Raw genomic sequence first — 57,671 nt, 5'->3', positions numbered from 1 at the left:
CTTGACAGCGTTGATGCCCATCATGGCGTAGGCGATGTCGGCGTCGAGCTTGTCGTAGATCGGCTGACCCAGGCCCACCGGGATATTCTGCGCCACCACATCGATGCGGGCGCCGATCGAGTCGCCGGCCTTGCGCAGCTCATCCATATAGTTTTCCATGCCGGCGATCACGGCGGCATCGCCGGTGGCCGCGAAGAACGGGTTGTCCGGCACGTGGCTCCAGTCCTGGAACGGCACCACGATGTCGCCGAGCTGGCTCATGCAGCCCTTGAACACCGTGCCGTACTGCTGGAACAACCACTTCTTGGCGATCGCCGCCGCGCCCACCACCGGCGCGGTCAGGCGCGCCGACGAGCGGCCGCCGCCGCGCGGATCGCGGACGCCGTATTTATGCCAGTAGGTGTAGTCTGCATGACCGGGGCGGAAACTTTCGGCGATGTTGCCGTAGTCCTTGCTGCGCTGGTCTTCATTGCGGATCAGCAGCGCAATCGGCGTGCCGGTGGTCACACCCTGGTACACGCCGGACAGGATCTCCACCGTATCCGATTCCTGGCGCTGGGTCACGTGGCGCGATGTGCCCGGTTTGCGACGGTCCAGCTCCGGCTGGATATCCGCTTCCGACAAAGGTAGTCCCGGTGGGCAGCCATCGATCACACAACCAATCGCAGGACCGTGCGACTCACCAAACGTAGTTACGGAAAACAATTTGCCAAAAGTATTGCCGGACATAGGAAAAGAATCTTCGGAAAAATGGGGAAAGTTCCTTATTCTACCAGCCGACGCCCCATGACGTCCTGCCCACATAATAATTTCCACAAGGCAAGTTACTCTAGGTAAAATATCATTCATTTGATACAAGTTTGCGGCAAGGCGGCTGAAAGCAGTGGAAAAGTGCATTCCTTTTGACAATTCGCTATATACTTAAACGCAAGAACACCGAGTAATCTGGAGAAGCTACACATGCCCCCACCGGTCACACCCCTTGAGCTATCCAAGGATGATCAAGACGATTTGGTATTCTTAGAAGAGCATCCGGCGACGCCTGCGGCGACGCGCACGCGCAATGTGTGGCGGGTCATGATCATCGACGACGATGAAGACGTCCACTCGACCACCACGTTCGCGCTCGGCAACCTCGACATGCAGCACCGCCCGCTCGAATTCGTGCATGCGTATTCGGCCGGCCAGGCGCGCGAACTGCTCAAGCATGAGACGGAGATCGCCGTCATCCTGCTCGACGTCGTCATGGAACAGGATGACGCCGGCCTGCACCTGGTGCGCTACATCCGCGAAACGCTGAAGCTGCACGACGTGCGCATCATCCTGCGCACCGGCCAGCCCGGCTATGCGCCGGAAATCGACGCCATCCGCGACTTCGACATCAACGACTACAAGACCAAGTCCGAGCTGACCCGCATCAAGCTGTTCACCACGGTGACCTCGGCCATCCGCTCCTACGAGCAGATCCGCAAGATCAACGACAGCCGGCGCGGCCTGAACCAGATCGTCCAGGCCAGCACCCAGCTGATGACCTTGCACGGCGTGCAGAATTTCGCCGCCGGCGTGCTGACCCAGATCGCCGACCTGCTGGGCCAGGAGGCCAACGGCGTGCTGTGCGTGCAGGAATGCCCGGCCGACGGCTGCCACGAACTGATGGTGATGGCCACCGCCGGCACCTACCGCCACCTCGACAACATCACCCTGACCGTGCGCGAAGACCAGCGCATCCACGAGGCGCTGGAACAGGCGCTGGCGCAGCGCCGCAACGTCTACGGCCCGGACTACACTACGCTCTACTTCGCCGGGAAGGCCAGCCGCGATTTCGTCGCCTTCCTCGAACTCAAGCGCGCCACCACCGAGATCGACGAGCGCCTGCTGGAGGTTTTCTGCAGCAACGTCGCGGTCGGGCTGGACAACGTCGAACTGGTCTCCCACCTGCACAACGCGGCGTTCTACGACCAGCTGTCCAAGCTGCCCAACCGCACCCGCCTGGTGGAGATCCTCGACGCCACGCTGTCCGGTCCGGCGCGCGAAGACGCCACCCTGTCGCTGGTCGACCTCGACCACTTTGCCGAAACCAACGACGCGCTCGGCCACCAGTTCGGCGACACGCTGCTGGTGTCGGTCGCCGGCCGCCTGCAAACCGAGCTGGGCGGCCAGCTGACCGTGGCCCGCATCGGCGGCGATATTTTCTGTGTGCTGGGCGACTCGTCGCAGGTCAATCCAGGCAATATCCTGGCGCTATTCCAGCGCCCGTTCAGCATCGACGGCCAGGACGTGCAGCTGTCGGCGACGCTGGGCCTGGTGCGCCTGTGCGAGCACGAAGGCAGCGGCGCCGACGCGCTGAAAGATGCCGACATCGCCCTCAAACGCGCCAAGACCCAGCAGCGCGCCGGCCACTTCTACTTCTCGCGCTCGATGGGCGTGGAGATCCGCGAACGGGTGCGCATGATGCATGCGCTGCGCACGGCGTTCGGGCAGAACCAGCTGTTCGTGGTGTACCAGCCGCAGATCGACCTGGCCACGCGCCGGCCGATGGGCGCCGAGGCGCTGCTGCGCTGGCAGACGCCGGACGGCAAGTTCATCTCGCCCGACCGCTTCATCCCGATCGCCGAATATTCGGGCCTGATCATCGACCTCGGCGAATGGGTGATGCGCACCGCCTGCCGCGAGCTGGTCGACCTGCGCAAGGCCGGCCACCACGACTTCATGATGTCGATCAACGTCTCGCAGGTGCAGTTCCGCCACCCGCACTTCCTCGACACGCTGCGCAAAGCGCTGGAAGACACCGGCGCGCCGCCGCAGAACATCGAACTGGAGATTACCGAATCGATGGCCATGGAAGAGCCGGACATGCTGATCAAGATGCTGGGGCAGATCAAGCAGACCGGCGTCAGCATCGCCATCGACGACTTCGGCACCGGCTTCTCGTCGCTGTCCTACCTGCAGCGGCTGCAGATCGACCGCCTCAAGATCGACCGCGCCTTCGTCACCGAAATCACCGGCTCGGCGCGCGGCAGCAGCATCGCCGAAATGGTGATCCAGCTGGGCCGCAACCTGGGCTTGGCGGTGATCGCCGAAGGCGTGGAGGACGAGCGCCAGGCGCAGATCCTGCAAGCGCTGGGCTGCCCGCTGGCCCAAGGCTTCCTGTTCGCCCGCCCGATGACGGCCAGCGCGCTGAATGGCTGGCTCAGCAACGATGCGCTGGAGGGCGCGGCGTAACCCCCTCTCCCGCCGTTAAAAAGCCGCGCACGTCGCGGCTTTTTCATTTGTAGAGTGTATCCTCACATTTGTAACAAAAAGTGAGAAATTGATAGAATGACTACACTAGTTGCATGTTATCCTTCTTTACATTTGTAATCTTAGGATAAGATCTGTGGGTATTTATCAAGGAACATCCGGCAACGACAGTTTGGTCGGCAGCAGCGGCAACGACACCATCAACGGCAAGGCTGGCGATGACACCCTGGACGGCGGCGCCGGCAACGACCTGCTGGACGGTGGCGATGGCAAAGACGTTTTCAACATCAACGACGACAGCGGCCTTGATACCCTGATTGGTGGCAACGGCAACGACACCTTCAATTTGAACTACAATTACGCTGCCAATCTTCCAGGCAGCACCGCAGTCAAAATTGACGCCGGGGCCGGCGACGACACGATTAACCTCAGTTTCATGCAGTGGGCGATGGTCAAGCCGCCCGAAGTGACCGGCGGCACCGGCATCGACACCTACGCAGTCGGCTTCGGCGCCAGCTATATCGCCATGACGATCACCGATTTCACGGCCGGGGCCGGCGGCGACCGTTTCGATCTGCGCAATATCTATCGCGTCACCCCAAGCGACTACAACGGTTACCACGGCGGCAATCCATTTGCCAATGGGCAACTCAAGCTGGTACAGGTTGGCAATGACACCGAGGTGCGCGGCCTGTCGTATTACAGCGGCCCCCCGCAGACCATTTTTATCCTGAAAAACGTCACCGCCAGCGACTTGACCAGCGCGAATTTTGTCGGCGCCTGGGGCCCCGACGGCGCGGCCATCGCCGGCGACATCATCACTGCAGACGACAGCTACGCGCACAGCTACTACGGCGCTGCGTTCAATGACACCATCAACGGCAATGGGTTCGACAATTTTCTGTATGGCCAAGGTGGCGACGATGTCATCAATGGCGGCGCCGGCAACGAGCAGTTGGAAGGCGGCTATGGCGACGACACCCTCAACGGCGGCGCCGGCAACGATGTGCTGAGCGACTGGGGCGGCGCCAACCTGCTGCACGGGGGCGACGGCAATGACCGCCTGTACCACAACAACGGCGGCGACGACTCGCTGTTCGGCGACGCCGGCGACGATCTGATCATTTACTCCGGCTCGACGGCAGCGCAAGCCACCGGCGGCAGCGGCCGCGATACCTATCGCCCCGATGCGAGCTACGATCTGCCGGCCGCACTCACTGTCCTGGATTTCGCGGCCGGCCCGAACGGCGACCTGATCGACATGATGTCGCAACTGTCGCGCAGCACCAAGTACAACGACGGCAACCCCTTCAGCGCCGCCAACGGCTTCCTGCGTGTGGTCCAGGACGGCGCCGACGCCAAGATCCAGCTCGACCGCGACGGCGCCGGCAGCGCCGCCGGCTTCGTCACCGTGCTGACGCTGAAAAACACGGCGGCCAGCACCCTTACCGCTGATAATTTCGTCGGCGGCCTGAAAACCGACGGCTCGCCGGTCATCGGCGTAGTGGCCACGGCCACCGAGCGCGACCTGAATGGCACCAGTTTCAACGATCAGCTGAGCGCCGCATCCGGCGTCCACTACCTGAACGGCTTCGGCGGCGACGACTTGCTGCAAGCGGGGGCCGGCAACGCCCAGGGCATGGGTGACGGCCTTTACGGTGGCAGCGGCAACGACACCCTGAACGGCGCGGCGGCCGCGGACCGCCTCAGCGGCGGTAGCGGCAATGACGTCCTCAGCGGCGGCGGCGGAAACGACCAGCTCGACGGCGGCGACGGCAATGACACGCTGCAAGGCGGCGCCGGCAACGATACCCTGACCACCTCCGGCGGCGGCCTCGATTACCTGGACGGCGGTGACGGCGACGACACCTTCATCTACAGCAAAACCGGCGATCCCAGTAGCATCGCCACCGGCGGCGCCGGACGCGATATCTACCAGCCCAACGGCACGGCCTCTGCCGGCCTCGGCGCGCTGAACATGTGGGTCACGGACTTCGCGGTCGGCGCCGGCGGCGACCAGATCGATCTGGGTCAAATCCTGAGCTACAGCACCACCTACAAAGGCGGCAATCCATTCAGCGCCGAGCTGGCCTATGCGCGGCTGCAGCAGGTGGGCGCCAACACGGTGCTGCAAATCAGCGCCGGCGGCGCAGCTTACCCCAACAGCGTCTACCAGACGGTGCTGACGCTGAACAATGTCGACAAGGCCAGCCTGACCCCCGACAACTTTGTCGGGGGCCTCAAGCCCGATGGCTCGGGCATCGTCGGCATCAGCCTGACGACCAGCGATACTCAAACGACGCTACTCGGTGGCAACTTCGATGACACGTTGACCGCCACCAGCGGCGCCAACTTCCTGTATGGCGGCGGCGGCAACGACCTGCTGCAAGGCGGCAGCGGCGACCCTGACAGACGCGGCGACCTACTCGACGGCGGGAGCGGCCACGACACCCTGCATGGCGGCAGCGCCAACGACGACCTGCGCGGCGGCGACGGCAACGATCAACTGACCGGCGACGACGGCGACGACACCCTGGAGGGCGGAGCCGGCAACGATCTACTGCAAGGCGGCGCAGGCGGTGACCGCTTTGTCATCGGCAGCGACGCCGGGACAGACCAGGATACCCTGGAAGGCGGCGACGGTAACGACCTGTTTGTGTACAACGCCGGCACCACGGGCCTGGCCCTGGTCAGCGGTGGCGCCGGTAGCGACGTCTACCAGCCTGGCGGCGACGGGTATAGCATGAACTACCCCAACGGCCGAAAATTCAACCTGACCGTCAACGACTTCACGCCAGGCGCCGGCGGCGACCAAATTGACCTGGTGCCCATCCTCCGCAATCTGACCGCGTTTGACGGCGGTAATCCTTTCGCCAGCGGCAACAGCTTCCTGCGCCTGCAGCAAAGCGGCGCCGATACGCTGGTGCAGATCCGCTATCTCGGCGAAGCCGACGCCAGTTATCCCTTCGTCACGGTGCTGACGCTGAAAAACGTGCTGGCAAGCAGCCTCGGCGCCGACAACTTCGTCAACGGCCTCCGTCCGGATGGCAACGCCATCAGTTCCGCCGCCCAGCACGCCGTCGCGTCTGATGTGGACCTTACCGGCGGTGTCTTCAATGACACGTTGGTGGCATTGTCCGGCAAAAATCACCTGTACGGGAACGGCGGCGACGACCTGCTGCAAGCCGGAACGGACGGCGATACCTTGAGCGGCGGCAGTGGCAACGACACCTTGATCGGCGGCGCCGGCAACGACGTACTGCGCGGTGATAGCGGCCGCGACCTGTTGCAGGGCGGCGCCGGCAACGACACGCTCTATAGCAGCACCGGCAAGGGGAACGAGACCTTGGAAGGCGGCGCCGGCGACGACTATTTTGAACTGTCGCAATTTGATAACGGGCGCGTAAGTCACGCCCAGGGCGATGGCGGCAACGACAACTTCATGGTGTACTTGGGCGGCACCGGCGTCAACGCGGTGCTTACCGGCGGCGCCGGCCGCGACACTTATTCGGTATTCGGAAGCCTGTACTTCAACAGCGGTGCCTACTTCGAAATCAGCGACTTCACCGCCGGGGATGGCGGCGACGTGCTCGACGTCACCCTGTTGATGAGCATAGCGGCCGGCTTCGGCTACACCGGCGGCAATCCGCTCGATCCGGAGCTTGGCTACCTGCGCTTGGTGCAGAGCGGTGCCGACGTGCGGCTGGAATTCAACTTGTTCCGCGGACCAAGCGACGGCTACATGGCTGTACTAATGCGTAACGTCAACTTATCCGACCTGACGGCGCAAAACATGGTGGGCGCCAATCCCAAGGGACCTATCGTGCCGGGCGTGCTGTTGGAAGGCACCACGGCTGGCGAGACCATCACGGGCGGTTACTTCAACGATACCATCCATGGCAACGGCGGCAACGACATCTTGAACGGCCAGGACGGCGATGACTTGCTGGTGGCCGGTGGGACCAGCCCGGAGCAGAGCGGCAGCGTGCTTCACGGCGGCAACGGTAACGACACCTTGACCGGCGCCAGCGGCCATGACTATCTCGACGGCGGCGCTGGCAACAACCAGTTGTCCGGCGGCGCAGGAAACGACAGCTTCCTCGTCGGCGAAGGAAACAACAGTGCCGAGGGCGGGGACGGCGACGATGACTTCACCGTGGGCGGCGGCGGCAACCAACTCCTCGTGGGCGGCGCCGGCAATGACACGCTATGGGTGTTCGCCAGCGCGAACTATAGCGGCAACGTACGCTTCGATGGCGGTGACGGCAACGATCTCGTCCTGATTAAAGGCGGCTATACAGGCAGTCTGCGGTTCAATTTCAGCGGCGGCGCCGACACCGACAGCTACAGCATCGATGGCATGACGGCGGGCGCCAATATTCACATCAACGACTTTGCCACCGGCGCCGGCGGCGACAAACTGGCCTTGACCGATGCGCTGCAAGCGTTCGACGTCACCCCCTTGGCGCTGCTCGACCCCATCAAAGCGGGCTATCTCAAGCTGGTCCAGCAAGGCGCGAACGTGCTGGTACAGCTGGACATCGATGGCAGCGGCAGCGACTACGCGCTGCGCACTGTGCTGACGCTGGATAACATCAAGGTTGGCGACGTCACGAGCGCCAACTTTGCCGGCAGATCGCTGGTAGCCGATTGGCGCGGCGACCTGTACGGCACGCTCGGCAGCGATCTGCTCGAGGGCGACTACGAGGCCAACCGGATCGAGGCGGGTGCCGGCGATGACACCCTGGCCAGCGGCGGCGGCGACGACACCCTGATCGGCGGCGCCGGCGACGACCTCTACCTCCTCGATGAGGGCAACGTCACCATCACCGAGCTGGCCAATGGCGGCATGGACACCGTACGAACCGCGCGAGACGGCTACACGCTGGCGGCCAACCTCGAAGCCCTGCAATACACCGGTGATCGCGATTTTTACGCAACAGGCAACGCCGGCGGCAACCTGCTCACCGGCGGCGCCGGCAACGACACCTTCGACGGCAACGGCGGCAGCGACATCCTGACCGGACTGGGCGGCGACGACGTCTACTTCGTGCGCGGCGCCGGCGACCGCGTTGTGGAAGCGGACAATGGCGGCAACGACACGGTACAGGTGACCTACGCCAACGCGGCCTACACCCTGGCGGCCAACGTCGAAACGGCCGTCCTGACAACCACGGCGGGAGCCGGCAGCCTGACCGGCAACGAACTCAACAACTACCTCGGCGGCAATGGCGTCGCCAACGTCCTCAACGGCGGTGCCGGCAACGACACGCTCGACGGTGGCGCCGCCGCCGACAAGCTGGCCGGCGGCAAAGGCGACGACCTGTATCTGGTCGACAACGCCGGCGACACGGTCACCGAACTGGCCGGCGAAGGCATGGACACGGTGGAAACCACGCTGGCGAAATATGCGCTGACCAGCGGCGTTGAGCATCTGCGCTACACCGGTGGCAGCGGCTTCGCCGGCACCGGCAACGACCTTGCCAACCGCATCAGCGGCGCCAGCGGCAATGACCTGCTGGTCGGCGGCGCCGGCAACGACACCCTGACAGGTGGCGGTGGCGCCGATACCATCGACGGCGGCGACGGCGATGACACTGTGCAGCTGGCCGGCCAGATCGACCACTACACGCTCTCGCGCGTGAATGGCGTGGTCACCCTGAGCAACAGCATCCGCGGCGAGATCGTCAGCCTCAAGGGCATAGAAACCGTGGTGTTCGCCGACGCAACGTGCGACATCGCGACGCTGTTGCTGAACCAGATCAGCGACGGCGACGACTACCTGAACGGCACCGACGGCGACGACAGCATCGACGGCCTGGCCGGCGCCGATGTCATGACCGGCGGCGCCGGCAACGACCGCTACGTGATCGACAACGTCAAGGACACGGTCAAGGAAGTGGCCGGCGAAGGCATGGACACGGTCGAGCTGGCATTCAAGAGCGCCGCCGCTTACGCCCTGGCCGGCAACGTGGAAAACGCGCTGGTGACGGCGGCCGCCACGGTGGCCGTGAACGTCACGGGCAATGAACTGGCCAACCAGATCACCGGCAACGCCGCCGCCAACATCCTGAGCGGCGGCGCCGGCAACGACACGCTCGACGGCGGCGCGGGCGCGGACCAACTGATCGGCGGCGTCGGCGACGATGAATACCGCGTCGACAACGCGGGCGACACCATCGTCGAAGGCCTCAACGAAGGCATCGACAGCGTGCGCACCACGCTGTCGACCTACACGCTGGCGGCCAACGTGGAAAACCTGTCCGGCCCCGGCAATGGCGTTTTCAACGCCACCGGCAACGCGCTGGCCAACCGGATTGAAGGCGGCCTCGGCGCCGACACCCTGTCCGGCCTGGCCGGCAACGACACGCTGTCCGGGGGTGTCGGCAATGACTCGTTGCTGGGCGGCGATGGCGACGACCTGCTCGACGGCGGCATCGGCGCCAACCTCCTGGATGGCGGCGCCGGCAGCGACACCGCCATCGCGCTGGCCGACTTCAGCGCCTACACCGTGACCCGCCCGAACGCCACCGACACCGTGCTGGTCGACGCCGCCAGCGGCGAGAGCCTGACGTTGCGCGGGGTGGAATTCGTCAATTTCAACGGCACGCTGATGTCGATGCAAGACGTGCAGCTCAACATCAAGAGCGTGGGCAACGACTTCATGCGCGGCGGCAGCGGCGACGACCTGATGGACGGCGGGCTGGGTGCCGACAACATGAGCGGGGGCGACGGCAACGACACCTACCTGGTGGACGACGCCAACGACGTCATCGTGGAAGCCGAAAATGGCGGCGATGATCTGGCGAAAATCGGCTTGACCAAGGCCGCCACCTACACCCTGGCGGCCAACCTGGAGCACGCCACCGTCACGGCGGCCGCCATGATCGCCGTCAACCTGACCGGCAATGCGCTCGACAATGCACTGACCGGCAACGCCGCCGTCAACACCCTGACCGGCGGCCTCGGCAACGATACGTTGGATGGCGGCGCCGGCGCCGATAAATTGATAGGCGGCCTCGGTAACGATACCTACAAAGTGGACAACACCGGCGACGTGATCACCGAGCTGGCCGGCCAGGGCGCCGACCGGGTCGAGACCACGCTGGTGAAATACACGCTGGGCGCCAACGTCGAGCATCTGCAGTATGCCGGCAGCATGGCCTTCAGCGGCACGGGCAATGAGCTGGGCAACAACCTCGGCGGCGGCGCCGGCAACGACACCTTGAGCGGCCTGGCCGGCGACGACACCCTGGGCGGCAACGGCGGCGTCGACCTGATCGACGGTGGCACCGGCCGCGACACCCTCACCTTGCTGGGCAACTTCAGCGACTACATGCGCAGCCGTCCCAACGCGACCGACCTGGTGCTGACCAACGCCATCACCAAGGAAAGCATCACCGTGCGCGGCGTGGAAATGTTCCGGTTTATCGACGGCGACAAGCCGCTGGCCGATATGATCTACAACATCGCCAGCCTCGGCGACGACAGCCTGTTCGGCTCGGACGGCGACGACCACCTCATCGGCGGGAGCGGCGCCGACCAGATGTCCGGCGGCCTGGGCGATGACAAATACACGGTGGATCAGAGTGGCGACCGGGTCATCGAACTGGCTGACGGCGGCCTGGATCTGGTGCTGGTGGCCTATACCAAGGCCGACACCTTCGCGCTGGGCGACAACGTCGAGAACGCGACGGTGACGGCAGCGGCCGGCATCGCCGTCAACCTGAGCGGCAACGCGCTGGACAACCTGCTGACCGGTAACGGCGCCGCCAACACCTTGACCGGCGGCGCGGGCAACGACACGCTCGACGGCGGCGCGGGCGCCGACAAACTGCTGGGCGGCCTCGACGACGATCTCTACTTGGTGGACAACGCCGGCGACCTCATCACCGAACTGGCCGGCCAAGGCCAGGACCGGGTGGAAACGACCTTGGCGAAGTACACGCTGACCGCCAACGTGGAAGACCTGTTGTTCACCGGCGCCGGCGGATTCGCCGGCAGCGGCAACGACCTCGGCAACAGCATCGCCGGCGGCGCCGGCAACGATAGCCTGAGCGGTCTGAGCGGCGACGACATTCTGTCCGGCGGCGCCGGTAACGACACGTTGCTCGGCGGTGAAGGCGCCGACCAGCTGGACGTGGGCACCGGCAGCGACCTGGCCGACGGCGGCAACGGCGTCGATACGCTGACCCTGCTGGGTAATTTCAGCGACTACGCGCGCAGCCGCTCCAGCGCGACCGACACCGTGCTGGTCAACAATGTCACGAAGGAAAGCATCACGGTACGCAATGTCGAGCAGTTCATCTTTGCCGATGACAGCAAGACGCTGGCCGATGTCAACGCCAATTCCGCCAGCCCGCTCAGCGACAACCTGACCGGCACCAGCGGCAACGACAATATCAACGGCGGCGCGGGCGCGGACACCATGGCGGGCGGCCTGGGCGACGACACGTACACCATCGACCAAAGCGGCGACGTGATCGTCGAAGAGGCCGGCGCTGGCAGCGACTTTGTGCAAGTGGCCTACACCAAGGCCGGCGAGTTCGTCCTGGGCGAGTACCTGGAAAACGCCACCGTGACGGCGGCGGCCGGCATCGCCGTCAACCTCACCGGCAACGCCCTGGACAACGTATTGACCGGCAACGGCGCCGCCAATACGCTCTCCGGCGGGGCCGGCGCGGATACACTGGACGGCGGCGCTGGCGCCGACAAACTGATCGGCGGCAGCGGCGACGACAGCTATGTGGTCGACAACACCGGCGACGTCATCACCGAACTGGCCGGCGGCGGCCGCGACCTGGTCACAGTCAAGGGCATCAACAGCTACAGCCTGTCGTCCGAGGTGGATGACCTGGTGTTCAACGGCGCCACCACCTTTACCGGCAACGGCAACATCCTGGCCAACAGCATCACCGGCGGTGGCGGCAACGACATCCTCAACGGCCTGGGCGGCAACGACGTGCTTACTGGCAACGCCGGCAACGACAAGCTGCTGGGCGGCGACGGCGACGATGTGCTGAACGGCGGCGACGGCAACGACACCATCACCGGCGGCAACGGCGCCGATACCATCGTGCTGGATTCCAAGGTCGGCGTGGATACGGTGACCGACTTCGTCAGCGCCAGCGACAAGCTGTCGCTGAGCCAAGACGTGTTCGGCATCGGCAACGGCGACCTGACGCTGGACAACGCCGTGGTGCAGGCAAGCACCGGCGGCTTCGCCAGCGATGCGGAACTGGTGATCCTGACGCAGAACATCGCGACCATGAGCGCCGGCGCCGCAGCCACGGCCATCGGTTCGGCCGCCAGCGCCTACGGCGTGGGCGACAAAGCCCTGTTCGCGCTGCACAGCGGCACCACCACCACGCTCTACCTGTTCACGTCTAACGGCACGGATGCCGGGGTGAGCGCCGCAGAGCTGACCCAGCTGGTCACGTTGACCGGCGTCACCACCCTCTCGGCAGCGGACCTGGTGTTCGCGTAACAAAAAAGGCCACGAACGCAAGCGCTCGTGGCCTTTTTAAATTCCCCTGAGGAATTAATCAGTCGCGGCCTGCTCGGCTTCGGCCGGCCAGTCGCGGATGTAGGCTTTCAGCATGCGGTTCTCGAAGCTCTGCGCTTCCAGCACGGCGCGGGCGACGTCGTAGAACGAGATCACGCCGAGGATGGTCTTGGCGTTCATCACCGGCAGGTAGCGCGCGTGCTTTTCCAGCATGATGCGGCGCACTTCGTTGACGTCGGTGTCGGGCGTCACGGTGATCGGATGGTCTTCCATGTGCTTGCGCACGGTGCCGGCGCCGACATTGCCTTGGTTTTCGTGCAGCGCGCGCAGCACTTCACGGAAGGTCAGCATGCCGACCAGATCGCCAAATTCCATGACGACCAGCGAGCCGATGTCTTTTTCCGCCATGGTGTTGGCGGCGTCCGCCAGCGGTTGATCGGGGGAGATGGTGTAAAGGATAGAGCCTTTAACCTGGAGAATTTCGGAGACTTTCATTTGGGCCGTCCTGTCCGCTGATATAAGCGCTGTGAATGGGAGTTGTAGTTGTTCTAGCCTTGTACCGAATGTAGCCTATGCCCGGCAAAAAAGCCAGCGGTACGGATAAGCAAAACATAACATTGTTGTCGTGCTGTTGCCAAGCCACGATTCGCGGTAGGATGGGGACAAAAAGGAGACGGTTATGCTGGTGGTTTTCATACACGGTGCGCTCAACGACCATCGCGTCTGGGCGGCCCAAAGCCGCTGGTTCGCGGAACACGGGCACGAGGTGCTGGCGCTGGACCTGCCGAGCCACGGCGCCACGCCCGGCCCCGCGCTGGACAGCGTCGCCGCCATGGCCGACTGGGTGCTGACGACGCTCGATACGGCCGGGGTAACGCAAGCGGCGCTGGTGGGCCACAGCATGGGCGCCCTGATCGCGCTGGAGGCGGCGGCCAAGGCGCCGCAACGCGTCACGCATCTGGCGCTGCTGGGCGCCACCTATCCGATGAAAGTGGCGGATGCTCTGCTGGAGACGGCGCGCAGCGACGAAGCGCGCGCCATCGACATGGTCACCAAGTGGTCGCACAGTCCCGGCTATGCCGATACCGAAGCGCTGCGCCAGCTGATGCTGACCATGGCGGGCAAGCAGCTGCTCCACACCGATCTCGCGGCCTGCAACAGCTATGCCGGCGGCGACGCCGCAGCCTCGCTGGTGGCCTGCCCCACCCTGTTCATCTTCGGCGCCAACGATGTGATGACGCCGCCGAAATCGGCCTCGCACCTGAGCACCAGCATCGCCAACGCCCACACCATCACCCTGGCCAGCGGCCACGCGCTGATGACCGAGCAGCCGGAGGCGGTCAACGCCAACCTGCTGAACTTTATGATCGGCTCTAGCGACAGTCGATAGGGCCGAAATGGTCGGCCAGGGTCTTGCCCAGGCCCGACTCGACGGCGGTTTCCACTTCCCGCGCCAGCGAAGCCGCTTCGCGCGCGGCCTGCCGGTCGCGCTCATCGTCACCATCGGCGATCACGCCGGCGTTGACCGGCGCACCGGTGAACACGAACAGGCGATAAACCTCGGCCAGCGTGAGTTTGTCGACGTTGGCGAGGATGACCCAATGATCGCCCTCGCTCACGCGCTTGCCCCACTGGACGCGCGGCGGCGCGGCCACCGGCACCCGTCCCACCCAGCCTTCGGCCATCATGCGCTCGAGCAGATTGTCCATTTCATCGAAGCCCAGCCGCGTGCGGGAGCGGATCTGGGCGGCGCTGACCAGCGCCGTGTCGCCGCATTTGCAGGCCACGTGCAGCACCTTGAGGATGGCCATGGCGTCGACGAATTCACCGCCCGGCTGCGCCTCGTGCCACCAGCGTTCGTATTTCACCACCGGCAGCGCGGCCACCAGCAAGGCGCCGAACAGGGTAATCAGCCATGACAGGTAGATCCACAGCAGGAACAGCGGCACCGCCGCCAGCGCGCCGTAGATCTTGGAGTACGTCGGGAACTGGGTGATGAAGACCGAGAAGCCGCGCTTGGCCAGCTCGAACGCCAGGCCGGCCACCAGGCCGCCCCAGGCCGCGTCGCGCCAGTCGACGTCGCGGTTCGGCACGGCCACGTACAACAGCGTGAAAGTGGCCGTGGTCAGCGCCAGCGACAGCGCCGTGTAGATCAGCGCACCGAGCACCGGCACATGGCCCACCAAATCGCTGGTGGCCATGAACACCTGCGACGACAAGGTAAGCGAAACGCCGATCAGCAAGGGGCCGAGCGTGATCAAGGCCCAGTAGACCAGTATCCGCTTGGTCAGGCTGCGCTGGCCGCGCACGCGCCAGATGCGGTTGAACACGCGCTCGATGAGACTCATCATCGCGATCGAGGTGAAGGTCAGCGTGACCGCGCCCACCGCCGACAGCCGCGAGGCCTTGGAGGCGAACATGGTAAGGTAATTCAGGATCGTGCTGGACACCGACTTCGGCATCACGCTCGACACGAAGTACGCTTCCAGCGACTGGCGGAAGGTGGCGAACAGCGGAAACGTGGTGAAGATGGCAAGCGCGATGGTCAACAGCGGCACCATCGCAAACACGGTGGTGAAGGTCAGGCTGCCGGCCACCTGCGGCAGGCTCTCCTCGCGCAGGCGGCGATGGGCGAACAGGAACAGGTCGCGCACTTCGGGCCAGGTCAGGGACCGCGCCGTCTCCCAGCCGCTTTTACAGCTGCGGGAGATATATTGGATAAACCAGTGGATGTACTTTTCGATCATGGGCGATATCTTACAGTTACAGCGTGTATTACAACAGTGGCAATGATGCCAGCCGCTAAAGCACCCTATAATAACGCCGATGAACTCTCTGACTATTCTTGTACTGTTTTACTCGCGCCATGGCGCCACGCGCAAACTGGCCGAGCTGATCGCCCAGGGCATCGAAAGTGTGCCGGGCTGCGATGCGCGCCTGCGCACCGTGCCGGCCGTGTCCAGCGTGGCCGAGGCCACCGAGCCGGACGTGCCGGCCGACGGCGCCCCATATGTCGAGCTGGATGACCTGACCGAGTGCGCCGGCATCGCGGTCGGCTCGCCCACCCGCTTCGGCAATATGGCCTCGGCCATGAAGTATTTCTGGGACGGCACCGCCAGCCAATGGCTGTCCGGCGCGCTGGCGGGCAAGCCGGCCTGCGTATTCACCTCCACCGGCAGCCTGCACGGCGGCCAGGAATCGACGCTGCTGTCGATGATGATCCCGCTGTTCCATCACGGCCTGATGGTGCTTGGCCTGCCGTACACCCATCCCGAACTGATGACCACCGCCAGCGGCGGCACGCCCTACGGCGCCAGCCACTGGTCCGGCCTCGATGGCAAGAAGGTCTTCACCGAAGACGAGAAGCGGCTGGCCATCGCCCTGGGCAAGCGGCTGGCGGAAACCGCAGTCAAACTTAACGCATAAGCACGGACAGGCGCCATGGAAACCACAATGCAAAAATATTTTCACTGGGGCGCGATCGGCAGCCTGGTGACGCTGATTATCTTGTGCGTGCTGTGGGAGATGGTACTGGCGCCCTTGAAGCCGGGCGGCTCGTGGCTGGTGCTGAAGGCCGCGCCGCTGCTGCTGCCGCTGTACGGCGTCTACAAGCGCGATATCTACACGCTGCAGTGGACCTCGATGATGATCCTGCTGTACTTCACCGAAGGCGTAGTGCGCGGCTGGAGCGACATCGGCAACCTGTCGGCATGGCTCGGTTGGGGCGAGGCGGCGGTGGTCTGCGTGTACTTCGTGTGCGCCGTGCTGTATCTGCGGCCGTACAAGCGCGCCGCCAGGAAGCTGGCCAAGGAGTTGCTCGACAAGGTCAAGGTTAACACGGTCAAATAATGGACTTTCTCACGCAATGCCGCAGCGTCGTCGGCGCCGCCCATGTGCTGGACGCAGCGGCGGACATGGCGCCCTTCCTCACCGATTGGCGCGGACGCTTTACCGGCCGCGCGCTGGCGGTGCTGCGTCCCGGCTCGGTGGAGGAAGTGGCGACATTAATGCGCGCTTGCGCCGAGCACCGCGTGGCGCTGGTGCCGCAAGGCGGCAATACGGGACTGGTGCTGGGCAGCGTGCCCGATGCCAGCGGCGCGCAGGTGGTGCTGTCGCTGGCGCGGCTGAACAGCGTGCGCCAAGTCGATCCGGTCAACCGCACCATGACGGTGGATGCCGGCTGCATCCTGCAACAGATCCAGCAGGCCGCCGCTGCGGCGGACTGCCTGTTTCCCCTGTCGCTGGCGGCCGAAGGCAGCTGCACCATCGGCGGCAACCTGTCGACCAATGCCGGCGGCACGGCGGTTCTGCGTTACGGGAATACCCGCGAACTGTGTTTGGGGTTGGAGGTCGTCACGCCGCAGGGCGAGATCTGGAGCGGCTTGCGCGGCCTGCGCAAGGACAATACCGGCTACGATCTGCGCGACCTGTTCATCGGCGCGGAAGGCACGCTGGGCATCATCACCGGCGCGGTGCTCAAGCTGTACCCGCAGCCCAAGGCCAGCATCACTGCGCTGGCGGCGCTACCCTCGCCCGCTCATGCGCAACAGCTGCTGGTGCTGATGCAGGATCATTGTGGCTCCAGCCTGACCGGTTTCGAACTGATGTCGCGCTACTGCCTGGAGCTGGTGGCGCAGCAGTTCCCGCAGTTGGCGCAACCGTTCAGCGAGCCGCATACCCAATTCGTTTTGCTGGAATTGTCCAGCTCCGAGTCGGAAGCGCATGCGGTCGGCCTGCTGGAACGTTCGATCGGCGCGGCGCTGGAGCGCCATGTGATCGGCGATGCGGTGGTGGCGACTTCGGTGGCGCAATCGGCCCGCCTGTGGCAGCTGCGCGAGCATATCCCGCTGGCACAGGCCAAGGCTGGCAAGAACATCAAGCATGATATTTCGCTGCCGGTGTCGCGCATCGCGGACTTCATCGCCGTGACCGCGCCGCAGCTGGAGTCGGCCTTCCCCGGCTGCCAGTTGGTCTGCTTCGGCCATCTGGGCGATGGTAACCTGCACTTCAATGTCGCGCCACCGGCCGGGATCTCCAACGAGGACTTCCTCGCAAACCAGGAACAGGTCAACCGCCTTGTGCACGACAGCGTGGTCGCCTTCGGTGGCTCGATTTCGGCGGAACATGGCATCGGCGCTTTGAAGCGCGATGAGCTGGCGCACTACAAATCGGCGGTAGAACTCAACATGATGCGAGCCATCAAAGCGGCATTGGATCCGCTGGGTATTATGAATCCCGGTAAAGTCCTATGAGCGAGGTTGAGATGAATATCCTGATCGTTGCGATGCTGGTTGGCGCGGTCTACAAATGCACGGCCGACGGCAAGGTCAGTTACAGCGATGCGCCGTGCCCCACCGGCACGCAGGAGGCGACGCTGTCCACGCCCGCCGCGCCGGCGCCCGATCCGGCGGCCGGCGCCGCGCTGCGCAAGCAGCAAAAGCAAGCCGATATGCTGGAAAAGGCGCGCCTGAAGCGGGAGGAACGCGAAGAACGCGAAGCGGCCAGCGCCGCCAAGACCGCCGCCGTGCAGCGCAAGAAGTGCGACCAGCTCAAACTCAAGAAACGCTGGGCCGACGAAGACGCCCGCCGCGCCACTGGACAAGCCACCGAACCAGCGCGCTTGCGCGCCCACCGCGCCGGCGAAGCCATGGCGCTGGAGTGTCCGCGCTGATGTCATCCGCATCGATGCGCCGTCTTTCGCGCTGGCTGCTGTTGGGCGAATGGCGCGCGCATCCGGTGCGGGCTTTGGTGGCGATAGCGGCCATCGCGGTCGGCATCTCGCTCGGCTTTGCCATCCACCTGATTAACGCAGCGGCCTTCAACGAGTTCTCGGCGGCCGTGAAAAGCCTGTCCGGCGTGGCCGATATCCAGGTGCGCGGCACCGAGCCGTTTTTCGACGAAGCCATCTACCCGACGCTGGCGCAGCGCGAAGGCGTGGTGGTCGCCTCGCCCGTGCTGGAATTCGACGCCTCCGTGCCAGGCCGGCAGACCGCACTGAAAATCATCGGCATCGACGCCTTTCGCGCCGGCTTCGTGGCGCCGGACCTGATCGGCGTGCCGGCCGAAGACCGCATAGCAGACACCTTGGCCGACGACGCCCTGTTCCTCTCTGCCGCCGCCCAACAATGGCTGCAGCCGAAGGACGACATGGTCACGCTGCAAGTCGGCACCGGTGCACTGACGCTGCGCATCGCCGGGTCGCTGCCTGGCGCGCGCGCCGGCCAGCGCATCGCTGTGATGGACATCGGCGCCGCGCAATGGCGCTTCGAAAAACTCGGCCAGCTCTCCCGCATCGACCTCAAACTGCGCGACGGCGTCAATCGCGACTTCTTCAAGACGCAACTACAACAGGACCTGCAACGCCAGTATCCCGGCCGCTTCCGCGTCAACCAGCCGAATGACGAAGAACAGAACAACCGCAACGAAGGCATGAGCCGCGCCTACCGCGTCAACCTCACCGTGCTCGCGCTGGTGGCGCTGTTTACCGGCGCCTTCCTCGTGTTCTCCACGCAGGCGCTGTCGGTGATCCGCCGCCGCAGCCAGTTCGCACTGCTGCGCGTGCTGGGCATGGACCGCCGCCACCTGCTGCGCCAGATCCTGATCGAAGGCTTGTGCCTGGGCGTGGCCGGTTCCGCGCTGGGCATCGCCGCCGGCTACGGCATGGCCGCCGCCGCGCTGCATTTCATGGGCGCCGACCTAGGCGCGGGCTTCTTCTCCGGCGTGCGCCCGCAAGTGCATTTCACGCCGGTGGCGGCCACAGTCTACTTCGCGCTCGGCGTAGCGGTCGCGTTGCTGGGTTGCGCGGCCCCGGCGCTGGACGCCGCGCGCGCCAAGCCGGCCGTGGCGCTCAAGTCGGGCACCGAGGAGGCGGCGATATCGGGACTGTCGCGTACCTGGCCGCCACTGGCGCTGATGGCGCTGGCCGCGCTGCTGTCGCAAGCACCGCCTGTGTTCGAGCTGCCGCTGTTCGGCTATCTGTCGATCGCACTGCTGCTGATTGGCGCCATCGGCTTGATGCCGCGCCTGGCCTCCATCGTATTTCGCTACGCGCACCGGCGCTGGAGCGCCGCCACCGCACACAAGCCCGGCGCCTCGGCCGTCATGACGCTCACCCTGTCGCGGCTGGCCAATGCGTCCAGCCAGGCCGGCATCGCGCTGGGCGGCGTGCTGTCGAGTTTCAGCCTGATGGTGGCGATGGCCATCATGGTCGCCAGCTTCCGCGTGTCGCTGGACGACTGGCTGCTGCACATCCTGCCGGCCGATATCTATGTCGGTACCGCCACCGGCGGCGTGACGGCCGGCCTGCGCCCGCAGGAACAGGCGGCGCTGGCCGCATTGCCCGGCGTGGCACACGCCGATTTCCTGCGCACGCGCTCCGTGTCGTTGGCTTCAGCGCGGCCGCCGGTCACACTCATGGCGCGCAATGTCGACGCCGCCGATCCTGGCCGCACATTGGCCATCGTCGGCGAAGCGCGCGCGCCGCAGCGTGGCGCACAGCCGGTGTGGATTTCGGAAGCGATGGTGGATTTGTACGGCATGGCGGTCGGACAACGCATCGAACTGCCGCTCAACGGCGCGATGCATGCCTTCCAGGTGGCCGGCGTGTGGCGCGACTACGCGCGGCCGACCGGCACCATCCAGATGCAGCTGAGCGACTACCGGGCCATCACCGGCGACACCGACGCCAGCGGCGTCGCCCTGACGCTCAAGCCGCAGGCCAAGGCCGAAGATACCATCGCGGCCTTGAAGCGCCTGCCGTTCGCCGCCACGCTGGACGCCAGCGAACCCTCCGAGATCCGCGCCATGAGCATGAAGATATTCGACCGCAGTTTCGCCATCACCTATCTGCTGGAGGCGATCGCCATCGTCATCGGCCTGTTTGGCGTGGCAGCCACCTTCTCGGCGCAGACACTGGCGCGGGCCAAGGAATTCGGCATGCTGCGCCACGTTGGCGTCACACGCCGGCAGGTGCTGGCGATATTGGCGATTGAAGGCGGCTCGCTGACGGCGCTCGGCATCGCCACCGGCTTTGTGCTGGGATGGGTGATCAGTTTGATCTTGGTATTCGTCGTCAATCCGCAATCGTTCCACTGGACCATGCAGCTGCATTTGCCTTGGCCGCTGCTGGGCGCTGTGGCCAGCCTGCTGCTGGCCGCCGCCGCGCTCACCGCGCTGCTGGCCGGCCGCCAGTCGTTGTCCGGTGGGCCGATCCGCGCCGTCAGGGAGGACTGGTGATGTTACGTTTTCTGTATATTCTGCTTTCGCTGCTGTCGGCCGCCGCCCACGCCGCCGGACCGCAATACCAGGCGGTGATGCCGCTGCAGTCCGGCGCCACGCTCGCCTTCCCTAAAGACTACGGCGCGCATCCCGACTACAAAACCGAATGGTGGTACGTCACCGGCTGGCTCAACACGCCGGGCGGCAAGCCGCTCGGCTTCCAGGTCACCTTCTTCCGCAGCGGCAGCGGCCATGACCGCGCCAATCCAAGCCAATTCGCGCCGAAGCAGCTGATCATCGGCCACGCCGCCCTGTCCGACCCGGCCAACGGCAAGCTGCTGCACGACCAGCGCAGCGCGCGCGAAGGCTTCGGCCTGTCCTACGCCAGGCAGGGCGACACCAACGTCAAGCTGGAAGACTGGCACATGGTGCGCGCCGCCGACGGCAGCTACGCCATCCACGTCGATGCCCCGCAATTCGCCTTCGATATCAAACTAGCACCATCGCAACCGGTGCTGCTGCAGGGCCAGAATGGCTATTCGCGCAAAGGCCCGCGCCCCAACAACAGCAGCTATTACTACAGCGAGCCGCAGTTGCAGGTCAGCGGCAGCATCACGCGCGCCGGCAAGCCCATGGCCGTCAGCGGCACCGCGTGGCTGGACCACGAATGGTCGACCGACTCCCTCGACGCCGACACCACCGGGTGGGACTGGATCGGCGCCAACCTGGCCGACGGCGGCGCGTTGATGGCTTTCCAAGTCCGCAGCAAGACAGGTGCTACACTATGGGCGCACGCGACATGGCGCGATGCTTCCGGTAAGATCACGCAGTTCTCGCCGGACCAGGTCAAATTTACCCCGCAAAGGCGGTGGCGTTCGCCCCGCACCAATGCCGAGTATCCCGTTGCGACCCAGCTCACCACCGGCAACACCGTGTGGGACATCGTGCCTTTGCAGGACGACCAGGAGCTCGATTCGCGCCGGTCGACCGGCGCCGTGTACTGGGAAGGCGCGGTAACGCTGAGCCGCGACGGCAAGCCGGCCGGACACGCCTACCTGGAGATGACCGGCTATGTACGACCAATGAAACTGTAGATAACAATAAAAAGCTGCACCAAACGTCCACATTAGAATCAATCGAAACCGTAGCCACACAATGACCAACAGCACCACCGCCAGTACGCAGTCCGCCGCCGCTCCGACCGCATCCCGTGAACTCAAAAAAGGCAGCATCGCCACCCTGCGTGGGCTGCTGCCCTTCCTGGTGCCGTACAAGCGCCAGTTCGCGCTCGCCGGCATCGCCCTGCTGGTGGCCGCCGGCGCCACGCTGGCGATCCCCGCCGCGTTCAAACAGATGATTGACCTCGGTTTCGGCAGCGCTGGCGTCAACAGCATCCAGCACGTGGACCTGGTGTTCCTGGCGCTGTTCGGCCTCGCCACCATCCTGGCGCTGGCGACGGCGGCGCGTTTCTACACCGTGTCCTGGCTCGGCGAGCGCGTCACCGCCGACATCCGCACCGCCGTGTACAAGCACGTGGTCACGCAAAGCCCGGAGTTTTTCGAAACCACACAGACCGGCGAAGTCCTGTCGCGCATCACCACCGACACTACCTTGATTCAATCCGTGGTCGGCACCAGCATCTCCATGGCGCTGCGCAATATGCTGCTGTTCATCGGCGGCCTGGTGATGCTGTTCGTGACCAGCCCAAGGCTGTCGGCCATCATCATCGGCCTGCTGGTTCTGACCGTGCTGCCGATCGTGATGTTCGGCCGCAAAGTGCGTACCCTGTCGCGCGACTCGCAGGACCGCGTAGCCGACGCCTCGGCCATGGCTGGCGAAATCCTCAACGCCATGCCGACGGTGCAGGCCTTCACGCATGAAAAGATCGAGTCGACGCGCTTCGGCGGCTCGGTCGAAGGCGCCTTCCAGACCGCCATGCGCCGCATCCGAGCGCGCGCCTTCCTCACCATGCTGGCCATCGTGCTGGTGTTCGGCGCCATCGTCTTCGTGCTGTGGCTGGGCGCGCACGCCGTGATTTCGGGCCAGATGACCGGCGGTGATCTCGGCCAGTTCATCCTGTACGCATCCATCGTGGCCGGCGCCATCGGCGCGCTGTCCGAGGTGATGGGCGAAGCGCAACGCGCCGCCGGCGCCACCGAACGCCTGCTGGAGCTGATGTCGGTGAAGTCGAAGATCCAGTCACCGGCCAAGCCGCTGGCGCTGCCGCCGCGTGCCGCCAATGGCGCGGCGCTGTCGCTGAACGACGTCGTCTTCTCCTATCCTTCGCGTCCCGAGACCGAGGCGCTGAGCCATCTGGCGCTGGACATCCAGCCCGGCGAAACGGTGGCTGTGGTCGGCCCTTCGGGCGCCGGCAAGACCACACTGTTCCAGCTGTTCCTGCGCTTCTACGATCCGCAGGCCGGCAGCATCAAGCTCGATGGCGTCGACATCACCCAGCTCGACCTGCACACCCTGCGCGACGCCATCGGCATCGTGCCGCAGGATACGGTGATCTTCTCGGCCAACGCCATGGAAAACATCCGCTACGGCCGCGCCGGCGCCACCGATGAAGAAGTGATCGCTGTCGCCAAGCTGGCTGCGGCACATGAATTCATCGAGAAACTGCCGCAGGGTTATCACTCCTTCCTCGGCGAGCGCGGCGTGCGCCTGTCGGGCGGACAGCGTCAGCGCATCGCCATCGCCCGCGCGCTGCTGAAAAATCCGCCGTTACTGCTGCTGGACGAAGCCACCAGCGCGCTCGACGCCGAATCCGAACGCCTGGTGCAAAAGGCGCTGGAAGCGGCCATGGTTGGCCGCACCACCGTCATCATCGCCCACCGCCTGGCGACCGTGCAGCGTGCCGACCGCATCATCGTCATGGAAGACGGTAAAATCGTTGAAACGGGCACGCACAAATCGCTGGTGGCGCTGGGCGGCATCTACGCCAATCTGGCGGCGCTGCAGTTCCACAACGTGCACGTGGAGCATTGAGCGTATCTTTCAGGAGCACGCCATGACCGACGCAGAACTGAAGCAAAGCTGCCGCACCCACCTGCCGGGTCACCGCGCGCCCTCGCCCGCCGAGCTGTTTACGGCCATGGGCGACTGGTGCGAGGGACGCGGCGTGACGCATGACGTCTACGGCAGCGGCGCGCTGATACAGGAATTCGAACAGAAGATCGCGCGCCTGCTGGGCTTCGAGGCGGCGGTGTTCTGCATCACCGGCACCATGACGCAGGCGACGGCGCTGCGCACCGCCTGCGCGGAACGCGGCAGCAAGCTGGTGGCGCTGCATCCGACATCGCACATCCTCAAGCATGAACGCGGCAATCACCAGCTGTTCGATCATTTCCACGCGCTGCAGATCGGCGATCCGCACCGGGTGTGGACGCTGGACGACCTGCAAGCCATCCCGGACCGTCTCGGCGCGGCGTCGCTGGAACTGCCGGCGCGCGAAATCGGTGGCCAGTGCCCGAGCTGGGACGAGCTGGCGGCCATCAAGGCCTACTGCCGCGAGCAAGGCATCCATCTGCACATGGACGGCGCGCGCCTGTGGGAGACCGCCGCCGCTTACGGCCATACGGCCGGCGAGATCGCAGCGGGTTTCGACAGCGTTTACGTGTCGCTGTACAAAGGAATAGGCGGCATGGGCGGCGCCATGCTGGCCGGCAGCGCGGCGTTCGTCGCCAAGGCACAGGAATGGTATCGCCGCCAGGGCGGCAACGTCTATCAGCGCACGCCCTACGTGGTGGCCGCCGCCATGCAGTTCGATGCGCGGCTGAATGCCATGCCGGCCTACTTCAAGCGCACGCAGTGGCTGTATGAAGCGCTGCGCGATTACCCGCTGCTGGTGCCGAATCCGGCGCAGCCGCAAGCCAATATGCTGCATCTGCATTTGCCGGTGGGCCGCGAGCGCGCGCTTGAGATACGCAGCCGCTTCGCCGAACAACACGGCGTGTGGCTGTTCAACGGCGCCAATCACGCGGCCTTGCCGGATCGCTGTTCGGTGGAGCTGTACGTCGGCGACAATCTGCTCAACATGGCGGACCAGCGCCTGCGCGAGATTCTTGCCCTGTGGTCGGACGCGCTGACCAACTAATTTCGCGGTTGCCGGACAAACCGGCTACACTGCGCCCCTTTTCGTTTGACTGACCACATCATGACATTCCACGCACTCGGCCTGATCGATCCTTTACTGCGCACGCTGGACGCGCTGGGCTACAAGCAGCCCACGCCGGTCCAGAAGCAGGCCATTCCAGCCGTGCTGGCGGGCCGCGACGTGATGGCCGCCGCCCAGACCGGCACCGGCAAGACCGCCGGCTTTGCGCTGCCCATCCTGCATCGGCTGACGATGGAGGGTGCGACCGCGCCGCTGTGCATTCGCGCGCTGGTGCTGGTGCCGACGCGGGAACTGGCCGAACAGGTATATGAGAGCTTCCGCAGCTATGGCAGCAATCTGCCGCTACGCAGCGCCGTGGCCTATGGCGGCGTGCCGATCGATCCGCAGATCGCCAAGCTGCGCAAGGGTCTGGATGTGCTGGTGGCGACGCCGGGCCGCCTGATCGACTTGCACGATCAGGGCGTGATCAGCTTCGAGTTGCTGCAAACGCTGGTGCTGGACGAGGCGGACCGCATGCTGGACCTCGGCTTCGAGCGCGATCTGGATATTCTGCTGGAGGCGTTGCCGAAGCAGCGCCAGACCTTGATGTTCTCGGCCACGTTCTCGGATGAGATCCGCAAGCTGGCCAACGGCATGTTGAAAGATCCGGTGGCCATTCAGGTGGCGGCGGCTAATACCGCGACCAAGAGCGTCAAGCAGTGGCTGATCCCGACCGACAAGTGCCGCAAGCCGGAGCTGTTCCTGCATCTGTTGAACAAGCTGGGTTGGATACAGGCGCTGGTGTTCGTCAAAACGCGCAAGGGTGCGGAGGCCTTGGTCAAGACTTTGCTGGAGCATGGCGTGACCGCCGACGCCATCCACGGCGACAAGACGCAGCCGGCCCGCCTGCGCGCGCTGGAGCGCTTCAAGCGCAAGGAAGTGCGGCTGCTGATCGCGACCGACGTGGCGGCGCGCGGCCTCGATATCGAGGCGCTGCCGCAGGTGGTGAACTTTGATTTGCCGTCGGTGGCCGAGGATTATATTCACCGTATCGGCCGCACCGGCCGTGCGGGCATGGCCGGCGAGGCGATCTCGCTGGTGTGCGCGGACGAAGTGGACATGCTGCGCGCGATCGAGACGCTGACGCGCCAGGCGATTCCGCGCTACGAGGAACCGGGCTTCGAGGCCGATCACCGCGTGCCGGAAACCGCGGCCCGTGGCACAGCCGCGCCGGCGCGCAAAGGCCCTGCACCCAACGCAGCCAAGCGCCCTGCCGGTGCGCCGCCTGTGGCGAAAGCGCCCGCCGCCGACAAGAAGGCCGCGCGGCCGGCCGGCGGCAGCGAATCGCTCGGCGTTTACACGCCGCCTGAAAAGCCGGCAAAGTCCGCGCCGCGCGAACGCGCACCGGCAAAAGACCCAGCAGCAGCACGCCGCGCGCCCGCCCCTGGCGTGGATGGCGGACCACGCAGCCGAGGAAATAGCGCAGCGGGCGGCGCCTCACGCAACGCTGGCGAAAATCCGCGCGGCCCTGGCGGCGGTTCACGCGGCCCTGCTGCACCGAAAGGCGCGGTGGTGGTGACCAACGGCCGGGGCGCCAAGTCGCAGGCGCGCACCGAAGGCCGCGCGGCAGCCAAGCCGGCCGGTCGCAAATCCCGGTCCGGCCCGCGCTGAGAGGCAGGCGAACGCCCGGCCCTCCTGCTAAAATACCCGTCTTTTGAGCGACACCCCCCTGTTGGAGAACTGAATGCAGCAATACCAGGAATTGATCCAGACCGTCATCGACACCGGCAGCTGGCAGGACAACCGCACCGGCATCCGCACGCTGAGCGTGCCGGGCGCGATGATGCGCTTCGACCTGACCAAAGGTTTTCCCGCAGTGACGACCAAGAAGCTGGCATTCAAATCCGTGGTTGGTGAACTGTGCGCCTTCCTGCGCGCCTCCCGCAGCGCCGCCGACTTCCGCGCGCTCGGTTGCAAAGTCTGGGACCAGAACGCCAACGAAAACCAGCAATGGCTGGACAATCCCTACCGACTGGGCACCGACGATCTGGGCCCGGTCTACGGCGTGCAGTGGCGCCAATGGCCCGGCTACAAAGTCATCGACGCCGATCAGGAAGCCCAACTGGCCAGCGCGCAAAAGAACGGTTTCACCGTGGTCGCGCCGATTGAAGAAAACGGCGTCAAGAAAGTTCTGCTCTACAAAGCCATCGACCAGTTGCGCGAATGCCTGGACACCATCGTCAATAATCCGGGCAGCCGCCGCATCCTGTTCCACGGCTGGAACCCGGCCGTGCTGGACGCCGTCGCCCTGCCGGCCTGCCACCTGCTGTATCAGTTCATCCCGAATCCGGCCACCAAGGAACTGTCGATGTGCCTCTACGTGCGTTCGAACGACCTCGGTCTCGGCACGCCGTTCAACCTGGCGGAAGGCGCCGCGCTGATGCACCTGGTGGGCCGCCTGACCGGCTACACGCCGCGCTGGTTCACCTACTTCATCGGCGACGCCCACATCTACGAAAACCACATGGACATGGTGCAGGAGCAGCTCAAGCGCGAGCCGTTCCCGCTGCCGCAGCTGACCATCTCGGACCGCGTGCCCGCCTTCGCGCAAACCGGCAAGTACGAACCGGAATGGCTCGAAAAAATCGAACCGACCGACTTCGCGCTGGAAGGCTACCAACACCACGCGCCGATTACCGCAGCCATGGCAGTATGATGCGACTGGATTTTGTGCCCGGCACCCTGTGCGATGAACGCATGTGGGGCCGATTGCTGCCGCTGCTGGGCGACGGCTTCGAATTCAACCACGTTCCGCTGCACAAGGCCCGCTCGCGCGAGCAGATGCAGGAACTGATCTCCGCGCACGCGGCGCCGAAGGCCAACCTGGTCGCCTTCTCGCTGGGCGCCTACCTAGCGGTGGAATTCGCTCTGGCCAATCCGGAGCGTGTGAACTCGCTGGTCATCATCGCCAGTTCCGCCAAGGGCCTGCAGGAAAAGGAAAAGGCCACGCGCCTGCGCATCATCCCGCTGCTGGAAAAGAACCAGTACACCGGCATGACGCAAATGCGCCTGCGCGAAATCCTCGCGCCCGAGCACATGGACGATCCGGCCATCGTCGACGTCATCCAGCAGATGGCGGTGGAACTGGGCAAGGACGTGCTGCTGACCCAATTCCGCACCACCATCGAACGCCCCGACCTGATGCGCCGCACCGGCGAGCTGCGTTGCCCGGTCATGATCGTCGCCTCCGAACAGGACAAACTGGTCGCCGCCGACGACGTGCGTGAATTCACTACCTACAACGCCACGGCCCAGCTCCACATGCTGACCGAAGGCACCGGCCACATGATCCCGCTGGAAGCCCCGCAAGCACTGGCGGACCACCTGCTGGCCTTCTACAATGAAAAGCTATGAGCACTCTGACCATCATCGTCGCCACCGACGCCCAGCGCGGCATCGGCATCAATAACACCTTGCCGTGGAAACTGCCGGAGGATCTGGCGCATTTCAAGCGGCTGACCACCGGCCATCCGATCATCATGGGCCGCAAAACCTTTGATTCGATAGGCCGGCCGCTGCCGAACCGCCGCAATATCGTCATCACCCGCAACGCCGAGTGGCGGCATGACGGCGTCGAGACGGTCGGTTCCATCGAGGCCGCCATCGCGCTGCTGGACGGCGCCGAGGGCTTCGTCATCGGCGGCGCCGAGATCTACCAGCAATCCATGCAACTGGCCGACCAGTTGATTATTACGCAAATCGCCCACACCTTCGACTGCGATGCCTTCTTCCCGGAGATCGACGCTACCGCGTGGCAGGAAACCGCCCGCGAAGAGCATACTTCCGAGACATCCGGTTTGCACTACGCTTTTGTTACACTGCGCCGCAAGGCCTAAGTTTTAAGGATACCCATATGTCTGGCCAAGGCTTCCACGTACACGGACCACACGACCACGCGGTCGAACACGCCGCCCACGGCAACGACGGCTTCTCCAACAACATCGCCGTGATGACGGCCATCCTCGCCACCGTCGGCGCGGCGTTCGGCTACCTCGGCGGCGCCACGCAGAACGAGGCGGCGCTGTTCAAGAACAATGCGGCCATCGACAAGACCCAGGCCGCCAACAGCTGGAATTATTACCAGGCCAAGTCCTCCAAGCAGAACCTGGCCGAGCTGGTCATGACCCTGCCCGGGGTCGATCCCAAGCGCTACGAGGCCGAAGTGGCCCGCTACAAGGCCGAAAAGGAAGACATCAAGAAGGAAGCCGAGAAGTGGGAAGAGTCCTCTAAAGAGTGGAACCACAAGTCGGACGAAGCCATGCACAAGCACCACCAGTGGGCGCTGGCCACCACCGCCGAGCAGATCGCCATCTCGCTGGCCGCCATCACCCTGCTGACCCGCAAGAAGTGGATGATGGGCCTGGCCTACGGCGTGGCCGGTGTCGGCCTGGTGCTGGGCGCCATGGCCTGGTTTGCTGCCCACTAAGTAATATTTACTGAATAGCATGGCACCGTTGTAACAAGGGTGTCATTCCTGTCAGGCATTCTGTTACGATAATTTTTTTCCCGCAGAGCCGCTATTTCTGCGAGAATCCCGTTCTTATTTTTTGCGGCCACCTTGGTCGCGCCCTAGTCCGCCCCTCCACACTGGTCAGGGGCGGCTTGCTTTTTTGGAGACATGCATGAAATTTCGTTTCCCCATCGTCATCATTGACGAGGATTTCCGTTCCGAGAACACGTCCGGCCTGGGCATTCGCGCCCTGGCCGATGCAATGGAAAAAGAAGGCATGGAAGTGGTGGGCGTGACCAGCTACGGCGACCTGTCCCAGTTCGCCCAGCAGCAATCGCGCGCCTCGGCCTTCGTCCTGTCGATCGACGACGAGGAATTCGGCGCCGGTTCGGTGGAAGAGACCGACACCGCGCTGAAGTCGCTGCGCGCCTTCGTCGAAGAAATCCGCTACAAGAACGCCGACATCCCGATCTACCTGTACGGCGAAACCCGCACTTCGCGCCACATCCCCAACGATATCCTGCGCGAACTGCACGGCTTCATCCACATGTTCGAGGACACCCCGGAATTCGTGGCCCGCCACATCATCCGCGAAGCCAAGTCCTACCTGGACGGCCTGGCGCCGCCGTTCTTCCGCGCGCTGGTCGAGTACGCCAACGACGGCTCCTACTCCTGGCACTGCCCCGGCCACTCGGGCGGCGTGGCGTTCCTGAAATCGCCGATCGGCCAGATGTTCCACCAGTTCTTCGGTGAAAACATGCTGCGCGCCGACGTCTGCAACGCCGTCGAAGAGCTGGGCCAGCTGCTGGATCACACCGGCCCGGTCGCCAAGTCCGAACGCAACGCCGCGCGCATCTTCAACGCCGACCATTGCTATTTCGTCACCAACGGCACCTCGACCTCGAACAAGATGGTCTGGCACTCGACCGTGGCGCCGGGCGACATCGTCGTGGTGGACCGCAACTGCCACAAATCCATCCTGCACTCGATCATCATGTGCGGCGCGATTCCGGTGTTCCTGATGCCTACCCGTAACCACCTCGGCATCATCGGTCCGATTCCGCTGGAAGAGTTCACGATGGAAAGCATCATGCGCAAGATCGAGGCGAATCCGTTCGCACGTGAAGCCGTGAACAAGAAGCCACGCATCCTGACCATCACCCAGTCGACCTACGACGGCGTGGTCTACAACGTGGAAACCCTGCGCGAAATGCTGGACGGCCAGATCGACACCCTGCACTTCGACGAAGCCTGGCTGCCGCACGCCACCTTCCACGACTTCTACAAGAACATGCACGCGATCGGCAAGGACCGCCCGCGCGCCAAGGAGTCGATGATCTTCTCGACGCAATCGACCCACAAGCTGCTGGCCGGCCTGTCGCAGGCCTCGCAAGTGCTGGTGCGTGAGTCGGAAACCGTCAAGCTGGACCAGGACGCCTTCAACGAGGCTTACCTGATGCACACCTCGACCTCGCCGCAATACTCGATCATCGCCTCGTGCGACGTCGCTGCGGCCATGATGGAAGCGCCGGGCGGCACCGCCCTGGTGGAAGAGTCCATTCTGGAAGCGCTGGACTTCCGCCGCGCCATGAAGAAGATCGACGCCGAGTGGGGCAAAGACTGGTGGTTCAAGGTGTGGGGCCCGAACTCGTTCGCCGAAGAAGGCATCGGCACCCGCGAAGACTGGATCATCAAGGCGGAAGACGACTGGCACGGCTTCGGCAAGCTGGCGCCGGGCTTCAACATGCTGGACCCGATCAAGGCCACCATCGTCAACCCGGGCCTGTCGCTGGACGGCAAGTTCGACGAGACCGGCATTCCGGCGTCCATCGTCACCAAGTACCTGGCCGAACACGGCGTGATCATCGAGAAGTGCGGCCTGTACTCGTTCTTCATCATGTTCACCATCGGCATCACCAAGGGCCGCTGGAACACGCTGCTGACCGCACTGCAACAGTTCAAGGACGACTACGACAAGAACCAGCCGATGTGGCGCATCCTGCCGGAATTCGCGGCCGCCAATCCGACCTACGAAAAAATGGGCCTGCGCGACCTGTGCCAGCAGATCCACGATTTCTACAAGGCCTACGACGTGGCGCGCCTGACCACCGAGATGTACCTGTCGGACATGGTGCCCGCCATGAAGCCGTCGGACGCCTTCGCCAAGATGGCGCACCGCGAAATCGAGCGCGTGGCCATTGATGAGCTGGAAGGCCGCATCACCTCGATCCTGCTGACGCCGTATCCACCGGGCATTCCGCTGCTGATCCCGGGCGAGCGCTTCAACAAGACCATCGTTGACTACCTGCGCTTCGCACGCGACTTCAACGAACGCTTCCCGGGCTTCGAGACCGACGTCCACGGCCTGGTCAAGCGCGAGGTCGATGGCAAGCGCGGCTACTTCGTGGATTGCGTGAAGTAAGTTAGCTTGGCTCCATCAAAAAGCGGCTCCGGCCGCTTTTTTACTGCCTAAAAATCGGACAAATAGCAAATTAAATATCGTAAATATCAAAATACTACGATTTTATGCGTGGTAAACGCAACATATCAGAAATTAATTTTGGTTTTCGGGTGGAAACAGATCGGCTAACGTCGCTCAACTTCAGCTAACTCAACTGTAAAATATTTCCAATAAGAAAATTTTACAATTCGGCCCTAAATTGACGGTTTCTTCGTAGAAGTAATGTCCCTAAAATTGCGGTTCCTGTAATTCCACTGGGAATCATTGATGCACATCCACATTCGCACAATCTTATCCGCCGCCTTACTGACCGCTCTGGCCGCCTGCGGAGGTTCGTCGCAAAGCCCCGATGACAATGCCGCCGCGATCGCCGATGCACCGCAGGCCCTGCGCACCAAGATGGGGGGCGCCTCTTCCGGGACTGGCACGCTCACCGCCGCTGAAATCGTCAGTGGGACCGGCATGACCACCACGGCCACCGAAACTGCTGTCACACCTTCGGCGGCATCGCAGTTTCTGGCTCAGGCCACCTTCGGCCCATCCGATGGTGCCATTGAAGAAGTTGTGACGGTCGGCTACGCCACCTGGTTCGATCGCCAGTTCCGCAAACCACAGGCGCTCCACCGCATGCAAATGGAGGCATGGCTGGCCACGAAGCCAGCAGGCACGCGCTTGATCACGACCGATTTCTATAATTCGTTCTGGAAACAGGTAATCACCGGTCCCGATCAGCTCCGTCAGCGAATGCAGTACGCACTGTCGCAAATTTTCGTGGTGTCGTTCGACGGCAGCATTTCCGGCCTGCCGCGCGGGGGTGCATCCTACTATGACATGCTCGGCCAAAATGCTTTCGGCAATTTCCGCCAGATCCTGGACGGTGTCGCTCATCATCCGATGATGGGTATTTATCTGAGTTTCCTTCGCAACCAGAAGGAAAGCGATACCCGCGCGCCTGACCAAAACTTCGCCCGAGAAATCATGCAACTGATGACCATTGGTCTCTACCAGTTGAATCAGGACGGCACGCAGAAGCTCGCGAACGGCAAGCCTATTGAAACCTACACCTCCGAGGACGTGGCCGGATTGGCCAAGGTGTTCACCGGCTGGAGCTGGGCCGGCCCCGACACCAGCACCGCGCGCTTTCTGGGTGGCGTACCGGATCCGGACCGGGATTGGAAGCCCATGCAAAACTACCAATGGGTCCACTCCACGTCGGAGAAACGCTTCCTCGGCAAGACCATCAGTGGCGCCACCACGGGCGAGGCTGATATGAAGGTTGCGCTCGACACACTGTTCAACCATCCGAATGTCGGGCCGTTCATCGGCCGCCGCTTGATTCAGCATTTCGTCAGCAGCAATCCGACGCCTGCCTATATTTCACGGGTCGCCGCCGCATTCAATAACAACGGCAACGGTGTACGTGGCGACATGAAGGCCGTCATCATGGCGGTGCTGCTGGACCCGGAGGCGCGCGCCAGCACATTTGAGGGGCGTGAGAAGATGCGTGAACCGGTCATCCGAACCGCTAACTGGATGCGCGCATTCAAGGTGAAATCGCCAAGCGGCATGTACTTGGTCGGCAATACCGACGATCCGCTGCAGTCCCTTGGCTATACGCCGTTCCGTTCGCCATCCGTGTTCAACTTCTACCGTCCTGACTATGTGCCGCCGGGCACCGCAGTCTCCTCGGCAAGCAAGGTCGCGCCGGAGATGCAATTGCTGACCGATCCTGAAGTGATCGGCTACCTCAACTTCATTCAGGTAGCCATTCAGTATGGCATGGGTGGTGGGCGTGAGCTCCAGGCCGACTATGTTGCGGAATTGTCCCTGGTGAACCAGCCGGAAAAGCTGGCCGACCGCATCAACCTGCTGGTTCTGAACGGTACGATGTCAAGCGGATTGCGCAATCAGATCATTACGGCAATTAATGCGACGCCCATTCCTTATACGACAGCAACGAGTCCTGAACTGATCTCCGAAGCCCGACTGAACCGCGTCTACATCGCGATTTACCTGGCGATGATTTCGCCTGAATATGTAATTCAACACTAAGGAGCCGACCATGAATGATATCAATCCATCGCGACGCCGCTTCATGAACAGCTTGCTGGCCGCCACCGGCAGCACGGCGCTGCCGTTCACGATGAATCTGGCGGCGATGAGCACCGCTGCCGCCGCCACCGCGACCGATTATAAAGCCTTGGTCTGCCTGTTCATGCATGGCGGCAACGATGGCCACAATACGGTGCTGGCGACCGACAGTACCTCGTGGAATGACTACGTACGCATTCGCACGACCCCCGACGCGCAGAACATCGTGCTGCCGGGGCCGAGCGCGGCCGGCGGCGTGTTGCCGATTAAACCGCTGCTGCCACAGGATGGGCGTACATTTGCGCTGCACTCCAGTCTCGGTGGGCTCAAGCGCCTGTTTGACAGTGGCAATGCCGCCGTGCTGGCGAATGTCGGCACGCTGGTGCAGCCAACCACCAAAGCGCAGTACGCGAGCGGCGCCGTGCCGCTGCCGGTCAAGCTGTTCTCGCACAACGACCAGTCGTCGGCCTGGCAGGCCTTCCAACCGGAAGGCGCCTCCTACGGATGGGGCGGTCGCATGCTCGATTTGCTTGCCTCGGCCAATTCCGCGCCGACCTTTGCGTCGATTTCCGTGGCTGGCAAGGCGCTGCTGTTGTCTGGCAAACAAATCCGGCAATATCAGTTGGTATCGGCTGGTGCGATGCCCATCCGCAATGCTGCGGGCACGCTGTACCGGGCCCAAAACGGCACTAATCCGCTGCTGTCCGTCGCTGCCGCAAGCGGCGGCACGGCATTCCAAAACACCTACACCGATGCGCTCAACCATGCCATAACGGCGCAAGCCCAGCTCAGCGGTGTCATGCTCGCGGCGGGTGCCGGCGGGGTCCCCGATCCCACGCCGTACCTCAATCCCGTGACCGGCAAGACTGAGGTCAATCCACTGGCGGTGCAGTTGCAGACCGTGCTGCGTGTCATGGGTGCGCGCAATGCGCTGGGCCTCAAACGCCAGGTGTTTTACGTGGCATTGCCATCGTTTGACACGCATGACGATCAGATTGCCCGCCAGGCCGCTTTGCTGGCACAGCTGTCACATGGCATCGAGTACTTCAATACCATGCTGGCCTCGCTTCAAGGCACCGACCTGCGCAAACAAGTGACGCTGTTTACCGCCTCCGACTTTGGCCGCACCTTCACCAGCAATGGCGACGGAACCGACCACGGCTGGGGCTCGCATCACTTCATCGTCGGCGGCGCGGTCAAGGGCGGCAATATGTATGGCAGCTACCCGGTCACCGGCCTCGGCCACGCCCTCGATATCGGCGGGGGCGCACTGCTGCCTACCACGTCGGTCGATCAATACGGTGCCACCCTGGCCGCCTGGTTCGGCCTGTCGGCGACCGAGATTGCGGATGTTTTCCCAAACATCGTCAACTTCAACACCCGCAACCTCGGCTTCATGAACGCCGTTTAAGCAGACACCGCCACCACCAGCGTCGCCACATAACCATCGGTGGCGTTGCCGGTGATGGCCGACATCTGCAGCGAGTAGCCGTCGCTGAAGACGTTGTCGCTGCTGAAGCTGATCGCCGCCATATTGCGCACGCTGGCGCTGTAGCCGGTGGTGGCGTACACCTCGTTGCTGGTCGCCACAGGGAAGGTGAACTGCGAGGTGCGGATGCGGTTGGAGGCGCTGCTGGCCTTGGCCAGCGAGGCGTACACTTCGAAGTGCACGTGCGGCACGCGGCCCGAGTAGCAGCCCGGATAGATCGTGGTGAAGGTCAGGTTGCCGCTGCTGTCGGTTTGCTGCACGCCGCGCAGGTAATTCTGGTTGGTGACGCCGCTGGAGTACAGCGAGTAGTTGCCATCGCGGTCGCAATGCCACAGGTAGACGGCGGCGTTGGCCAGCGCGGCGCAGTTGTTGTTGGCGTTGACGATCTGCAGCTTGATGGTCAGCGGCACGCCTGCCGCCGTACCGCTGGCGCTGCCGAAGCTGCTGCGGATGTCGCTGCGCACCACGCCCGATTGCGTCAGCACATTCACTACCCCGCTGCTATTGCTGTTGGTGCCGTCGGCCGGATACGGGCCGCCCGTTTCTTCCGGAATGACCGAGCACGAGCCGGTGGTTGGCGTGGTGGACGTACCAGTCGTAGGCGTCGTCGTCGTGGTGCCGGTGGTGCCGGTGGTCGTTGTGGTAGTCGCGGCCGTAGTGGCGCTGTCGCTGCCTGAGCCGCCGCCGCAGCCGAGCACCGGCAGCGCCGAGGCGCCGGCCAGCAGCCAGCGCAACGTCTGGCGCCGGTCGGTGTTCAGGTTGAGCATGGCCGTGAGGTCGGCCTCCAGGCTGTGTTCGTGATCGTCATGAATTTCCATACCTACTCCTGCTTGGGTGAGAAAGCCGGCGCCGCGCATACGTACCACGGCGCCGGGTGCTACGGGATTGCGGTTAAACGGTGGTGTTGACCAGGTTGCCGCTAGCGCCGTTGCCGCCGACCTTGGCCGACAGCGCTTGCAGGAAGGCCGCCAGCTTGGACGCGGCGTCGGTGCCGGTGCTGTCCGTGGCGTCGGCACTGCTGGCGTCGGTGCCAGCGCCCAACTTGTCCAACAGATTGGCGAACGCGCTCTCCAGCTGATCGACGGCGTCGGCACTCTCGCTGCCGTCCGTTGCGCTGGAGGACGTGCCTGCGCTGACCTCGGCGATCAGGCTTTGCAGGTCGGACTCCAGTTTGCCCGGCCCGCCCGCCCCGCCCTGCTGCTCGCCGTATGGCGGCGGCGCTTCGGCGTTGTCGCTGTGTTGCGCGTGCAGCGCGCCCATCAGGCTTTGCAGGAAGCTGCCGAGCGCTGCGGCCACGTCGTTGGCGTCGGTGCTGCCATCGGTGGACTCGGCCGTGGCCGATGCGCCGGAAGCGCTGCTGCTATCGGTGCCGACATCGCTGATGCCGATCGAGGCGAGGGCCTCGGCAATGGCGTCGGCAAAACCGCCGCCGTCTTTCGGTGGCGGTGGACGCACGCGGTCGGTACTGCTCGTGCTGTTCGTGCTGGCGGCACTACTGGCGCTGTTGGTACTGCTCAAACGGCTCAGGAAACTGAGCGCGCTGGCGGCGCTGGTGGAACTCAGGGCGCTGATTGACATACGGTTCTCCGCTAAAAGGTTGGAACAACGATTACGGACGCTGACGCGGCCGATCTTCCGCTTGCTGCTTGCGCTGCTCCGGCGTCAGCACGGCCAGCAGTTTCTGCTGCGTGCGCACGTGCTGCAGGGCGATGTTGGCCTCCGCCGTAGCCACCTCCTTGGCCAGCGCGGAGGCTTTGGCATCGTCGTACTTGTCGGCATCGGCCTGCGCGCGCAGCGCCTCGCGGGCTTTGGCCGCTGCCTTGGACTGCTCGCGCAGGTAAGGCGCTTCCGCGTGCAGAATGGCGAACACCTTGTCTTGCTGCGCGTCGCTCAGCTCGACGCCGCGCAGGAATGGCGCACGGCCGGGACCGAAGCCGGGGCCGCGATCCGGACCGTGGTCCGGACCGCCGCGCTGCGGGCCACCGAACGGCGGCGGACCATCATGCTCGGGGCCGCGCGGACCGCGTTCGCCGTGCGACGACGACGGCTGCCCGCCGTCCATGTCTTCCGCAGCGGCGGCGCCCATGGCAAACAGCGGCAGCGCCAGAATGGAGGCCAGCAGGATATTGCGTACGCTAGCTTTTGATGTTTTCATGCGAGTTATCCTTGGTTGGTAGTGAGACATCATTCTCTGCGCCACCCGTGTTAAGTGGCGTTAGGGCAACGTAAATTCGCGTAAAGATGCCGTTCTGACATTCAAATTCCGCACGGAAAGAGCTTGTAAAACCGGGTAAAAGCACCGCGCCTAGCGGTTCCGGCCTGATATGATGGGCAATCTGTATCCAATGAAAATCGCTGCAATGAAGAGCAAAGTACTGCTGATAGACGACGACATCGAACTGGTGGGCATGTTCAAGGAATACCTGGAACAGGAGGGCTTTGAAGTCAAAGCCGTGCACGACGGCGAGGCCGGAACCGCCGCCGCCGCCAGCGGCCTGTACGCCATCGCCATCCTGGATGTAATGATGCCGCGCATGAACGGCCTGGAAACGCTGCGCCGCATCCGCACCAACAGCCAACTACCGATCCTGATGCTGACCGGCCGGGGCGACGACACCGACCGCATCGTCGGCCTGGAACTGGGCGCCGACGATTATGTGGCCAAGCCCTGCACGCCGCGCGAGCTGACCGCGCGCATCCGCGCCATCTTGCGTCGCGCGCAAAGCGTGCCGACCGACAACAGCCAGCAGGCCGCCATCACGGTCGGCCAGCTGGTGATGTGGCCGGAGCAACGCCGCGCCACCTGGGCCGGCGGCAAGCTGGAACTGACCAGTACCGAATTCAATCTGCTGGAGGTGTTGGCACGTAACGCCGGCCGTCCGGTCAGCAAGAACACCTTGTCGGAACAAGGCCTGGGCCGTCCGCTAGCGCGCTTCGACCGCAATATCGACGTGCACCTGAGCTCGCTGCGCCACAAGCTGGGCACCATCGCCGACGGCCGCTCCTGCCTGCAAACCGTGTACCGCCTGGGCTACCAGCTCATCAAGGAGTAAGACTTGGGCCGTTTGTTCTGGAAGTTTTTCCTGTCCATCCTGCTGGCGCAGCTCACCGCGACGGTGGGCATCGGCGGCGCTATCTGGTGGAAAAATCGCAGTCAGCAGAGTAACCAGCAGGTCACGCTGGACACCAGCCCGCCGGCCGAGATGGCCATCAACGCGGCAGCCTCGACGCTGGAGTTTGGCGGTGTGAAGGCCTTGCAGCGCATGCTGGAGAATATGGAGCGGCACCGCGTGTATGCGGTCGATGAGCAGGGACACGAGCTGCTGGGCCGCATCGTCAGCGCGCAGGCCTTGCAGGAGTCGCGCGTGCGCTTGAAGGACGACGGCCGGCGCCGCGTGGTGCGCCAGATGGAGGGCGACGACGGCAAGCGCTATCTGCTGTTCCTGCCGTCGGGCGAGCGCCAGCGCGGACTCGAAGGGGACCGTCCGCTGCTGGCCAATCTGGGCGGCGGTGCGCAGATGGCGATGACGGCCGCCTCGGTGCTGCAAGGCGCGGACGACCGGCGCGGCAACCGCCCGCCCCCAGGTCCACCCGGCGCGCAGCCGGATGGCGCTGCTCCCGGCTTCGGCCCGGGTGCAGGCCCGCAGTCCGGCGCCGGGCCGGACGGCCCGGGCATGGACGACCGCCGCAACATGGGCGACCGCCCGTGGGGGCCGCGCTTCCAGCCGATGGGACCGTGGCTGCCGATCGCCGCCGCCACCCTGGCCAGCCTGCTGTTCTCGGTATTGCTGGCATGGTACTTCTCACGCCCCATCCGCGCACTGCGGCAAGCCTTCGACGCCGCCGCCAACGGCGACCTGGCGCCACGCTTCGCCAAGGAGAGTGGCCGAAGCGGCAAAAGCGGCACCGAACTCAACGACCTGGGCCGCGACTTCGACCGCATGACCGCCCGCCTGCGCAGCCTGATCGACGGCCAGACCCGCCTGCTACATGACGTCTCGCACGAACTACGCTCGCCACTGGCCCGCCTGCAGGCAGCCATCGGCCTGGCGCACCAGCAGCCGGAAAAATGGAGCGCATCGATGGAGCGCATCGAACGTGAAAGTGTGCGCATGGATAAATTGGTGGGAGAGCTGCTGACGCTGGCGCGTCTGGAAGCCGGCGCCATCCGCGCCAGCCAGGAAGAAATCAGCATGGCCGACCTGCTGGATCAGATCGCCGACGACGCCCGCTACGAAGCAGCCAGCCAGCAGCGCACCGTGGTGCAGGAAGGTGAAGCGGATGTAGGGCTGATCGGCCAGGCCGATCTGCTGGGCCGCGCGATAGAAAACGTGGTGCGCAACGCCATCAAGCACAGCCCGGAAGGCGGCGAAGTGCAATTGCAGGCGCGCGCGCTGCCGGATGCGAAACAACTGATTATCCGCGTGCTCGACCGGGGACCGGGCGTGGCGCCGGCCGACCTGGACACCATCTTCCAGCCCTTCTTCCGCTCCAGCAACGCCAGCACGGAAGGCCACGGCCTCGGCCTGGCGATCGCCCAGCATGTGATCGAAGCGCACGGCGGCAGCATCAAGGCCAGCAACCGTGCCGGTGGCGGCCTCTGTGTGGAAATGATCTTGCCGGTCAAACGCTGACCGGCACTTTAATTACGCTTTTGGCAGGGTCACGCCGCTCTGGCCCTGGTACTTGCCGTTGCGGTCCTTGTACGACACGTCGCACACTTCATCGCTCTCAAAGAACAGCACCTGCGCGCAGCCTTCGCCGGCATAGATCTTGGCCGGCAGCGGCGTGGTGTTGGAGAACTCCAGGGTCACATAACCTTCCCATTCCGGCTCGAACGGCGTGACGTTGACGATGATGCCGCAACGGGCGTAGGTCGACTTGCCCAGACAAACCGTCAGCACGCTGCGCGGAATGCGGAAGTATTCCACGGTGCGGGCCAGCGCGAACGAATTCGGCGGGATGATGCAGACATCGCTCTTGATGTCCACGAAGGAATTCGAATCGAAATTCTTCGGATCGACGATGGTGCTGTTGATGTTGGTGAACACCTTGAACTCATCGGCACAACGAATGTCGTAGCCGTACGACGAGGTACCGTAGGAAATCACCTTGCGGCCATCCTCCTGGCGTACCTGGTCCGGAAAGAACGGTTCGATCATCCCATGCTGCTCCGCCATCCGGCGTATCCATTTATCGCTTTTAATCGTCATCGCAAGGCATTCCTAAAGTTGCACAATGCCCCGGATTTTACGCTATCGCTTCATTTTTAAGAACTTTTTTACCAGATTGCACGGATAACAGTTCCATGATCATTTCCTTGGTCGCCTCGGCGGCGGCGGCCGGCGTCTCCATGGGGAACAGATGGCCGCCGGGCAGGATGCGGAAATGGCGGCCGACCAGCGCCTGGGTGTACTGGTGGCCGGCCTGGCTGGTCTCCCAGGAATTGTCGCCTCCGATGAAGCCGATCGGCACCGGCGTGCCCTTGCGCAGCAATTGTGGCAGGTGATGCGGCAAGGTGGCATAGACGGCGGTTTCGTTTTCGCGCGTGAAGCGCAGCTGCACGCCGTCCGGATGCGGCTTCAGGCCGCTGTCCATGTAATCGGCCAGCACGCCCGGCGCCCAGGCGGCAAAAATGTCCTTGACGGCGAAATGGTCGTGCGCGGCCTGCGCGTCTGGCCAGACATTGCGGCGGCGGATGGAGAACTTGGCCGGCGGCACGCTGTAGGCGCGGCCGAGCTGCTTGATCATGCGCCAGGCGAAGGCGCGCCAGCCGCCGACCACCGGCGCGTCCAGCATCACCACGCAGCGCACCAGGTCCGGACGCTTGTGCGCCACCATCATGCTCAGCATACCGCCCAGGGAATGGCCGACCAGGATCACCGGCTCGTTGTAACGCTTGGTCAGTTCGTTGATGTACTCATCCACCAGGTGCGGCCAGCCATCGCTGACCGGATACTGCGGATTGTGCGCGTGCATGTCGAGCGACTGGATGTCGAAGTGCTCGGACAGCGTCGCGAAGAATTGTCGATATACGCCCGCCGGGTAACTATTGGCGTGGGCGAAATGCAGCTTGGGCTTGCTCACAAGCGGTCTCCGTATGGTTATTTTCCCCATTGTAATGGGACAGCACCTCGGAGACTGGTGGAAACGCTCTAATTATCGCCCTGGTTGCCGTCCAGGCGCGCTGCCTGCCAATAGCGGGCGTGGGTCTGGCGGTAGCTGGAAATTCGTATGGTTTCGTCGAATTCCAGCGTCAACGCGCCAGCCTGGTCGGTACGGTAGCGGCGGATGTGCATGGCGCCGTAGCGGTCGTAGACCTCTTTCTTGGGATGGCGGTAACGGTTGCGATGACCGACCTGGAAGATCGCCGCCTGCGGACGGACGGCCAGCAGGAACTCGCGGGTCGAACTGGTGCCGCTGCCGTGGTGCGGCGCCAGCAGCACGTCCGCGCGCAAGGCTGGCGCTCCGCTTTCAAGCAGTTGCGCCTCCTGTTCGGCCTCGATATCACCGGCCAGCAGGATGGATTTGCCGTTGGCGGTGATCTTCAGCGCGCAGGTGCGCGCGTTGGGCTTGAGCGCATGGTTGGCGTAGCTGGCCGCCTGCGGATGCAGCATCTCGAAGCGCACGCCGTCCCAGATCCAGTGCTGCCCTGCCGCGCAAGGCACATGCTGACGAGCGGCGCGCGCGATGGCGTGCTGCGGCGGAAGCGACGATAGCACCCAGCCGGTAGCTACGCCGTCGAGCACCGACAGCGCGCCGCCGGCATGATCGGCATCGCTGTGAGAAATGACCATGCCATCGAGCGTAGCAATGCCGCGCGCCCGCAAATAAGGCAGAACGACGCGGCTGCCGGCATTCGATTCAGGCGTGTAGGCGGGGCCGGTGTCGTAGAGCAAGCGATGGCCGCTGGTCTCGATCAACAGCGCCATGCCCTGCCCGACGTCAAAGGCGGTGACGGTCATGCGGCCTGGCGCCGGATGCGCCGGCTCGGCGGCCAGCAATGGAATCCAGGCCGCGAGGCCCAGCCAGCGCGCCGGCCATCCACGCGGCGCCAGCAGCCAGATGGTGCCGAACATCGCCCAGCAGAACAACCAGAACGGCGGCACCGGCGCGCTCCACACCGCGTAGCGCATGCCGCTGAACCATTGCAGGCAAAGCGCCAACCCTTCCACCAACGCATGCGCGCACACCAGCAGCGGCATGGCCAGCATCTGCGGCAGCATGCTGCCCACCAGCGCAAGCGGCGTGACCACAAGGCTAATCAACGGAATCGCCACCGCGTTCGCAAGCGGACTGACCACCGACACCTGGCCGAACAGCAGCATGGTGATCGGCACCAGTCCCAGCGTCACCACGTACTGCGTGTGGGCTCCAACGCGCAAGGCCAGCGCCATACGCTCGCGGCGTGTCGGCTGCACAGGAACATGCGGCATGCCCGGTGCTACGGGACGGGCCTCCTGCGGCGTGGTGCGTCCAACGGTCGCATACAAAATAATGGCGACCGCGCCGAACGACAGCCAGAAACCCGGCCACAGCACCGCCCACGGATCCATCACCACCACCACGCCCAGCGCGGTGCACAGCACATGCGAGATGCTGGTCAGGCGGTTGAACCACAGCGCGGCGGCCACCACTATCAGCATGTACAAGGTGCGCTGCGCCGGCACGCCGAAACCGGCCAGCAGCACGTATAGCAGCGCCACACCCGCCCCGGCCAGCGCCGCCACTTTCTGCGCCGGCAGCAGCAAAGGCAGTTGCGCGCGCGTGAAGAACGACCAGCGCCACAGGGAGAACGCGGCCCACGCGAACAGGCCCGCCACCATCGTGATATGCAATCCTGAGATCGAAATCAAATGACCGATGCCGGTGCGGTTGAACACCTGCCAATCCGCCTGATCGATGCCGCGCTGATCGCCGACGACCAGGGCCACGATCACGCCGGCATAAGGCTTGCCCGGCAGCGCGGCCAGAATGCGATCTCGAAGCAGCGCGCGGCTATGCTCGACCACATTCCCGACGCTGAACACAAAGCTATCCACACGACGATTGTCCCGCGCGACCCGCACATAGCCGGTGGCACGCACGCCCTGCTCCAGCAGCCACGCCTCGTAATCGAAACCGTAGGGATTGGCGTTCCCATGCGGCCGTTGCAAGCGCACAGTGAGCTGCCAACGCTCGCCCGGCCGCACATCCGGCACCACGCTGACCTGCTCGCGATAGCCCGAGTACCACGACAACGCAATCCTCGGCGGCACCACGCCGTCGGCCTGCTCCACCGCAAAATTAAACCGCACGCCTTGCGCAAAGCGGTACGGCAGATTATCGATGGTACCGACGATCTTCAGATCGCGCCCTTCATCTGCCAGCGCCAATTCCGGCGCCAGTGCGCGGTGCGCAAGCCACGCGGCCCACAGAAAACCGATCGCCGCGCCACACAACAGACCTGCCGCCACGCGCACGCCGGGCGCCGTGCGCGACGCAAGCCTGACTCCAACAATCAGCGCAGGTAGCAAAAGCGCCACCGCCACGACCATGACGACCGGCGACGGCAAGGCCGCCTGCAACTGCAGGCACGCCGCCCCTATCGCCAAGCCTATCAAAACCATCCGCATAGCGTCGCCTCCCCAGCAGCGATACTACGCAAACAAAAAACGGCGACACGCTCACGCAATGCGCCGTTTGACACACATCAAATGCAGCCTATCCATCCACGCTAGAGAACGCCCCCCTTTCGGTCTGCGGCCTATACTCGCCTGTGCGCTGCACAACCCCGCCTATCAACCACTTTCCGAGAGGTAATGCCATGCTGCCCTTCCCCAATTTCACCCAATTCACTGTTCCAGCCACGGCCACTTCGGGCGGGATGTGGGATCAGATATTCGGCGTCTATCAGCGCGCGTTTGAGCACAACAGTCATGAGTTGTGGACCAGCTCGGCGAGGATCATTCAGGAGCACGCTACGCGGGCGTGGATTGAGGCGTCGCAGTCGTGCATGACGGCGCTGGCGGAAAATGCTGCGTCGATTCAGCAGCGTGCGTTCACAAATCTGGTAGGCGCGCAGCAGGAGGCTGCCGCGATTGCTACGACTGAAATGACCAAGGCGGTCAGCGGTCACTAGACCCCAAAACGAAAGGGTCGGACCCGGAGGGTCCGACCCTGACTGCAGCGGTCTGCCAGCTTTACAGGTGCCGCTTGCTTTTCAGCTTACATCTTCCAGCGCAAACCCACTGAGACCGAACGTCCGATCTGGAGCGTACCGAAATTGGTCACTTGCGCATTACCCGCATTGCCGAAGTGGTAGTACTGCTGCTGCATCTCGTTGGTCAGGTTGACGCCACTGATATCGACCGACATGTTGTCGTTGATTTTGTACGAGACTTGCATGTCCACGCTCTTCTCCGGATGACGCCAGATACCGATCGGATTGGCGAACAACGCGGCTTCGTTGCTAGCCAGGAAGCCGGAGCGCCAGACATAGGACAAGCGCGTGCTGAGCGGACCCTTTTCGTAGGCCAGGGTGGCGTTGTAAGAGCGGTCGGACACGCCGAAGAACGGTGTCTTCAACTGCGCGACGATGTCGCCGGCATCATTTGCCTCAGGCACGTTCTGCGACGAGGTGAGCTTCGTAAAGCTGCCCTGGAAGCCCAGACCGTCCAGCAGGCTCGGCAACCCTTTCGGGAAGTAGATCAAGCCGAGCTCGGCGCCACTGATCGTGCCGTCGGAGGCGTTGACCGGCGAGTTGATGACGTAGTCATAGCCGTTGGTATGGTCGCCGCCCGAGGTCGAGTTGCGGAACGGGTCGTTCGCCGGATCCACGTGCACCTTGCGACGCAAACCAACAACCAAACCGTCGATCTTGCGCTTGAACGCCGTGCCGTACAGTGCGCTGTCCTTCTGGAAGTACCACTCGGCCGTCAGATCCAGGTTTTTGGAGCGCGTCGGTTTCAGGTCAGGATTGCCGCCGCTGCCCGAGCCATAACCCACCTTCGACACGTCGTCACCGAGCTGCAGGACCGGATTCAGATCACCGAAGTTCGGACGGCGCAGGGTTTCGCCGTAGTTAGCGCGCAGCACCACATCCTGGGCCGGGTCGTAAATCAGGGTCATGCTAGGCAGGACCTTGCTGGTCGACTTGCTGGCACTGGAGGCCGTGACAGCCTTGGTGGTCGCATCAACCTTGTAGAAGGTCATGTCGGTATCGACCTTGACGTAACGCGCGCCGAAATTGCCGCGCAGGCGATGGCCGAACAGCTCGGTTTTGGCGTTCCCCATCAGGAACAGGTTGCTGGTCTTTTCTTCGACCCCGAACGTCTTCTGCAGGCGCAGTTTGTCGGTGGTCAGGAAGTTCGCATCGGTCGAGCTGAACATCTTGCGCCAGTCGTCGATATGGTCGCGGATGTAGTAGGCGTTGGGTTCCACCCATGAGCGCGGGACGTCCGAGATGTCGGTGCCGAAGTTCGAATTGGTGGAGGAATACTCCGGCCCCAGCGAGGCGAGGTTGCGGTTCAAGGTGCCCGATTGGGTCCGGTTGGCCTCGGACGCCTTGCGATCGTCGAAGCGCACGCCGAAGTGGATCGTCTCCAGCGCGCCCCAGTCGGCATCGTAGACGCCCGACAGATTGGCCGTCGCGGCACTGCCCTTGTTGCGGTTGGCGTTATCGTAGAACTGCGCCACATTCCACTTGGTCGCGTCGGTCAGATCGGCATCGTTATTGAAGTGGAAGGCCGTGTTGCCGCCGCCGGCGTTGAAGTCGACGTTGATCGACGGTGCGACGCGATCGATCCGGGTGGCCGTGAATTCCGAGTGGAAGGTACTGGTTTGGTAGGACAGGTCACCTTCCAGCTTCAGGCGGTCGCCAATGTTCCACTTGCCGTTCAGGGCATAAACATAGGAATCGGTTGCCGACGTGGTGTAGTCGCCGCTGTTGAAGCCATAGACGTTGTTGACCTTACGGCTCTTGATGACGTTGGTTCCTGGATACGTCGTAATCGTGCTCGCAGGGTTGCTGCCGAGGTCGCCCCACCAGTCGACAAAGCTGAACAGCAACTGGTTGAAGGCCTTGTCACGATAACCGTTGTACATCGATTCGAAGGTGTAGACCGTATCGCTGTCCGGTTTCCACTGCAAGGCGACGGTGGCGGCGGGACGCTCGCGCTTGCCCTGCAGATCGCTCTGGAACACGGCGTCGCGCGCCAAATAATAAGGATAAGCCTTGCCGCCGAAATTCAGCGTCGAGCCGGCTGCCATCGGCAAGCCGGTATGGGTACCAGGCGCCCATATATTGTTGTCGAAGATGCGCTGCAAAGGCGTGTAACCTGGCGGCACTTCGGCGGCATTCGGGCTGGTGAAAGGCACCATGGCGCCCGGCGTCACGCTCTCATTGCGGTACTTCGTCTCGCTGGCCGACAGATTGACCAGGGCGCCGACTTCGCCGATGCCGGTGTCCCAACGGTTGCTGAACATGGCGCTAAGCTGCGGGTTCGCCTTTTTCGCAGGCTCGAGATAGGTTTCACGCGCCGACAGCGACACTTTCGGGCCTTTGAAATCGAATGGCCGCAGCGACTTGACGTCCACCTGGCCGGCAATGCCGGTGTCCAGTTGGCTGGCATCGCGCGTTTTGTAGACGTCGATCTGGCGCACCAGGGTCGAAGGAATGTCTTGCAGCGCGACCTGCGTGCCGGACGCCGTGAAGATATTGCGGCCGTTCCAGGTGGTTTGGACGTCGGGCAGGCCGCGAATCGACAAGGTGCCGACTTCGCCGCCGGCGCGGTTGGTCACCTGTACGCCCGTGATGCGCTGCAGCGCTTCGACGACATTGTTATCGGGCAGTTTGCCGATGTCTTCGGCCACCACCGATTCCACGACCTGGTCGCTGGTGCGCTTGATCGCCAGACTCTTGATCAGCGATGCCTTGACGCCGGTGACGACCACGGTCGTGTCGGCCGGCGCCGTCGCGTCGGCGGCCGCTTGCGCCCACACCGATGCGCTGCTGAGCACGCCGGCGCCCAAGAGCGCGGCAACGGACATTTTCAAATAAAGTGGACGTGCGCATACGGCCGCAATGCGGATGGATTTGTCGTGCATGGTGTCTCCCTTTGTTTAGTTTTTCTTGATGCAGTTTTAATACCGCTCAATTCATCTTATGGAGATCGCAACACCCAATCCAATCGTTTTTTTTCGCTGTTCGATATTGTTTTAAGTATCGCGCATGCTGTAGCGCCCCAAAACCAACGCCGCAGGGCTGCACCTTGCGGTGACAGGCCTGCGGCGTATTTGCAACGTCTTGCCGGGTTAAACGTTTATTTCGGTCGCACGTCGGTCGCTTTCACCGCCACGTGCTCAGTGATGTTCTTGGCCGCGATGGTCTCGGTCAGGAAGGCGGTGGACTTCACCAGCAGGTCGCGCGCCACCTCCTCCAGTGGCGAACCGCTGATGCTGGCGTGGCTGCCGCCCAACGCCGTGCCGCCGCCCCAGCCCATGGCCGAAATGCCGAAGCCGTTCTTCTCGTTGTTGGCCTGGAAGGTCTTGGAGGCGATGATCTTGGCGCGCTTGACGTCCACCACGCGGATATCCATGTTCATGTGCACCTTGGACTTCTTGAAGTCGACCGCGCCGGCCAGCAGGGCCAACGGGCCGCGCAGGAAGCTGGCGCCGCCCAGGCCGGTCGAGCTCTGTTCGAAGCCCAGCGAGGTGATCGAACCGGTGATCATGTAGTCGGCCGCTTCGGCCTCGACCTTCTTGCCGACCAGGGCCAGTTCCTTGTTGATCTCGTCCAGCTCGGCGCGTTCCTGCACGTCGAAGCAACCGGTCTGGGTCAGCGCCGTGGCCAGCATTTCGGTCATGCCGGTGCCCACGCCGGTGTAGCTTGGTTGCGACACATTGCCGGAACGCTCCCACCAACGGTACTGGCGCGGGTCCTGCTGGCCGGCGCCGGACGAGCAGTCCGCCGACTTGCATTTGAATTCGGTGAACACCACGCGGGCCGACGGCGCCGCGCACTTGGGCACGTCGATCACGCGTTCGGATACTTCGCTGGGCTCGGCGAAGCCAAGCACAGGGACCAGCAGCAGCACTGCGGCGGTGTTGTTGAGTACGTATGATTTCATGCCGCTCTCCATTGTAGTGATGTCAAGATTTTGGATTATGCACTGTTATCCAAACAACATCTATGGAAACTCTACAATTGGATGCAGATTCTTTGTGGAAATTACAATTCCACAGCCATGCGCGGCAGCGCGGCGCGGGCGTTGGCGCTGGTGGCTGCGGCCACCTGTTCCACCGTCATGCCGCGCAATTCGGCCAGCACGGCGCCGATGCGCGGAATCTGGTCGGGGCTGTTGCGGCCCGGATGGACCCAGGCCGGCGAGATGTCCGGCGCGTCGGTTTCCAGGACGATGGCCTCCAGCGGCAGTTCGGCCGCCAGACGGCGGATCTGCAAGGCACGCGTAAAAGTCATCGCTCCGCCGAAACCGAGTTTGAAACCGAGATCGATATAAGCCCTCGCCTGCTGCTCGCTGCCGTTGAAGGCGTGGGCGATGCCGCCGTTGGGACGGATCTGGCGCACGTGCTTGAGCACCACGTCCTGCGAGCGGCGCACGTGCATCAGCACCGGCAGCTCGAACTCGCGGGCGATTTTCAGCTGTTCGCGGAAAAAATGGATTTGCTTCTCACGCATGGCCGGTTCGGTCAGCATGGGAATGAAGAAGTCGAGGCCAATCTCGCCCAGCGCCACGAAACGCGGGTCGGCCATGGCGGCGGCGACCTGCTCGCGCAGCACGCGCAGGTCGTCCTCGGCGGCATGGGGCACGTAGATCGGGTGGATGCCCAGCGCGTAGCAGGCGTTGTCGACGCCGGCCGCCAGTTGCGCGACAATGGGAAAGTTGGCCGTCTCCACCGCCGGGATCACGATCATGCCGACACCCTGCGCCTTGGCCAGCGCCGCCTGCGACACGGATTCGTTGCCGAATTCGTGGGCGTCGAGATGGCAATGGGTGTCGATCCACATCGGCTTACACCACGTCCGGCTGCAGTCCCTGCTCGGTCATGCGCAGCACGCGGTCGCAGCGGCGGGCCAGTTCGATGTCGTGGGTGACGATCACGAACGCCGTGCCCAGCGTGCGCGACAGCTCCAGCATCAGGTCGAAGATCTGCTGCGCGGTGGCGGTGTCGAGGTTGCCGGTCGGTTCATCGGCCAGCACGCAGGCCGGCTGCGTGACCAGTGCGCGCGCCAGCGCCACGCGTTGACGCTCGCCGCCCGACAACTCGCCCGGCACGTGCGACACGCGCTTACCGAGGTTGACGCGCTGCAGGATCTGCTGCGCCACCGAGGTCGCTTCGCTGCGCTTGACGCGGCGGATCATCAGCGGCATGGCGACGTTGTCGAGCGCGCTGAATTCCGGCAGCAGGTGGTGGAACTGGTAGACGAAGCCCAGCGAAGCGTTGCGCAGGTCGCCGCGCGCGGTTTCGCTCAGGCTGGCGAAGTCCTTCTCCAGCAGGGTCACGCTGCCGCTGCTCGGCGTATCGAGTCCGCCCAGCAGGTGCAACAGGGTCGACTTGCCGGAACCGGAAGCGCCGACGATGGCCACGCGCTCGCCGCGCCGCACATCGATATCGATGCCGGCCAGCACCTTGACCGAATACGCGCCCTGGGTGAAGGTCTTGCCGAGGTTGCGGCAGGACAGGACGACAGGTTGCAGATTACTCATAGCGCAGCGCCTCCGCAGGTTTCACGCGGGCGGCCCACCAGCTTGGGTACAGCGTGGCGACGAAGGCCAGCACCACGGCCACGCCGCCGATCTTGAATACATCCGGCCAGCGCAGGTCCGACGGCACGCTGCTGATGTAGTAAATATCCTTGGACAAGAACTGCACTCCCAATAAATGTTCGATAAACGGCACGATGACGTCGATGTTCAGCGCCACCAGCACGCCCAGCGCGACGCCGATGAAGGTGCCGAGGATGCCCACCAGCGCGCCCTGGATCATGAAGATTTTCATGATCGAGCGCGGCGAGGCGCCCAGCGTGCGCAGGATGGCGATGTCGGCCTGCTTGTCGGTCACCGTCATCACCAGCGTCGACACCAGGTTGAAGGCGGCCACCGCGATGATCAGCGTCAGGATGATGAACATCATGCGCTTTTCGGTCTGGACGGCGGCGAACCAGTTGGCGTTGAGCTTGGACCAGTCGCGCACGAACAGGTCGCCCGCCATCGACTGCTTGAGGTCTTGCGCCACTTGCGGCGCGCGGTGCATATCGCTCAGGCGCAGGCGCAGGCCGGCCGGAGCGTCGATGCGCAGCAGCTTTTCGGCGTCAGTCAGGTGCACGAAGGCCAGGGCCGAGTCGAACTCGTTGTGGCCGGCCTCGAAGATGCCGACCACGTTGAACGAGCGCAGGCGCGGCAGAACGCCGGCCGGCGTCGGCTGGCCCTGGGCCAGCGCCAGTGTGACTTTCTCGCCGAGGTTCACGCGCAAGGTGCGCGCCAGCTCGATGCCCAGCACGATGTTGTACGCACCCGGCTGCAGCGCATTGAAGCTGCCGCGCTTGGTCTGCTTGGCGACGTCCGAGACCTTCGGTTCTTCTTCCGGCAGCACGCCGCGGATGATGGCGGGACGCAGCACGTCGTCGCGGATCAGCATGCCCTGGGTTTCGGCGAACGGCGCGGTGCCGATCACTTCCGGGTTCTTGCGCGCGGCGGCGGCGGCCTCGCGCCAGTCCGGCATGGCGCCACGGCCGTCGAAGATCTCGACGTGGGCCAGCACCGACAGCATGCGGTCCGTGACTTCCTTCTGGAAGCCGTTCATCACCGAGAGCACGACGATCAGCGCCGCCACGCCGAGGCCGATGCCGGCCATGGAAATCAGCGAGATGAAGGAGATAAAGCTATTGCGTCCGCTGCGCTTGCCGGCCCGCGTGTAGCGCAGGCCGACCAGCCATTCGAACGGCAGATTCTTGATAATACTCATGGGCTCCGGAGGGGATCAAACTCGATAAGCCCGAAGTGTGCCATATAAACGCGATTTCATGGGTGAAACGCCTAACTCAGCCATAAAAAAGCCGCGCCGGGCAGCTTGGCTGCGCGGCGCGGCTTTTGACATAAGGATCAGAAGGTATTAAGCCTCAAACTTGGCGCTTTTGTCCGACTTGCGGCGGCCCATGAAGCCGACCATGCCCAGGCCAACCAGCAGCATGGCCCAGGTATCGGCTTCCGGCACGGCCGATACCGAGATCAGGTTCTGCGAAGCGCCAGCCGACGAGGTGCCGGCGTAGATCGAGTAGCTGTACTGTGCGCTGGTCGGCGCGGCGTGCAGCATGACGTCTGCAGCTTTGACGATATCATCGTCCAGGTCCGCGCTGAACGCTTGGCCAGTGCCGCCGTAGATGTTGCCGTCATCCGCCACCACATCCCACAGCGCCAGCGCGAAGCCGAGGCGCTTGGTGCTCATTTCATCGGTGGTACCGGTGAACAGGCTGGCGTACGAGCTATTGAACAGCTTCTTGACTGCGGCGCTGTGGTCGGCCAAACCTTTGTTCGAGAACCAGGTCGGCAGGCTCGCATTCTTGTCCTCGGTGTAGGTGGTCAGCGGTTGCTGATCAACCTTTGGCTCGATGCAGAACGCCAGGATATCGGTCCCCGCCGAGGTGCCCGAGAGGGTGAAAACCTCGACCAATTGCACGCCCGGCGCCATTGGTTTCAGCAGCGGCGTGTTGGCGGCGTCGAAGATCATGCCCACTTCGGCCGGGTTGTAGTCGATGGCGTGGCTGGCGCCGGAGAAGATCAGGGTGGCGGCAACAGCGACGGCTTTGAGTGCGAATTTGATGTTCATGATGTGTTTTCTCGTTTTAAAAATGAATGTGAATTAAGCGTAAATCGCTGTTTCTACCGCACATTGCGCCACCAGCTCGACGGCCGGAGTCACGCCCTGCAACAAATCGGCGATGGTGGGGGCCGTTACGCCCGCCGCCGCCGCATCGGCCGCCGCGACGTTGAAGTACACGTCGGTCATGTCGGCCACCTTGCCGTTGCTCAGCACAACACTGCTGCGCTCCAGGTGCAGGTTGTTGTTCTCGTCCAGGAACGGCAGCTCGGTGTAGCCGACGTTCAGGCTGACCACGCCGGCCTGCGCCAGGCTGATCAACTCGCCGGCATCGGTCTTGCCGTTGCTGTTGGCGTCCTGCCAGATGCGCAGGCTGCTGAACTGGGCGTCGCTGGCGTTGACCACGCCGTCGCCGTTGCTGTCGTAGCTGGCCAGCTTGGCGAAGCCCGAACCCTTGCTGGCGCCGCCGAACAGCTCGCTGATGTCGTCGATGCTGCCGTTGCCGTTGCTGTCGATCGCCAGGAAACCGTCGCCTTTGGAAAGCCAGCCGGACTGGATCGCCTTGCCGGTGCCCAGCAGGTCGAAGCTGCCGGTCATGTCGTCACGGGCGATGGTGTGGATGCCGTCGCCGTTCAGATCGATCGCGATCGGCGTGATGGTGGCATCCCAGCTCATGTCGTTCTTGCCCGAGGTCAGCGTGATGGTGTCGGTCTTGGTGACGTTGGTCAGCGCCTTGCCGTCGCCGGCCACGTCGGAGTCGATCGCATCGTTGGTGCCGGTGTTCTTGACGCCCCACTTCCAGTTGCTCATGTTGTAGGTGGCCTTGTCCGACTGGAAGTACATCTTGACGTCGGTCTTGTCGAACTGCAGGTAGTAGTTACCCGGCGTCAGGTCGACGAACTTGTAGTTGCCGTTGCTGTCGGTCTTGACGGTCGAGCCGAGCTGCTTACCGGTCACCGCGTCGAACAGCGACACGCTGATGCCGGCGATGCCCTCTTCGCCCGTATCCTGCACGCCGTTGTGGTTGGCGTCGCGCCAAACCTTGTCGCCGAGGCTGGCCTTGCGGTAGATGCCGGCGTCTTCGGTAGTGATGTTCTGGCCCAGGCCCAGCGAGATGCTGCCGGTCTTGCCGCTGCTGCCCGACACCGTGGTGATGTCGGAATCGTTGGTGTCGTTGCCTTGGCCGGACTTGGTGAAGAACCAGCCGCTGCTGTTGACCACTTCGACCTTGTAGTTGCCGGCCGCCAGATCATCGAACAGGTACTTGCCGCCGTCCTTGGTGACGGTGGTCTCCTTCAGCGCGCCGGTGGTCGCGTCGTACAGCTTGACGGTGACGCCATCGACGCCCTTCTCGCCGCTGTCCTGGATGCCGTTGTAGTTGCTGTCTTCCCAGACCTTGTCGCCGATGCTGCCCAGCTTGACGATGCCGGCGTCATGGGTCTTGTCGACCTGGCCGGAAGTGACCGTGAACTGCGCGGTCAGGCCGGTGGCGTCGGCGTCGGAATCCTTGGCGTCGTCGCTGCCCACGTCCTGCTTGGTGAACTGGTAGCCGTCCACTGCGCTGAACTTGACCGAGTACTTGCCCGGCGCCACGTTGGCAAACGAGTATTCGCCGTTGGCATCGGTAACGTCGGTGGCCACTACCGCGCCTTTTTCATTGAGCAGCGTGACTTTGACGCCGCATACGCCGCCTTCGTTGGACTGCTGCAGGCCGTCGCCGTTCAGGTCGCACCAGACCTTGTCGCCGATGAGGGCTTTCTGGTACAGGCCGGCGTCCATATTGGTGACGTTCTGGCCGGCCGCCACGGTGACGCTGCCCAGGTTGCCGTTGCTGTCGGCATTGCTGTCGATGGCGTCGTTGGTGCCGACATTCTGGCTGGTGGTGTAGTAACCGCTCGGCGCCTTGACGTTGACCGAATAGGTGCCTGCCTCGACCGAGAATTTATAGTTGCCGTTGCTGTCGGTGGTGGTGGTCTTGACGACCTTGCCGGTGTTGTCCTTCAGTTCCACGGTTACGCCGGACTTGCCGCTTTCGTCGCTGTCCTGCAGGCCGTTGCCGTTCTTGTCGATCCACACGCGGTCGCCGATGGTGGCGGCAGCCAGCACGCCGGCGTCAACCGACTTGTCGACCTGGCCGGAGGCCAGGGTGAAGGTGTGCGATACGCCGGCGGCGCTGACGTCGGAATCCTTGGCGTCGTCGGTGCCCTGGTTGGCGGTGGTGAATACCATGCCTTCAGGCAGCGAGGCCTTGTCGAACACCACGGTATAGGTGCCCGGCTTCAGGTTGCTGAACAGATAGTTGCCGTTGGCATCGGTGGTGGCGCTGGCGCCGACCTGGTTGCCGGCCGCGTCCAGCAGCTTCACTTTCACGCCGCCCAGGCCGGCTTCGCCGCTGTCCTGGATGCCGTTCTTGTTGGTGTCGAGCCAGACACGGTCGCCCACCGATGCCGACTTGTACAGGCCGGCGTCGATGCTGGTGTTGTTGTCGCCGGCGTTCAGCACCACGCTGGCGCTCTGGCCGCTGGCGTTGAAATCGCTGTCCTTGGCATCGTCGCCGCCCAAATCCTGGCCGGTGAAGTTGTAGCCGGCCGGCGCGCTCACCGACACGGTGTAGCTGCCAGGATCGGCGGTGAAACTGTATTTACCGTCGGCTGCCGTGGTGGTGGTCTGCACCACCTGGCCGCTGGCGTTTTTCAGCTGCACGGTCACGCCCGCGATGCCGGTTTCACCGGTATCCTGCACGCCGTTGCCGTTCTTGTCTTCCCACACGGTGTCGCCCAGCTTGGCCTGAACCACCACGATGCCGGCGTCCAGGTCGTTGTTGACGTCGCCCGAGGCCAGGGTCACTTGCGCGCTCTTGCCGGTGACGGTGTCGGCGTCCGAATCCTTGGCGTCGTTGCCGCCCAGGTCTTTGTCGGTGAACACGTGGTTGGCCGGCAGCGAGTCCTTGTCGAACTGCACGCTGTAAGTGCCGGGCTTGAGATTGGTGAAGCTGTAGTTGCCGTTGGCGTCGGTGGTGGTGCTGGCGCCGGCCACCGCGTTGCCGTTGGCGTCGAGCAGCTGCACTTTGACGCCGGCCACACCGGTTTCGCCGCTGTCCTGCACGCCGTTGCGGTTGGTGTCCAGCCACACGCGGTCGCCCAGGGTGGCGGCTTTGTAGAAGCCGGCATCGACGTTGTTGTTGACCTGGCCTGGGCTCAGCGTCACTTGATCGCTCTGGCCGTTGGTGTCGATGTCGCTGTCCACGCCATCGGCGCCGCCGTGCTGGCCGGTGGCCGTCATGCCGCTTGGTGCGGTGACCGAGATCGAGTACTTGCCCGGATCGACGGTGAAGCTGTACTTGCCATCGACGCCGGTGGTGGTGGTCTTGACCACGTTGCCGTTGGCGTCCTTCAGGTCGACCTTGACGCCGACGATGCCGGCTTCACCGGCATCCTGCACGCCGTTGCCGTTCTTGTCTTCCCACACGCGGTCGCCCAGCGTGGCTTGCTGGATCACCAGGCCGGCGCGCAGGGTCAGGTCGTCGCCCGAAGCCAGCGTGACTTGCGTGGTTTTGCCGGTGCCGGTGTCGGCGTCCGAACCGGCGCCGCCTGGACCGCCTTGGGCGGCGGTGGTGAAGTTGTAGCCTTCCGGCAGGCTGCTCTTGTCGAACTGCACGCTGTAGGTGCCTGGACGCAGGCCGGTGAACTGGTAGTGACCGTTGGCGTCGGTGACGGCAACCGCGCCATCGACCGCATTGCCGTTCGCATCGAGCAAGATGACCTTGACGCCTGCGGCGCCGGCTTCGCCGTTGTTCAGGCGGCCGTCGCGGTCGGCGTCGAACCAGACGATCTGGCTCAACGAAGCCGGACGATACACGCCGGCGTCGATGTTGGCATTGTGCTCGTCCGCGCCCAGCGTGACGCTGACTTCGCCGCTGGCGTTGACGTCGCTGTCGAGCGCGCCGTTGGCGCCCTTGCCTGCATCGGTAAAGGCATAGCCGGCCGGCGGCGCCACCGACACCGTGTAGGTGCCCGGATCGACGGTGAAGCTGTACTGGCCGCCGTCGTGGGTAACCACGGTGCCGACCACGTTGCCGCTGCTATCCTTGAGCGAGACGGTGGCGCCGTCCACGCCCAGCTCGCCGCCGTCCTGCACGCCGTTGCCGTTGCTGTCTTCCCACACGCGGTCGCCCACGGTGGCCTGGCGCACGATGATGCCGGCGTCCAGGGTCTGGTTGCTCTCACCCGAATTGAGCGTGACCTGACCGGTCTTGCCGGTGACGGTGTCGGCATCGGAATCGGCGGCGGCATTGCCGCCCTGGCCGGCGCCGGTGAAGTCGTAAGCTGCCGGCAGGGTGGTCTTGTCGAACTGCACGCTGTAGCTGCCCGGCTTCAGGTTGCTGAACTGGTAGTGGCCGCTGGCGTCGGTGGTGGCGGTTGCGCCGGCCACAGGGTTGCCGTTGGCGTCCAGCAGCGTGACTTTCACGCCGGCCACGCCCGCTTCGCCGCCGTCCTGCACGCCGTTGCGGTTGGTGTCGTACCAGACGGTGTCGCCCAGCGAGACTGGACGATACAGGCCCGCATCGACGGTGTTGTTGCTGCTGCCTGGCGTCAGCGCAATGGCGCCAGTGTTGCCGTTGGCGTCGATATCGCTATCGGTGGCGCTGTTGCCGCCCTGGCCCTGCGGCGCGGCAGCGTAGCCGGCCGGCGCCTTGACGCTGACCGAATAGGTGCCGGCGTCGACGTCGAAGTGGTAGGCGCCGCTGGCATCGGTGGTGGTGCTGGCGACCACGTGGCCGTCGGCGGCTTTCAGCTCAACGGTCACGCCGGCGACGCCTGCTTCGCCTGCGTCCTGCACGCCGTTGCCGTTGCTGTCTTCCCAGACGAAATCGCCCAGCTGGGCCGGCGGGACCTTGAAGGTCAGGTAGTTCGGGGTGGCGCTGGTGTCGGCGGCGCCGCAGCCGACCATGCCGCCCGCATCGCGCACTTTAAAGCCGATGTCGAAGGAACCCGAGGCGCTTTGGCTAGGCTCGAACGCCAGCTTGCCGGCGGCGATGTCGGCGGCGGAGATTTCCGCGCCCACGGCCACGGCCACGCCGTTCACGGTCAGTTGGCCGGCGGTCGGCAGCGAGGTGATGATCACCGACTGGAAGGCGTCGTGCTCAACCGCGTCGACGAAGCCGAAATCGCTCTGCGCCAGCGCCACGGGAGCGCCGTTGCCGAGGGTGAAGGTCTTGTTGGCGCCGGTCGGTGCATCGTT

Annotated in this window: 38 protein-coding genes (2 of these 38 running past the window's edge); 22 read left to right on the top strand and 16 right to left on the bottom strand. The window is 64.0% G+C overall.

The annotated features are described in order from the left end of the window. A protein-coding gene (aroC, locus tag ACXZ1M_RS26815; protein ID WP_459050645.1) for a chorismate synthase crosses the window boundary here: on the bottom strand, nt 1-729 show its 5' portion. Its footprint begins 369 nt before the window's first position; the window shows 729 of its 1,098 coding nt (coding positions 1-729); the start codon lies at nt 727-729; the stop codon falls past the left edge of the window. A gap of 231 nt (nt 730-960) precedes the next feature. Between aroC and ACXZ1M_RS26810 the strand changes: the two genes are divergently transcribed. Together ACXZ1M_RS26810 and ACXZ1M_RS26805 are read left to right on the top strand one after the other, a co-directional pair. Next, the gene (locus tag ACXZ1M_RS26810) at nt 961-3,222 is read left to right on the top strand and encodes a putative bifunctional diguanylate cyclase/phosphodiesterase (RefSeq protein ID WP_459050644.1); all 2,262 of its coding nucleotides are present in this window, start codon (nt 961-963) and stop codon (nt 3,220-3,222) included. Nucleotides 3,223-3,376: 154 nt separating this feature from the next. Further along, nucleotides 3,377-12,727 carry a type I secretion C-terminal target domain-containing protein gene (locus ACXZ1M_RS26805; RefSeq protein ID WP_459050643.1) on the top strand — a complete coding sequence of 3,117 codons (9,351 nt, stop codon included), beginning with the start codon at nt 3,377-3,379 and terminating at the stop codon, nt 12,725-12,727. Between the two features lie 54 nt (nt 12,728-12,781). Here the strand turns inward: ACXZ1M_RS26805 and ACXZ1M_RS26800 are convergent, their stop codons facing one another. After that, nucleotides 12,782-13,240: a CBS domain-containing protein gene (locus tag ACXZ1M_RS26800; RefSeq protein ID WP_459050642.1), complete on the bottom strand. Its 459-nt coding sequence runs from the start codon at nt 13,238-13,240 to the stop codon at nt 12,782-12,784. Between the two features lie 184 nt (nt 13,241-13,424). Here ACXZ1M_RS26800 and ACXZ1M_RS26795 point away from each other — a divergent pair, with 184 nt between their 5' ends. Continuing rightward, entirely contained in the window at nt 13,425-14,135 is a 711-nt protein-coding gene (locus ACXZ1M_RS26795) for an alpha/beta fold hydrolase (protein ID WP_459050641.1), read from the top strand. Here ACXZ1M_RS26795 and ACXZ1M_RS26790 read toward each other — a convergent pair. Beyond that, nucleotides 14,119-15,492, bottom strand: coding sequence for a YihY family inner membrane protein (locus ACXZ1M_RS26790; RefSeq protein ID WP_459050640.1), 1,374 nt, complete (start codon nt 15,490-15,492; stop codon nt 14,119-14,121). The two genes, ACXZ1M_RS26795 and ACXZ1M_RS26790, sit on opposite strands and share 17 nt — an antisense overlap. A gap of 79 nt (nt 15,493-15,571) precedes the next feature. Here ACXZ1M_RS26790 and wrbA point away from each other — a divergent pair, with 79 nt between their 5' ends. From wrbA to ACXZ1M_RS26710, 16 genes are all read left to right on the top strand, one after another. After that, a complete protein-coding gene (gene wrbA / locus ACXZ1M_RS26785; RefSeq protein WP_459050639.1) occupies nt 15,572-16,171 on the top strand; it encodes an NAD(P)H:quinone oxidoreductase in 600 nt (199 codons plus the stop codon). A 15-nt stretch (nt 16,172-16,186) separates the two neighbouring features. Beyond that, nucleotides 16,187-16,594: a DUF2069 domain-containing protein gene (locus ACXZ1M_RS26780; RefSeq protein WP_459050638.1), complete on the top strand. Its 408-nt coding sequence runs from the start codon at nt 16,187-16,189 to the stop codon at nt 16,592-16,594. Further along, entirely contained in the window at nt 16,594-17,997 is a 1,404-nt protein-coding gene (locus ACXZ1M_RS26775; protein WP_459050637.1) for an FAD-binding oxidoreductase, read from the top strand. The genes ACXZ1M_RS26780 and ACXZ1M_RS26775 overlap by 1 nt, the downstream gene beginning before the upstream one ends. Nucleotides 17,998-18,008: 11 nt before the next feature. Continuing rightward, entirely contained in the window at nt 18,009-18,416 is a 408-nt protein-coding gene (locus ACXZ1M_RS26770) for a DUF4124 domain-containing protein (protein ID WP_459050636.1), read from the top strand. Continuing rightward, nucleotides 18,416-20,980 (top strand): ABC transporter permease, encoded by a 2,565-nt coding sequence (locus ACXZ1M_RS26765; protein WP_459050635.1) that lies wholly within the window; start codon nt 18,416-18,418, stop codon nt 20,978-20,980. Before ACXZ1M_RS26770 ends, ACXZ1M_RS26765 begins: the two co-directional genes overlap by 1 nt. Continuing rightward, a complete protein-coding gene (locus tag ACXZ1M_RS26760; protein WP_459050634.1) occupies nt 20,980-22,056 on the top strand; it encodes a lipocalin-like domain-containing protein in 1,077 nt (358 codons plus the stop codon). Before ACXZ1M_RS26765 ends, ACXZ1M_RS26760 begins: the two co-directional genes overlap by 1 nt. 61 nt (nt 22,057-22,117) lie before the next feature. Further along, complete coding sequence (locus tag ACXZ1M_RS26755; RefSeq protein WP_459050633.1) at nt 22,118-23,953, top strand: ABC transporter transmembrane domain-containing protein; 1,836 nt, start codon at nt 22,118-22,120, stop codon at nt 23,951-23,953. 22 nt (nt 23,954-23,975) lie between these two features. Further along, complete coding sequence (locus tag ACXZ1M_RS26750) at nt 23,976-25,061, top strand: threonine aldolase family protein (RefSeq protein WP_459050632.1); 1,086 nt, start codon at nt 23,976-23,978, stop codon at nt 25,059-25,061. Nucleotides 25,062-25,121: 60 nt separating this feature from the next. Beyond that, entirely contained in the window at nt 25,122-26,732 is a 1,611-nt protein-coding gene (locus tag ACXZ1M_RS26745) for a DEAD/DEAH box helicase (protein WP_459050631.1), read from the top strand. A 73-nt stretch (nt 26,733-26,805) separates the two neighbouring features. Continuing rightward, nucleotides 26,806-27,777 (top strand): thymidylate synthase, encoded by a 972-nt coding sequence (locus tag ACXZ1M_RS26740; RefSeq protein WP_459050630.1) that lies wholly within the window; start codon nt 26,806-26,808, stop codon nt 27,775-27,777. Then, complete coding sequence (locus ACXZ1M_RS26735; protein ID WP_459050629.1) at nt 27,774-28,475, top strand: alpha/beta fold hydrolase; 702 nt, start codon at nt 27,774-27,776, stop codon at nt 28,473-28,475. Before ACXZ1M_RS26740 ends, ACXZ1M_RS26735 begins: the two co-directional genes overlap by 4 nt. Then, the gene (locus ACXZ1M_RS26730; RefSeq protein ID WP_459050628.1) at nt 28,472-28,957 is read left to right on the top strand and encodes a dihydrofolate reductase; all 486 of its coding nucleotides are present in this window, start codon (nt 28,472-28,474) and stop codon (nt 28,955-28,957) included. The genes ACXZ1M_RS26735 and ACXZ1M_RS26730 overlap by 4 nt, the downstream gene beginning before the upstream one ends. Nucleotides 28,958-28,974: 17 nt before the next feature. Further along, nucleotides 28,975-29,547, top strand: a complete 573-nt coding sequence (locus ACXZ1M_RS26725) for a DUF4337 domain-containing protein (RefSeq protein WP_459050627.1) — start codon at nt 28,975-28,977, stop codon at nt 29,545-29,547. Nucleotides 29,548-29,743: 196 nt separating this feature from the next. Continuing rightward, complete coding sequence (locus tag ACXZ1M_RS26720) at nt 29,744-31,993, top strand: Orn/Lys/Arg family decarboxylase (RefSeq protein ID WP_459050626.1); 2,250 nt, start codon at nt 29,744-29,746, stop codon at nt 31,991-31,993. Nucleotides 31,994-32,299: 306 nt separating this feature from the next. After that, complete coding sequence (locus ACXZ1M_RS26715; protein ID WP_459050625.1) at nt 32,300-34,084, top strand: DUF1800 domain-containing protein; 1,785 nt, start codon at nt 32,300-32,302, stop codon at nt 34,082-34,084. A gap of 10 nt (nt 34,085-34,094) precedes the next feature. After that, complete coding sequence (locus ACXZ1M_RS26710) at nt 34,095-35,534, top strand: DUF1501 domain-containing protein (protein ID WP_459050624.1); 1,440 nt, start codon at nt 34,095-34,097, stop codon at nt 35,532-35,534. On the opposite strand, the gene ACXZ1M_RS26705 is transcribed toward ACXZ1M_RS26710, so the two are convergent. From ACXZ1M_RS26705 to ACXZ1M_RS26695, 3 genes are all read right to left on the bottom strand, one after another. Beyond that, nucleotides 35,531-36,430 (bottom strand): dioxygenase family protein, encoded by a 900-nt coding sequence (locus ACXZ1M_RS26705; protein ID WP_459050623.1) that lies wholly within the window; start codon nt 36,428-36,430, stop codon nt 35,531-35,533. The two genes, ACXZ1M_RS26710 and ACXZ1M_RS26705, sit on opposite strands and share 4 nt — an antisense overlap. Before the next feature lie 73 nt (nt 36,431-36,503). Further along, a complete protein-coding gene (locus tag ACXZ1M_RS26700; RefSeq protein WP_459050622.1) occupies nt 36,504-37,190 on the bottom strand; it encodes a hypothetical protein in 687 nt (228 codons plus the stop codon). 31 nt (nt 37,191-37,221) lie between these two features. Beyond that, nucleotides 37,222-37,767 carry a Spy/CpxP family protein refolding chaperone gene (locus tag ACXZ1M_RS26695; RefSeq protein ID WP_459050621.1) on the bottom strand — a complete coding sequence of 182 codons (546 nt, stop codon included), beginning with the start codon at nt 37,765-37,767 and terminating at the stop codon, nt 37,222-37,224. Nucleotides 37,768-37,972: 205 nt separating this feature from the next. On the opposite strand from ACXZ1M_RS26695, the gene ACXZ1M_RS26690 reads away from it, so the two are divergent. Continuing rightward, nucleotides 37,973-38,665 carry a response regulator transcription factor gene (locus ACXZ1M_RS26690; protein ID WP_459050620.1) on the top strand — a complete coding sequence of 231 codons (693 nt, stop codon included), beginning with the start codon at nt 37,973-37,975 and terminating at the stop codon, nt 38,663-38,665. Between the two features lie 3 nt (nt 38,666-38,668). Continuing rightward, the gene (locus ACXZ1M_RS26685) at nt 38,669-40,246 is read left to right on the top strand and encodes a sensor histidine kinase (RefSeq protein WP_459050619.1); all 1,578 of its coding nucleotides are present in this window, start codon (nt 38,669-38,671) and stop codon (nt 40,244-40,246) included. A gap of 12 nt (nt 40,247-40,258) precedes the next feature. Here the strand turns inward: ACXZ1M_RS26685 and dcd are convergent, their stop codons facing one another. The 3 genes from dcd to ACXZ1M_RS26670 form a co-directional block, all read right to left on the bottom strand. After that, nucleotides 40,259-40,825 (bottom strand): dCTP deaminase, encoded by a 567-nt coding sequence (dcd, locus tag ACXZ1M_RS26680; protein ID WP_373986704.1) that lies wholly within the window; start codon nt 40,823-40,825, stop codon nt 40,259-40,261. A 37-nt stretch (nt 40,826-40,862) separates the two neighbouring features. Next, nucleotides 40,863-41,699, bottom strand: a complete 837-nt coding sequence (locus tag ACXZ1M_RS26675) for an alpha/beta hydrolase (RefSeq protein WP_459050618.1) — start codon at nt 41,697-41,699, stop codon at nt 40,863-40,865. A gap of 68 nt (nt 41,700-41,767) precedes the next feature. Beyond that, nucleotides 41,768-44,227 (bottom strand): DNA internalization-related competence protein ComEC/Rec2, encoded by a 2,460-nt coding sequence (locus ACXZ1M_RS26670; protein ID WP_459050617.1) that lies wholly within the window; start codon nt 44,225-44,227, stop codon nt 41,768-41,770. A gap of 191 nt (nt 44,228-44,418) precedes the next feature. Between ACXZ1M_RS26670 and ACXZ1M_RS26665 the strand changes: the two genes are divergently transcribed. Continuing rightward, a complete protein-coding gene (locus ACXZ1M_RS26665) occupies nt 44,419-44,733 on the top strand; it encodes a hypothetical protein (protein ID WP_459050616.1) in 315 nt (104 codons plus the stop codon). 86 nt (nt 44,734-44,819) lie between these two features. On the opposite strand, the gene ACXZ1M_RS26660 is transcribed toward ACXZ1M_RS26665, so the two are convergent. From ACXZ1M_RS26660 to ACXZ1M_RS26630, 7 genes are all read right to left on the bottom strand, one after another. Further along, a complete protein-coding gene (locus tag ACXZ1M_RS26660; protein ID WP_459050615.1) occupies nt 44,820-47,699 on the bottom strand; it encodes a TonB-dependent receptor in 2,880 nt (959 codons plus the stop codon). A 215-nt stretch (nt 47,700-47,914) separates the two neighbouring features. Further along, nucleotides 47,915-48,721: a CsgG/HfaB family protein gene (locus ACXZ1M_RS26655; protein WP_459050614.1), complete on the bottom strand. Its 807-nt coding sequence runs from the start codon at nt 48,719-48,721 to the stop codon at nt 47,915-47,917. 101 nt (nt 48,722-48,822) lie between these two features. Next, nucleotides 48,823-49,620 (bottom strand): TatD family hydrolase, encoded by a 798-nt coding sequence (locus tag ACXZ1M_RS26650; RefSeq protein ID WP_459050613.1) that lies wholly within the window; start codon nt 49,618-49,620, stop codon nt 48,823-48,825. A gap of 4 nt (nt 49,621-49,624) precedes the next feature. Next, nucleotides 49,625-50,320: a lipoprotein-releasing ABC transporter ATP-binding protein LolD gene (gene lolD, locus ACXZ1M_RS26645; protein WP_459050612.1), complete on the bottom strand. Its 696-nt coding sequence runs from the start codon at nt 50,318-50,320 to the stop codon at nt 49,625-49,627. Next, the gene (locus ACXZ1M_RS26640) at nt 50,313-51,578 is read right to left on the bottom strand and encodes a lipoprotein-releasing ABC transporter permease subunit (RefSeq protein WP_459050611.1); all 1,266 of its coding nucleotides are present in this window, start codon (nt 51,576-51,578) and stop codon (nt 50,313-50,315) included. Before ACXZ1M_RS26640 ends, lolD begins: the two co-directional genes overlap by 8 nt. 147 nt (nt 51,579-51,725) lie before the next feature. Further along, nucleotides 51,726-52,439: a PEP-CTERM sorting domain-containing protein gene (locus ACXZ1M_RS26635; RefSeq protein WP_459050610.1), complete on the bottom strand. Its 714-nt coding sequence runs from the start codon at nt 52,437-52,439 to the stop codon at nt 51,726-51,728. Nucleotides 52,440-52,472: 33 nt separating this feature from the next. Beyond that, a protein-coding gene (locus ACXZ1M_RS26630; RefSeq protein WP_459050609.1) for an SdrD B-like domain-containing protein crosses the window boundary here: on the bottom strand, nt 52,473-57,671 show its 3' portion. 333 nt of this gene lie beyond the right edge of the window; the window shows 5,199 of its 5,532 coding nt (coding positions 334-5,532); its start codon lies beyond the right edge, outside the window; the stop codon is at nt 52,473-52,475.

This window comes from Duganella paludis (assembly GCF_054461335.1).
The sequence above is the reverse complement of the archived record's forward strand: the minus strand, read 5'-3'. Positions and strand labels throughout refer to the sequence as shown.

What these genes read in the sequence shown, in the direction of transcription:
- ACXZ1M_RS26710 (WP_459050624.1), top strand. Translation starts at nt 34,095, where the DNA reads ATGAATGATATCAATCCATCGCGACGCCGCTTCATGAACAGCTTGCTG.
- ACXZ1M_RS26705 (WP_459050623.1), bottom strand. Translation starts at nt 36,430, where the DNA reads ATGGAAATTCATGACGATCACGAACACAGCCTGGAGGCCGACCTCACG.
- dcd (WP_373986704.1), bottom strand. Translation starts at nt 40,825, where the DNA reads ATGACGATTAAAAGCGATAAATGGATACGCCGGATGGCGGAGCAGCAT.
- ACXZ1M_RS26810 (WP_459050644.1), top strand. Translation starts at nt 961, where the DNA reads ATGCCCCCACCGGTCACACCCCTTGAGCTATCCAAGGATGATCAAGAC.
- ACXZ1M_RS26730 (WP_459050628.1), top strand. Translation starts at nt 28,472, where the DNA reads ATGAGCACTCTGACCATCATCGTCGCCACCGACGCCCAGCGCGGCATC.
- ACXZ1M_RS26635 (WP_459050610.1), bottom strand. Translation starts at nt 52,439, where the DNA reads ATGAACATCAAATTCGCACTCAAAGCCGTCGCTGTTGCCGCCACCCTG.
- ACXZ1M_RS26765 (WP_459050635.1), top strand. Translation starts at nt 18,416, where the DNA reads ATGTCATCCGCATCGATGCGCCGTCTTTCGCGCTGGCTGCTGTTGGGC.
- ACXZ1M_RS26725 (WP_459050627.1), top strand. Translation starts at nt 28,975, where the DNA reads ATGTCTGGCCAAGGCTTCCACGTACACGGACCACACGACCACGCGGTC.
- ACXZ1M_RS26650 (WP_459050613.1), bottom strand. Translation starts at nt 49,620, where the DNA reads ATGTGGATCGACACCCATTGCCATCTCGACGCCCACGAATTCGGCAAC.
- ACXZ1M_RS26745 (WP_459050631.1), top strand. Translation starts at nt 25,122, where the DNA reads ATGACATTCCACGCACTCGGCCTGATCGATCCTTTACTGCGCACGCTG.
- ACXZ1M_RS26795 (WP_459050641.1), top strand. Translation starts at nt 13,425, where the DNA reads ATGCTGGTGGTTTTCATACACGGTGCGCTCAACGACCATCGCGTCTGG.
- ACXZ1M_RS26800 (WP_459050642.1), bottom strand. Translation starts at nt 13,240, where the DNA reads ATGAAAGTCTCCGAAATTCTCCAGGTTAAAGGCTCTATCCTTTACACC.
- ACXZ1M_RS26720 (WP_459050626.1), top strand. Translation starts at nt 29,744, where the DNA reads ATGAAATTTCGTTTCCCCATCGTCATCATTGACGAGGATTTCCGTTCC.
- ACXZ1M_RS26665 (WP_459050616.1), top strand. Translation starts at nt 44,419, where the DNA reads ATGCTGCCCTTCCCCAATTTCACCCAATTCACTGTTCCAGCCACGGCC.
- ACXZ1M_RS26640 (WP_459050611.1), bottom strand. Translation starts at nt 51,578, where the DNA reads ATGAGTATTATCAAGAATCTGCCGTTCGAATGGCTGGTCGGCCTGCGC.
- ACXZ1M_RS26770 (WP_459050636.1), top strand. Translation starts at nt 18,009, where the DNA reads ATGAATATCCTGATCGTTGCGATGCTGGTTGGCGCGGTCTACAAATGC.
- ACXZ1M_RS26760 (WP_459050634.1), top strand. Translation starts at nt 20,980, where the DNA reads ATGTTACGTTTTCTGTATATTCTGCTTTCGCTGCTGTCGGCCGCCGCC.
- ACXZ1M_RS26695 (WP_459050621.1), bottom strand. Translation starts at nt 37,767, where the DNA reads ATGAAAACATCAAAAGCTAGCGTACGCAATATCCTGCTGGCCTCCATT.
- ACXZ1M_RS26690 (WP_459050620.1), top strand. Translation starts at nt 37,973, where the DNA reads ATGAAGAGCAAAGTACTGCTGATAGACGACGACATCGAACTGGTGGGC.
- ACXZ1M_RS26790 (WP_459050640.1), bottom strand. Translation starts at nt 15,492, where the DNA reads ATGATCGAAAAGTACATCCACTGGTTTATCCAATATATCTCCCGCAGC.
- ACXZ1M_RS26740 (WP_459050630.1), top strand. Translation starts at nt 26,806, where the DNA reads ATGCAGCAATACCAGGAATTGATCCAGACCGTCATCGACACCGGCAGC.
- ACXZ1M_RS26750 (WP_459050632.1), top strand. Translation starts at nt 23,976, where the DNA reads ATGACCGACGCAGAACTGAAGCAAAGCTGCCGCACCCACCTGCCGGGT.
- ACXZ1M_RS26660 (WP_459050615.1), bottom strand. Translation starts at nt 47,699, where the DNA reads ATGCACGACAAATCCATCCGCATTGCGGCCGTATGCGCACGTCCACTT.
- ACXZ1M_RS26755 (WP_459050633.1), top strand. Translation starts at nt 22,118, where the DNA reads ATGACCAACAGCACCACCGCCAGTACGCAGTCCGCCGCCGCTCCGACC.
- ACXZ1M_RS26700 (WP_459050622.1), bottom strand. Translation starts at nt 37,190, where the DNA reads ATGTCAATCAGCGCCCTGAGTTCCACCAGCGCCGCCAGCGCGCTCAGT.
- ACXZ1M_RS26670 (WP_459050617.1), bottom strand. Translation starts at nt 44,227, where the DNA reads ATGCGGATGGTTTTGATAGGCTTGGCGATAGGGGCGGCGTGCCTGCAG.
- ACXZ1M_RS26780 (WP_459050638.1), top strand. Translation starts at nt 16,187, where the DNA reads ATGGAAACCACAATGCAAAAATATTTTCACTGGGGCGCGATCGGCAGC.
- lolD (WP_459050612.1), bottom strand. Translation starts at nt 50,320, where the DNA reads ATGAGTAATCTGCAACCTGTCGTCCTGTCCTGCCGCAACCTCGGCAAG.
- ACXZ1M_RS26715 (WP_459050625.1), top strand. Translation starts at nt 32,300, where the DNA reads ATGCACATCCACATTCGCACAATCTTATCCGCCGCCTTACTGACCGCT.
- ACXZ1M_RS26655 (WP_459050614.1), bottom strand. Translation starts at nt 48,721, where the DNA reads ATGAAATCATACGTACTCAACAACACCGCCGCAGTGCTGCTGCTGGTC.
- wrbA (WP_459050639.1), top strand. Translation starts at nt 15,572, where the DNA reads ATGAACTCTCTGACTATTCTTGTACTGTTTTACTCGCGCCATGGCGCC.
- ACXZ1M_RS26775 (WP_459050637.1), top strand. Translation starts at nt 16,594, where the DNA reads ATGGACTTTCTCACGCAATGCCGCAGCGTCGTCGGCGCCGCCCATGTG.
- ACXZ1M_RS26735 (WP_459050629.1), top strand. Translation starts at nt 27,774, where the DNA reads ATGATGCGACTGGATTTTGTGCCCGGCACCCTGTGCGATGAACGCATG.